Below are 43,773 nucleotides of genomic sequence, written 5' to 3'. Positions count from 1 at the left end.
CCACTAGCACAGCTAGTGGTTTTCGTAAGATAAACAAAAAACCAGCTATAGAGCTGGTTTGAATGTTTAGTATCAAAATACTTAGATTTTATCAAGAGCTAGTTTTAAATCTTCAATCAAATCATCTGCGTTTTCTAAACCAACTGAGATACGAATTTGATTTGGAGTGACACCACAAGCCAACAAATCTGCTTCTGCCAACTGTTGGTGAGTTGTTGTTGCAGGGTGAACCACCAAAGATTTTGCATCAGCAACGTTAGCTAAATCTGAGAAGATTTCAAGATTATCAATAACGGTACGTGCTTCGTCTTGTCCACCTTTCACATGGAAAGTGAAAATAGAACCTGGTCCTTTAGGGAAGTATTTTTGTGCCAAGTCATAGTAAGGACTTGATGGCAATCCAGGATAGTTCACTTTTTCAACTTTTGGATGATTTTCCAAAAAGTCTACGATTTTTTTAGCATTTTCGACGTGGCGTTCGACACGAAGTGAAAGTGTTTCAAGTCCTTGTAAAAGCAAGAAAGCATTGAAAGGTGCCAAGGCAGCCCCTGTGTCACGCAAAAGTTGTGTACGAAGGGCAGTGATAAATGCTGCTGGACCAACATCACGTGTATAGCTGATATTGTGGTAAGATGGGTCTTCGTCAACCAACTGTGGGAACTTGCCTGAAGCTTCCCAGTCAAATTTACCAGAATCGACGATAAGACCACCGATAGTTGTTCCATGTCCACCGATAAACTTAGTCGCAGAATGAACTACGATATCTACACCATGGGAGATAACATTGATGAGATATGGAGTCCCAAAAGTATTGTCAGCAACCAATGGAATCTTATGACTGTGAGCAATTTCAGCGATCTTTTCAAAATCAGGAATGTTGATAAGCGGATTACCCAAAGACTCAATCAAGACAAGTTTAGTATTATCTTTGATAGCAGATTCAATTTCTTCAGGATTGTCAACATCTACAAAAGTTGTAGTGACGCCATAGCGTGGAAGAGTTTCTTTTAAGAGATTAAATGTTCCACCGTAGAGGGTTGTCGCAGCAACAACATGATCGCCAGCATGTGCCAAACCAAGGACCGCATAGGTGATTGCAGCCATACCTGAAGCTGTAGCCAAGGCACCAACACCACCTTCGAGGGCTGCAATACGTTCTTCAAGTACTGCTACTGTTGGATTGGTAATACGTGTGTAAATATTACCCGGTTTTCTAAGGGCAAAGAGATCTTCACCTTCTTGAGCATCGTCAAAAACATATGAAGTCGTTTGGTAAATTGGAACAGCACGTGATTTTGTTTCCTTGTCAGGTGTTTGTCCAGCGTGTAATTGTAAGGTTTCAAATGAAAATTCTCGTGACATATGGGTGTCCTCCAAAACAAAAGTTGCTTTCATTCTACACCCAGAAAAGCTAGCTGTCTAATAGAAATTTTTTATCAATGTGATAGGGAAGGCTTATAAAAAGGACCTTTCGGTCCCTTTCTATTTCTTCTCAATAGGTGCTACGCTTGCCAAAACTTTTTTAAGTCCAACTTCTGGGAATTTTATCTTAAGTTCTTGTGTCTTGCCACTTCCAGTTACTTCTAGGACGGTCCCATCTCCCCACTTCTTGTGGTGAGCGATATCTCCGATTTCCCAGTCAGTAGCTGAATTCCCAGAGTTTGAAGTCTTGCCAAAAGGTAGTCCGCCAGTGGCTTTTGAAAATGGCTGAGCGCCAGTATGTCTTTGAGGTTGTGCATTTGCTTTTCTGGTCTGAAGCGCTTGTTGTAAACTCATGCCTTGACCAAATTGTGTTGGCTCTTCCTTTGTAAAACGAACACCAAATGATGAATTGGCTGGACGAGCTAGACCTTGATATTGTAATAAATCATCTGAAATTTCACGCAAGAAACGGCTAGGACGATTATAGCTAGTCTTACCGAAAAGCGTACGTGTATTAGCGTTGGTAAGGAAAAGAATCTCTTCAGCACGGGTAATACCTACGTAAGCTAAGCGACGCTCTTCTTCGAGTTCTTCTGGATCTTCTGAGGCACGAGACAAGGGGAAGACCCCCTCTTCCATACCGATAAGAAAGACAACTGGGAATTCAAGTCCTTTAGCAGCATGGAGAGTCATCAAGGTTACTTCTGCTGCTTCCATATCACCATCGTCCGTATCAGCAATCAACGCTAGATCGTTCAAGAAACGACCTAAACGATCAATACCTGTTTCATCTTCCGTACCATCGGTGTTGGTTTCATCAAAATTCTTAGTAACAGACATGAATTCTTCAATATTTTCAATGCGTGCTTGACTTTCAAGTGTTTGTTGCATAGAAAGAGCATCCAGATAACCAGACTTATCTAAAACTGTCTCTACAGCTTCAGTGATGCTTAGCCCATCTAGCTGGTCACGTAGATTCAGAATCATGTTAGCAAAATCGTAAACGCCCTGAGCTGCTTTCCCCTTGATCGGTGACAACATAATATTAGCTGATGCATCTAGGAGACTCATGTTTTGCTCATAGGCAAAGGTGCGAATCTTTTCAAGCGTACCAGGCCCAACTCCACGTTTAGGTTCATTAATCACACGTTCAAAGCTAATATTATCCGCAGGATTGGCAACTAAGTTCAAGTAAGAAATGACATCACGGATTTCTTTACGGCTATAGAACTTGGTACCACCAACCATGGTATAAGGAATATTAGACTTGAGCAAGGCTTCCTCGATAGTACGAGACTGAGCATTAGTACGATAAAGTACAGCGAAATCCTTGAAGTTCTTACCCTCTTCACGAATAATGTTATCAATAGTTGAAGCAACAAAAACAGCTTCATCACGCTCGTCATTAGCACGGTAATAAACGATTTGTTCACCGTCATCATTTTGAGTCCAAAGTTTTTTAGGACGGCGATTGCGGTTGTTCTTGATGACTTCGTTGGCCGCCTGGAGAATTTTCTTGGTTGAACGGTAGTTTTCTTCCAAGAGAACTACCTTGGCTTCAGGATAGTCCTTCTCAAAATCAAGGATATTCTGCATATCAGCCCCACGCCAACCGTAGATTGATTGGTCAGCATCACCTACGACACAGATATTCTTGAAGCGAGAAGCCAAGAGTTTTACCAACTGATATTGAGCATGGTTGGTATCTTGGTACTCATCCACGTGAATATACTGATAACGCTGCTGATAATAGGCGAGAACATCAGGATTTTTGTCAAAGAGACGCAAAGTCATCATAATTAAATCGTCAAAATCCATAGCTTCACTACGACGGAGCTCCTCTTGATAGGCCTTATAACATTTAGCAACAATTTGGGTGTACATATCACCGGCCTGGTGCTCGTAGGCCACTTCATCCAAGAGGTCATTTTTGGCGTTGGAAATCGTCCCTAAGATGGCACGTTCATTCCACTTCTTAGGATCTAGGTTAAGATTCTTGAGAATACGTTTCATCAAAGTACGTTGTTCACCAGGATCTACGATAGTAAAGTTTCGGTTGTAGCCAATATGGTCCGCTTCACGACGAAGAATTCGCACGCACATACTATGGAAGGTTGCAATCAAGGTTTCTGAAGTTGCTGGATTTAAAGCCATAGCACGTTCACGCATCTCACGAGCTGCCTTATTGGTAAAGGTAATGGCTAGGATATTCCAGGGGTTAATCATTTTCTCGTCAATGAGGTAGGCAATGCGGTGGGTAAGCACACGTGTCTTCCCAGATCCTGCACCAGCCATAATCAATAAAGGCCCCTCAGTCGTTTGGACGGCTTCGGCCTGTTTGTCATTCATACCAGTTAATAATGGGTTCATCATATTCTCCATTCTCAAAAATAAGCTCTACTATTTTATCATTTTTTGGATGAAAATGCAGATTCTATTCATAATGGATCTGAAATAACTTTAGAAGATAATTGTTTGTTTTTATTGGAAGTACTTTGCTTAAGATTGCCCATATTCCTAGCTTTAGAGGAAGACATTCTAAAGAATAATATTCGGATTTTTATAGTTTTGATGAAAATTAGTGTTGACACTGTTCGTTTTTTTCGATAAGATAGAATCACAATAAAATAAGAACCGAGTGATGTCATCAGGATGACTGGTGATTGACGGACTTCTGGAGAGATCTTGAAGCAGCCTTAGCTGTATACAAGACACCGAAGGGGCAAGGGGTAACAACCGAAACTCTCAGGTAAAAGGACAGAAAGCATCGCAAGTTTTTTAACTTGTAGTAATAGCTTTGTATTCTCAGAGGTCTGGTCAAGCCAAACCTCTTTTTTGACGTCTCGGTTAAAGGAGATTGTAAATTTATGTTAGACTTTTTTACTACCATTGATGATTTTGTCTGGGGTCCACCCCTTCTGGTCCTTCTTGTAGGAACTGGGATTTACCTTACAATTCGTCTTGGTCTTTTGCAAGTTCTTCGTCTTCCTAAAGCTTTTAAACTTATCTTTGCTGAAGATAAAGGGGAAGGTGATATTTCTAGTTTTGCAGCCCTTGCGACTGCTCTCGCAGCAACTGTTGGTACAGGTAACATTGTCGGTGTAGCTACTGCCATCAAGACTGGTGGACCAGGTGCCCTTTTCTGGATGTGGATTGCCGCTTTCTTTGGTATGGCAACCAAATATTCCGAAGGTCTTTTGGCTATTAAATTCCGTACACTTGACGACCAAGGTAATGTCTCTGGTGGTCCAATGTATTACATCACACACGGTTTTTCTGGGAAATGGCAAACAATTGCTAAACCTTTGGCCTACTTCTTTGCCTTTGCAGGTGTGCTTGTTGCATGGTTGGGGATTGGTACTTTCTCTCAAGTTAACTCAATCACCGCTTCACTTCAAAATAGCTTTGACTGGTCACCAAAAATCGTAAGTGTCATTCTTGCTCTTATCACTGCTGCTATCATTTTTGGTGGTATCCAATCTATCTCTAAAGTTTCTGAAAAGGTCGTACCATTTATGGCTGGGCTCTATATCTTAGCAGCTCTTGTGGTTATCTTTACTAACTTTAATCAACTTCTTCCAGTCCTTGGAATGGTCTTCCAATCTGCCTTTACTGGTAAAGCAGCCGTTGGTGGTTTTGCTGGTGCAACAGTCATGGTTGCTATGCGTCTTGGTATTGCGCGTGGTGTCTTCTCTAATGAGTCAGGTCTTGGATCAGCTCCTATCGCTGCAGCTGCTGCTAAGACTGAAGAACCTGTTGAACAAGGTTTGATTTCAATGACAGGTACTTTCATTGATACGATTATCATCTGTACGCTTACTGGTCTTGCTATCCTTGTAACGGGTCAATGGTCAGGTAGCCTAGAAGGTGCCCCAATGACACAAGCAGCCTTCTCTTCTGTTTTTGGTACATTTGGTGAAATTGCCTTAACACTTTCTTTGGTTCTCTTTGCCTTTACAACAATCTTGGGTTGGTCTTACTACGGTGAACGTTGTTTCGAATTCATTTTCAAATCAACGAAATTCCTTCCACTCTACCGCCTCATTTTTGTAGTCATGGTTGCCCTTGGTGGATACCTCACACTTGATGTTGTTTGGAAAATTGCGGATATCGTAAACGGTTTGATGGCATTGCCTAACTTGATTGCCCTCCTTGTTCTCTCACCAATCATCTTCAAAGAAACTAAATCATACTTTGAACGTCACAAATAAACAAAAAGAGCCTAGGCTCTTTTTTCTTGACTTTATCGGCACCAATCCTTGCTACTACTGGTCTTTTGCGTTACAATGAAATTAAATCATTTTACAACTAATTCAGAAAAAATCCAAAGGAATAACTATGTCAATTACCAAAGAATTTGATACGATTACTGCAATTTCAACACCTTTAGGTGAAGGTGCTATCGGTATCGTTCGCCTATCTGGAACCGATGCAGTTGCTATTGCTAATAAGGTTTTCAAAGGAAAAAATTTAGAAACGGTCGCTTCACATACTATCAATTACGGTCATATCGTGGAAAATGATGAAACCATTGATGAAGTCATGGTCAGTGTTATGCGTGCACCAAAGACCTTTACGCGTGAGGATGTCGTGGAAATCAACACCCATGGTGGTGTCGCTGTAACCAATGAAATCCTTCAACTCCTTATCCGTTCTGGTGCTCGTATGGCCGAACCTGGAGAATTTACTAAACGTGCCTTCTTGAATGGTCGTGTGGACTTGACCCAGGCTGAAGCTGTCATGGACTTGATTCGTGCTAAGACTGATAAGGCTATGGCCGTTGCCGTTTCTCAACTTGATGGTTCGCTCAAGCATCTCATTAACAACACTCGCCAAGAAATCCTTAACACTTTAGCTCAAGTCGAAGTGAATATTGATTATCCAGAGTATGATGATGTTGAAGAAGTTACTACAAATCTTGTCCGTGAAAAGACTCAAGAATTCCAAGCACTTCTAGAAAATCTTTTGGCTACTGCCAAACGAGGAAAAATCCTACGAGAAGGTCTTTCAACAGCAATCATTGGTCGACCAAATGTCGGAAAATCTAGTCTTCTTAACAATCTCCTACGTGAGGAGAAGGCTATCGTTACAGACATTGAGGGTACAACACGTGATGTCATTGAAGAATACGTTAATATCAAAGGCGTTCCACTTAAGTTAATTGATACCGCAGGTATCCGTGACACAGATGATGTTGTTGAAAAGATTGGTGTGGAACGTTCTAAGAAAGCTCTCGAAGAGGCTGACCTGGTTCTTCTTGTCCTTAATAGCTCGGAACCGTTAACTGAGCAAGACCGTACATTACTCGAAATCAGCCAAAATAGCAATCGTATCATTCTCCTAAATAAGACAGACCTTCCACAAGCAATCCAAATGGAAGAGCTTCCTGAAGATGTTATCCCAATTTCAGTCCTCAAGAATGAAAACATTGACAAAATTGAAGATCGTATCAATCAGCTCTTCTTTGATAATGCTGGTCTAGTGGAGAAAGATGCTACTTATCTCTCAAATGCCCGTCACATTTCACTCATTGAAAAAGCCCTCGAAAGCCTTGAAGCAGTCAATCAAGGTCTTGAATTAGGCATGCCTGTTGACCTCCTACAGGTTGATATGACACGCACTTGGGAAATTCTGGGAGAAATTACTGGTGACGCTGCCCCAGATGAACTCATTACACAACTCTTTAGCCAGTTCTGTCTAGGAAAATAAACATAACTAAATTTATGTAAAAAGATGCTCTGTCATCTTTTTATTTTTGCATCATAAATACAGAAATAAAATTATGTAAAATAAAACCTATCAATACCATCAGACGATTTACTCAAGCTTTTTAAGAAAGAAAATGCTATCATGGTACTATCCTATGATTTTGAAAGGTTTGCCATGAGTCAAGCAACTACTGATACTGATTTAAAACATTTGATAGACTTTGACGATAATCTGCTTCCATTTCGATTGACGGAAACCAAGGTTGAAAATGGGCGCCCTGATATTCTTTTTCATTGGCATCCTGAGCTTGAGATTCAATATGTTTATGAGGGGACTGCTCGTTATCATATTGATTATGACTATTTTGATAGTCAGGCTGGAGATATCTTTTTAATACGTCCGAATGGCCTTCATTCGATTCACCCCGTAGATAATCAGCCTCATCATACGGACACCCTACATTTTCATTTGGATATGTTGGGGCAGTCGCTGGTGGATCCGCTTAGTCTACGCTACCTACAGCCTTTACAGAATTCTAATTTCAAGTTTAAACAATGCCTGAGACCGTCAGACGAGGGGTATAGGGAAATCAAAGCTCTCCTCTTTGAGATTTTTAAGATGATTCGTCAGAAAGATCGTCACTATGAACTTCTTCTCAAGTCAAAACTTGAAGAATTAATCTACCTCCTCTACTTCTATCGTTTGGTAGAGCGAAAAACTTCTGATGATCATTATCGTAAGAATGAAAAGATTCGGGAAATCATTGATTACATTAACCAACATTATTCCGAAAATCTCACGATTGAAAAGTTATCAGAGCTTATGGGGTATAGTAAGACCCACTTTATGACGATTTTTAAGCAACATACAGGTACCTCTTGTACAGAATTTATCATTCAGGCAAGAGTCAATGCTGCCTGCGAGGAGCTTCGTAATAGCGTTAAACCAGTTTTGGAAATTGCTACTAATGTTGGTTTTAATAACCTATCCAATTTCAACAGCCAATTTAAACACTATTACGACCAAACACCAAGCCAGTATCGAAAAACACATAGCAACAAGAAGAAAACAAAAAAGAGTTAGCCAAATGGTTAACTCTTTTTTTATCTGCAAACTTCTTAGTTTTTCTCTTTGCCTTTGTGTTTACCACTAAGTCCAAAGAGAGTGAGCAACATACCAAGTCCGAGGAGACCTGCGTGTGAGCCCTTGTCACCTGTTGTAGGAAGGATTTCAGTTTGGGCAGAAGCTTCTGTCACTTTTTCAGTTTCTTTAAGTGCTTCGCTTCTTGTTGAAATGAAGAATACTTTTCCATTAGGCGTTGTCACTACTTTAGACACCACTGGTTTGCTAGTTTCTAAATCTTTAGTAATAGTTGATGGAGTGACTGGTTTCAATGGATTAAGTGTAGGGTCTGCTGCATTTTCTTTTTTGTTCAAGGCAGCAAAATCAGCACTTGAAATTGAAATGGTACGTGAGTTTGGATTGATAACGGCATACTTAGAAAGGTCTGCACGTGTCAAGTAATCAGCAAAGACTGTGTCCATTGAAGGACCTTCTTCACGAGGACCACCTAGCATAGTGAAGCCATCACCACCAGCAGCCAAGAAGTCGTTGGTTACAAGATAGTAAGTTTCGTTAGTGTTAAGTGGTTTATAGACACCAGTTTCTGGGTCCAAAATGTCAATTGACAAGATACGTTTTTCAGCTGGAAGAGTTGTGTCATAGTAAACACGAGCTCCTGAGACTTGAAGGAAACCACCAGATGGTTCAAGAAGAGGTTGGCCATTTTCGTCCAGAACAGTTTTACCACTTTCGTCAACTTGGAGAATAGAACCAAGAGATTTGACAAACATATCATGGATATTTTGACCTGTTACTTGAATTTGAGCAACTGAGTTACCAAATGGAAGAACGGCAATGATATCACCTTTAGTGATTGGTTTGTCTTTGGCGATTGTTTCACGAAGACCACCACCATTTGTCACGGCAAGGTTAGACTTGTGTGTGAAGGCTGATTGTCCGTAATCTAAGAGAGCATCGGCGACCACATTACCAAGGTTAGTTTCGCGAACACGAACGTCCATACGGTCACCGCTAAGTTTAACTGGGCTATTTTCAATAACGACTTTTGAGGAACCCGCCTTGTACTTAGTTTGGATATCATCAATCATAGCTTTAACTGTTGGGTTAACTTGATAATTTTTCTTAGCTTCGTCGTGTGAGATCACACCATGTGACAAGACACGGTCAGAATTATAAACGACGCGGCCAACATTGTTAAGGTAGCTACCAGTTTGGTTGTAAGTAACGTTATCGCCGTATGTCGCTGTGTGAAGAGTGTGTGAGTGACCATCAAGGACAAGAACACGTTTTCCTTTCAAAGGTGCATAATTTGAAAGAGCTTCTGCCAAAGTTGATCCACGCCATTCAACTGGAGTTGTTGTATCAATCCCCAAGTGACTAAGGACAACATAAGTCTTGTATTCCTTACCTTCGGCACGGGCATTTGATTCCACTTGGTCAACAACAGCCTTAACTTCAGTAATAGGATCAGTGAAAGAGACACCAGGGATATTACGTGGGTGTGTCTTAGTAGCTGTCTCAGGTGTAGTGACACCAATAACGACTACTTCATCTCCATCAACACCAGGTGTTTTGTCAACGATTGTAGATGGTTGGAAAAGACGGACGCCATCTACATATACGTTAGATGTGATGATTGGGAAATTGATTTGTTTGCTCAAACGACGCAATTGGTCGAGACCAAAGTCAAATTCATGGTTACCCACTGTCATGGCATCAAAACCAACAGCATTCATGACGCTTGCCATGTCTTCACCCTTAGAACTGTTTGAAATCGGAAGACCTTGGAATGAGTCCCCAGAGTCAAAGACAAGAGTTGTTCCTTTTGAACGAGAATCATTTACGATACCAGACAAAAGAGCATCACCAATAACCCCGTTACGATCATCTTCAACCATACGACCATGAACATCGTTGGTGTGAAGGACAGTTACAGTGTCGTTGCTGGCACTTGTGCTAGCATTTGTCACGACTTCTGTTGTAGGAGTTGCTGCTACAGTTGCAGTTTCACTTGCTGTAGCAGCGGGTGTTTCGCTTGTTTCAGCTGTTGAAGCAGTAACAACTGATGTTGAACTAGCTACTGGTGCTGCAGACTCGCTAGATGCAGTTGTTGCTACAGTAGATGTCGCATTGGTAGTTGCCTCTGTAGCTACTACTTCAGTGCTTGGTGCTGTTATAGTTGCATGAGTTTCTACCTCGTCAGCATGGACAGCATTGGCCAAGATGGCAGTTGAGACAAGTAGGGTTGATACGGTCGTTGCAACGACTGTTTTCTTCTTCATTCCAAAATACCTTTCTGATTTTTAAATCGTTTTTATTATACCACATTTATAAGATTAGAATTAAATAAATTTCAACATTTTATTAGATATTCAAACAATTTTTTCAAAAATCAATAGGTAGCTAAACGTTTTTCAAGATAACCTTGAAGCAGTTCAAGAGTAAAGCTCAAAGTCCAGTAAATAAGGGCGATTAGGATATACATGGACATGTAGTCATACTCACGCCCACCGATAATCTTAGCGTTTTGGAAAATGTCAGGCACTGTAATCATAGCCGCCAACGAGGAACTCTTTACCATGTCGATAATGACATTACCAAGTGGTGCTACTGCTATACGCATGGCCTGAGGTAAGATAATCCGACGGATAATAGACTTCTGCGGAAGACCAAGAGAGCGAGCGGCTTCCCACTGCCCCTTATCTACGGCAGCTATGGATGAACGAAAAATCTCTGCCATATAAGCAGCACTAACACATAAGAAACCAATAAAGGCACAAAGAAGGGCGGGCAGCTGAACACCAACGTAAGGCAGACCAAAGTAAAGAATGAAGAGCACGACCAACATAGGGACGCCACGCATGATGGAAATATAAACACGGGCAGGATACTTCAACCAAGGTTTTTGCGACATCCGCATAAAGGCAAGGATGATGGCAAATACATTCCCCACCATAAAGCTTAAAAGGGAGATCCCCAATGTATAGGGCAAACCTGATAGAACATAGGGAATGCTTTTTAGAATCAGTGAAAAATCAATAATCATAAGTCTATCTTTCTAAACATTTCTTTAGCAAATAAGCGATCCAATTGGATCGCTCATATTATTCAACATCAGAGATATCAATCTCAGTGTAGTCAACTTTGGTTTTCTTTGTAACGTCTTGACCAGCAAAGAACTTCTCTGAAATCTTGGTAAGGGTACCATCTTTCTTCATGTCTTTGATAGCTTTATTAACTTTTTCTTGAAGGGTTTTATTCTTCAATGAGAAAGTAAAGCTTGTTGAGTAAGGGTTACTGTAGATGCCGTCGTTGATCTTAACAGGGTACTTATCTTTGATAGCAGCTACTGCCATCTTTTGCAAGTAGTAATCGTTGACGATAACGTCTGTACGACCATTTACCAAGTCTTGCATATAAACGTCATTGGTAACATTGTCATATACGACGAGTTCAGCACCCATTTTTTTGGCAATCTTCATGTACTTGGTACTTGCAGCACCGGCTGCTTTCTTGCCTTTGAGGTCCTTCCATGAAGAAATTCCTGAATTATCTGATTCACGAACTACCATAGAAGTGAATGAATACTTGTATGGTTCAGAGCGCAAGAATTTTTTAACGTTCTTGTTGTCATCTTCGAGTGAGTAGTTAGCGATATCTACTTGACCACTATTTACAGCGGTAAGCATGCCATCCACGCCCATCTCCGTGAAGTCAATTTTCAACTTAAGGCGTTTTCCAACTTCTTTGAGAATCTCAACGTCATAACCAGTCAGATTATTCTTATCATCGTGGTAGGTTTGTGGGTAAAGTGTTCCAGCAGTCGCAACCTTGATGCTCCCACGTTTCTCAATCTTTTCCCAGTTCTTCTCACCTGTACTCTGTGACGAGCAGGCAACCAAAAAGACCGCAGCCAAAATTAGGCTAAATACGGCGAAAAATCTCTTTTTCATCTATGTGTGTCTCCTTAAAAAATGAAGTTAAGTTAAAAACTTATAATCTTAGCCTACACTATTTGAAAGGGTTTCACAAAATATTGAACCGGAAATGAGAATGTCTAGCTAAAAAACGAACGTTCTTCCATTTGTTGGGCCAAGTGTAACAAGAGGTCCTCCCTTCCCTTGGCAGCTGTCAGTTGAACACCGAGTGAGAGCCCCTGCTCATCACGATAGACAGGTAAAGAAATCGATGGTTGTCCCGTCAGGTTAGCTTGTTGAGTAAAAGGTGTCCAGTCTAAGCTGTCCGCAAACATTTCCCAAATAAGTTCCTGTTGCTTTGGCCAGTCAAAATCAGCCATATGTTTGAGTTGATTTTGTAAGTTTTCAGAGAGGGCAAACTGTCCATGCTTAGGCGCCACATCCGCAACTGTTGGTGTCAGAAGAATATCGTAAGACTCATGAAAATTCGCCATCTGATGGCTATACTGATCCCACTGGGCTAGAATTTTAGAGTAAATTTTTGCAGGAATCTTTTGCCCAGATTGGAAAATAGCCCAAGTCATCAACTCCATATCTTCAAGCGTCATCTGACGTCCCAAACCAGCCTCTATACCATCAAACATGGCAGCCGTCTCGACACTATTCATAATGTAGTAAGACTGCATGGCTTCAATCCCATTTAAGGGCTGGTCGCTCATTTCATGCACATGATGTCCGAGACTCTCTAATGCTCTAGCAGCCTTTTTTGTCGCTGCAATAGCAGATTTTGACACCTTACCACCAATAGGAGAAACAGTCGAAAAAGCAATCTTCAAAGGTCTAACTGCTTCTTCTAAAGACACTTTGCTAAGCTTCGGTAAGATAAAAGGACTTTCCATCTGACACGTCTGCATGTGATAGAGCAAGCGTTTTGTATCGCGCACAGTCTTAGTCAAAGCAAACTGAACAGAGGCTCCCTGCCAGCCACGGAAAGAACTAGGACCAACAGGAATCCGTCCTCTTGTAGGCTTAAGCCCGATAAGTCCGTTAAAGGAGGCTGGAATACGGATAGAGCCTCCACCGTCACTAGCTGGGGCCAAGGGAGAAATGCCAGAACTCACAAGAGCTGCCGCACCACCACTTGAGCCACCAGCATTACGCGTGACATCATCAGGCAGGTTAACAGGACCATGAATCTGAGCATCACTGATATTTTTGAAGCCAAACTCAGGAGTGCTAGAACGCCCTAAAATAATAAAGCCCAGTTCCTCAAGTTTCTTTACATAATTATCCGTTTCCGTTGCACGATAACTTGTAAATAGGCGAGAACCCGCGGTTGACGGCTCACCAGCTTGCTCTTGACCCAAATCCTTTAGGAAAATCGGGATTCCAGCAAAAGGTTTCTCTGAAAAGTCTCTAGTTTCTGCTTCTTCTATAGCTTTCTCGTAGCGTTGACTAACGATAGCATTTATCTTAGGATTCGTTCTCTCCGCTTCACGAATGGTAGCCTCCACTAGTTCTCGGGGACTGACCGTCTTATTTTGCACGGCTTCTGTCATTGCCGTTGCATCTGACCACTCATTAATTGACATCTTATACTCTCCCTGCTTATCTTTTCCTAAATTATACTAAAAAAAGCGAAACGCCTAAAACGTTCCGCCTTAAATCTTGATAATTAGTCTTGCCAAGTCTCTTGATTTTCTTTGAATTTCTTCAAAAGTTGAAGTCCATCTGCTGTGATGTAGCCTTGTACTTTAGCGACTTTAATCAACTCAGTGTAGTTTGAAAGAGTAACCAATTTCACACCAGCATCCGCAAAGTTTTTCTCAGCTTTTGGCAATTCGTAAGTGAAGATAGCCACAACACCGATAACATCAGCCCCTTCACGCTCTGCAGCTGCTACAGCATCAAGTACTGAACCACCAGTTGAAATCAAGTCTTCAACAACAACCATTTTTTCGCCTTTAACCACACGACCTTCGATTTGGTTACCAGCACCGTGATCTTTTGGTTTGCTACGGATGTAGGCAAATGGAAGGTTCATCTTGTCAGCGATAATCGCACCGTGAGGAATACCCGCAGTTGCAGTACCTGCAATCACTTCTACTTCGGGGAATTCTTCCTTAATCTTTTCCACAAAACCATTTTCAATAAGGGTACGAGTTTCTGGATAAGACAAAGTAATACGGTTGTCTGTGTAGATTGGTGATTTGATTCCTGATGCCCATGTAAATGGTTCTTCAGGTTTAAGGTAAACAGCCTTGATATCGAGCAAGTCAGATGCGATTTGTGATGCTAATGTCATAATTATTATCCTCCGTAAAGCGTTTTCTACTCTTTATTATAACCTAATTCAATCTATTTTCCTATGAAATAAGGTCTTTTTGAAAATTTATTGACCGTTCCATTGGGCCTTGATGTCGTGATAAGCAGCTACTGGATCGTCAGCTTGTGTAATTGGACGACCTACAACAATGTAATCTGAACCAATTTGACGGGCATCGGCAGGTGTCATGACACGTTTTTGGTCACCAACTGCTGCTCCTGCTGGACGGATACCAGGTGTCAAACAAACGAAATCTTTATTTGTTGCTTCTTTGATTTTCGCTACTTCGTGTGCTGAGCAGACAACACCATCAAGACCTGCTTCAGCAGTCTTCTTTGCATAATGAACCACTGATTCTTGAAGTGTGGTTTGGATATTTTGAAAATCACGCATCTGCTCTTCAGAGGTAGAGGTCAACTGTGTTACAGCAATCAAGATTGGACCATCTCCCAAGCCTTCACGCGCAGCCTTCATCATTTCCACACCACCAGCCGCATGCACATTAGTCATATCAACGCCAAGGTTAGACAAGACACGCATAGCTGATTTCACAGTATTTGGAATATCGTGGAGCTTAAGGTCAAGGAAAACACTATGGCCAAGCTCTTTAACGTAGCGCACAATCTCAGGCCCAGCTGCATAGTAAAGTTCCATACCAATCTTCACATAGAGCTTTTCACCAGCGGGAAACTTAGCAAGGAAAGCCTTCACATCCTCAAAAGTAGGGAAATCAAGGGCAATAACAGGACGATTTTCTCTCATTTCTTATATCCTTTCACACAAAAAACCTCCGCCAGTCAGCGAAGGTTGCACGAAAATAGGGCAGTCCCTACCCTTTAGTGATGCCGTAGCATCTCAGTACACCTTTCTCGCCTCTCTGGACTCGATTAAAGGTTCAGTTCAATTTGTTCTATTATAGCGCTTTTATAAGGGAATGTCAAAGGGAGATGAAAGTAATTATTCCTTTGTTGAACTCCTTAACAATGCTATTTTTATTCTATTTCCCCAACAAGTCTGTTCGAACTTCCTCACGTAAGTCTTCAAGTGTTGTGATGCCGTACTTGTCCATGACTTCAGGGAGTCGGTCGATGATTTTAGGGCAGGCATATGGATCTGCGAAGTTGGCTGTTCCGACACCGATGGCTGAGGCACCAGCGATGAACATTTCGATAGCCGCTTCGGCACTGTCAACGCCACCCATACCGATGATTGGAAGGTCTGAAGCTAGAGCAACTTGGCGGATAAGTTTAAGGGCTACTGGAAATACGGCTGGCCCCGACATGCCACCTTGACCGTTGGCAATGATAGGTTTGCGAGTAGCCAAGTCATAGCGTGTTCCGACCAAGGTGTTAATCATGGTGAAACCAGTCGCACCGGCATCTTCGACTGCCTTGGCGACACTTGTGATATCAGCCACGCTCGGTGTCAGTTTGACATAGACGGGCACATCAGAGTGAGAGACGCTGGCTTTTACTGCCGCATAGGCAAGCTCTGGAACTTGTCCAATGAGAAGGCCGTTATTACCATGGTCTACGTTTGGACAGGAAATATTGAGCTCGATAGCCTTGACGTTGCTAGCTTTGGAAATCTTGTGAGAAACTTCCGCATATTCTTCGTTTGAAAATCCAGCCACATTGGCAATGATTGGAAGCTCTGGATAATGCTCTTGCAACCAAGGGAGTTTTTCAGACAAGACAGCATCAACACCTGGATTTTGCAAGCCAATGGCATTAAGCATGCCTGATGGTGTCTCAGCCACACGGGGTGTTGGATTCCCAAAACGAGGGTTGGCGGTCGTAGCCTTAATCATGATAGAACCTAGTTTGTCCAAATTATAATACTTGGCATACTCTTGACCAAAACCAAAGCAACCTGAGGCGGGGATAATAGGATTTTTCAAGTCGAGCCCTGGAAGGCTAATAGCTAAACGATTTTCTGATTTAATCTCTGACATGGTAACCTCCTAGACGATGACTTTTCCAGTAGGGAAGACTGGCCCTTCTTTGCAAACACGAAGATTTTTGGCGTCCGACTCTCCTTTAACGTGAACCACACAGGCATAGCAAGCTCCCATACCACAAGCCATACGAGCTTCCATAGAAACATAGGCATGAGGATGATTTTCAAACTTGCTATCGACATATTTAAGCATGCCCGGAGCTCCGCAACTGTATACGGCATCTGGTGTCCAGTCGAAACCATCAATAACTGTTGAAACGTAACCCTTGATACCATATGAACCGTCATCGGTCGTCACATAGACATCTCCACAAGCTCTGAGCTTGTCCTCCAAGATGACGGCATCCTTATTGGCAAAACCAATCACCGATACAACTTCCACACCTTTAGCCTTCAACTGCTTAGCTGTCTCAACCAAAGGCGGCACACCGATACCACCACCAACTAGGAGGGCTTTCTGCCCAGCCTCAATGACGGAAATATCAAAACCATTTCCCTGAGGGCCCATGGTATCGATGGCTTGCCCAGCTACCATCTTAGACAGAATAGCTGTTCCCTCGCGTTCCACTCGATAGACAATGGTTGCCTCTTTCTTGTCGTAGTCAATCTCTGAAATGGAAATCGGACGACGAAGGAGCTTACTTGGGTCTGGTACCTTGAGATGAACGAACTGTCCAACCTGCATATCCGCAACCATCTCTCCCTTAAGCACCATCTCGAAAATACGAGGTGCAATCTCACGCTGACTCACAATGGTTAAATCTTCAACTAATATCATGACAACCCTTTCTAAACTGCAAAATGTCATCAAAAAAACCTCGCCACATGGCAAGGTCGCACAAAAAATCACAGGAGAACCCTGTTTTTTCACCTGTCCGACCTTTCAAGCCTCTCTGGACTCATTTAAAGGTTATTTTGTGATTATTATAACCGTTTTCAAGACGGATGTCAAAGGAGAAAAGAAAAAACCAAAGCTTAAAAAACTAAGCTAAGGTCTCTCCAGCCTATAACTAGGCCCTCTGTTTGATACGTTCTCAATCATCTCATAGAGTAACATAAATTGTCAATATTCCTAACAATAGGTGTTAAGAATATTGGATAACAGTCTTAAAATAAGATTATTGGAACAATCTGTCGTAAACCATAGTATGAGCCAACTGTTGACCATCGCCACCCAACAAATCAACCAAGGCGTAGGCAAAGGCTAGGGCTGTTCCGGCACCACGGCTAGTGACAATATTGCCATCAACAACCACCAAGTCAGTTTGATGCTCGCCAGATGCAATTTGGTCCTCAACACCTGGGAAACATGTGAATTTACGCCCTTCGAGCAAGCCAGCACGTTCGAGAACAATTGGTGCTGCACAAATGGCAACAACATATTTTCCAGCTTTTGCAGCCTCTTGAAGAGAGGCAATCAAGTCCTGATTGTCGCGTAGATTAGTTGAGCCAGGCATACCTCCAGGAAGAACCACCAAGTCGTAATCCGCAAAATTACCATCAAATACACCATCCATAGCGACTTGAATCCCATGTGAGCCAGTTACTGACGCACTTTCAAGTCCTAGCATGTTACAGTCAAATCCTGCTCGGCGGAAGACATCCACTGGGCTCAAGGCCTCGATTTCTTCAAAACCTTCCGCAAATACTACTGCTACTTTTGTCATGATATACCTCCAATTGACTTATCACAAGATTCTATTACGCCTTAAATTATAGCAGTTTTAGAAGCAGGAAACAAACCATAAAAATGGCTCTTGAGCATGAAAAAAAGACAGCACAAGGACTGTCTTTGTCATCTTATCTAAACAAACTTGCTAGGATCCACAAGAGATAAATATGAGCTGGGTAGAAAATATAGAAGAAATTCTTGTTACCACTACCACGCTTACCATTATAAAAATACATAGGAATCGCAGCAAAAATCATCATCCATTGCACACCCGTCGGATCAAAGAGATGGGCAATCACTGAAATAACAGCTAAGACAATGATTTGAGCCATGCGATTGGTACGGAAAATATAGAATAGTAAACCAAGAATAACCATCACAAAGCCACCCTCAACCATGATAACACTTGGTACCAGAGACAAGAGAAAAGCCACACTATGAGCCACAAATGGATTTCCGTTAGGCGTTTCAAAAATCCCCCCTAGTACAGCAACTGGAATTGCTGAAAGGATTGGCAAGAGAAAGACACCCATCCCCTGAATCAATTCCCTATAAGACTTGTCACGAAGTCCCTTAAACAACAAATCCCAAGAGTAAATAAAAATCCCGGTGATAAAGAAGGTTGAAAAGGCATTGTTGGTTAAACCGATACTACCATTATGAAAAATACTACCAATGATGGCGTTGCCAATGATCATAAACCAACTCATGTAAAGCAGACGCCTGAGAAAAGCCATACGATCGTGTGTGTAGTGAAAACTATCAGCAGCAAGAAAGAGGAAAATTGGGAAAGACAGACGTCCCAACATCGTCAACCATATAGGTGCCCCCATACTCCCGAACATCTGATAGATTTGGTCCAAAAACATAAGTGCAACAGCCAGGTATTTCAAATTAGTCGCATTGCATATCTTTTTAATATCGTTCATTTAATGCTCCTTTAATTTTCAGCATATTAAATGATACCACAAGTCAGATATAAATTCAAAGGTATTCATGATAATCTAAGACATAACTTTTAACTGTTTTAGCGTAACAATTTTTGTAATAAAGAATGGTCCATAATAATAACAAACTCAATTCCGACTACCCATCCAAAGCATTTTTACTCTCTTTGTGCTATAATAGTTAGGCAATATTTACGTTCATAACGTATGCAAATTATTTAAAAATAACTAACAAAGTTCATAAACTCTTCAAGTTTTTGAAATAACTTTTTTGCGAGCAGAGCGAGCAATTAACCGAGACTTTCCGCCGTGTTAAAAGCGCCTGAAACTAAAAGGTTTCAGGCGCTCGGAATTTTTGAGAGTAAAACAGTTCGGGGAACTGTTTTAGCCTGAGCCTAAAAATGAAAAAGCGAAGGGGCTCAAAAACAATTGAACACGGGCTGCGGATTGTGTCAAAAAGACAAGTTCTCCTAGAATCTAAAGATTCTGCGTCAAACTTTCTTTTTTGACTATATCCGCAGACGCCCTTTGTATCTTTATTAGTCATGGAACTTTGTAAAAGTTCGCTGACGTCCGCCAACACCTAAGGAAAGTTTCACAGAAAATTTTATTTTTTAAATAAAACAATTATTATCACTAACAAGAAAGGAAGTACATCATGTCTTTTGACGGCTTTTTTCTTCATCATATGACGGCTGAGTTGCGTGAGCAGGTTCTCTACGGACGTATTCAGAAGGTTAATCAGCCTTTTGAGCGTGAGTTGGTCTTGACCATTCGTAACAATCGTCAGAATTACAAGCTTCTGCTTTCAGCTCACCCTGTTTTTGGACGTATTCAAACGACCAAGGCTGACTTGCCAAATCCACAGAATCCAAACACCTATACCATGATTATGCGGAAATACCTTCAGGGAGCGGTTATCGAGGATATCCAGCAACTGGAAAATGACCGTGTCCTTGTGATTTCCGTCTCTAATAAAAATGAAATCGGTGATAGCGTTAAGGTTACTCTTGTTATGGAAATCATGGGGAAACACTCCAACATTATCCTGATTGACAAGAACGAGAGCAAAATCATTGAGTCTATCAAGCATGTTGGTTTCTCACAAAATAGTTACCGTACTATTCTGCCTGGGTCTACCTATATTGCTCCTCCTAAGACGGACGCCAAGAATCCTTTCGACATTCCAGACGAAAAACTCTTTGAGATCCTACAGACTGAGGATTTGTCAGCTAGAAACCTTCAAAAACTTTTCCAAGGTTTGGGGCGTGACACGGCCAATGAATTATCAGCCTTACTTGAGACTGATAAGCTCAAGAATTTCCGTGCCTTCTTCAATCGTGAAGTAGAGCCAAACTTAACGGCTAAGGCATTTTCAGCTGTAAGATTCTCTGATAGTCAGGACCAACCTGAGTTTGAAACCTTGTCAGCCCTTTTAGACTACTACTACTTGGACAAGGCGGCGCGTGACCGTGTGGCTCAACAGGCTAGTGATTTGATTCACCGCGTGCAAAATGAACTGGAAAAAAACAAGAAAAAGCTTGTTAAACAGGAAAAAGAGCTTGCGGCGACCGAAAATGCTGAGGAGTTCCGTCAAAAAGGGGAACTTTTGACCACCTATCTTAGCATGGTACCAAATGACAAGGATAGTGTCGAGCTAGACAACTACTACACTGGTGAAAAGATTACGATTCCTCTAAATGTGGCTCTAACGCCTAACCAAAATGCTCAGCGTTACTTCAAGAAATACCAGAAACTCAAGGAAGCTGTTAAGCACTTAACTGGTTTGATTGAGGAAACCAAGCAAACCATTGACTATTTGGAGAGTGTCGAGTTCAGTCTTTCTCAAGCCAACATGGATGAAATCGAGGATATTCGTGAGGAGCTTGTTCAGGCTGGCTTTATGAAGCGTCGTTCAACTGACAAGCGCCACAAACGTAAGAAACCTGAACAGTATCTAGCTTCTGATGGTAAGACCATTATCATGGTTGGTCGTAACAACCTGCAAAATGAGGAGTTGACCTTCAAGATGGCTAAAAAGGGTGAGCTATGGTTCCACGCCAAGGATATTCCAGGGAGTCACGTGGTTATCAAGGACAATCTTAACCCTACTGATGAGGTCAAAACAGATGCAGCTGAATTGGCAGCCTACTACTCTAAGGCACGTCTGTCAAACTTGGTTCAAGTCGATATGATTGATGTTAAGAAACTCAACAAACCAACAGCCGGTAAGCCTGGATTTGTAACTTATACGGGACAAAAGACCTTACGTGTCACACCGACTGAAGAAAAAATTGATAGTATGCGGATGAAGTAATCTACTTTATAAAATCAAACTCTCTTGTTTAAAAAACGAGAGAGTTTTTCTATGTCTTCATTAGAGCAATTTCTTTCGTTGATGAATGAGATTTTCTTCTGATTTTCATTACATTTTTCCGACGACTGTGCTAAACTATAAGGGTAATTACCTATATTAAAGGAGACTTTCAGCATGAAGGCTCTTATGTCATATACGAGTTCTGTTTTAGAATGGTTAGGGCGCTATGTGGGGCTCTTAGTCTTTGGACTATTATTTGTGACTGCTTTGTTCATTCGCACGACCATGATGACGGGGTACTTTGAGTGGGCAGAGATTAGTAGCGTTCCTTGGTACGTTTATGTTTCAGGTGGGGTCATCCTGCTTTTGACCCTTCTCTGGCCCAAGATTTTAAAGGAACTGACAACAAAGCAGATTTTCATCTTTTTTTCCATTTGTTTTGTGAGTTTTGGCCTACTGTTGATTTTTCTGACCAGTTTTGCTGGTCGAGACGATGCAGGTACTGTCTTTAAGGGGGCGGTTCAGTTCAATGCTGGCGACTTCTCCTTAATAAAACCAGGAGCCTACTTCTTCCGCTATCCTCATCAGTTGGGATTGCTTAGTTTTGAACGCTTGGTTCTCTATCTGATTCCTTTACCAGTCATCTCAGTTTTCTATGTATTGAATCTTGGCATGGTCATTGGTATGAACTATGCTACTTGGAAAATCACAGATGAACTGTTTACTAGGCCTTTAGTTAGTCGTTTGGCTGTCATCATGAGTTTCGGTTTCTTACCTCTAGTCTTTAACATTATGTTTGCCTATGGGCTTATGTATGGCTTGTTCTTTTCTAGTTTTGCTATTCTCTTCTTTCTACGTTACTTAAGACGTGGTAAGGCTAGGAATGCGATTCTTTCTGTGGTCATACTATCTTTGGCCTACTGGGTAAGGAGCAATAATATCATTCTCATTATTGCGCTATCTGGTATTCTAATACTCATGGCTCTGAGAGAAAAACGTTACCTCTATTTGCTTTTAGTTTTGGCTTTCTTTGCCTTTCCTATGAGTTTGCATAAGGCGACGACCAGTTACTACGAGATTACCACCCATCAAAAAATTCCTGGAACGCCACAGATTGCTTGGCTGGCCATGGGCTTACAGGACAAACCCGATTCTAAACGCATGCCAGGATGGTATACCGGCTATGTCCGTGACATTTACGCCAAGAAAAAGGGCAATATCGAAAAGATTGAAAAAAGTGCCAATCACCTTTTTGATAAGCGTGTTCAATATCTCCTAGCACATCCCGATGAAGCCAGTTGGTTTTTCAGCACCAAGTTTATCAGTTCTTGGACAGAGGGAAGCTTCCAGTCCATATGGAATGGCCCAAGTAAAGACAAGTTTCAGCCTTTGTGGAATAGGTTTGCGACTTCCATCTATCACGACGGGACCTTGCATCTCTTTTTCGTAACCTATATGCAAGGCTATCTCCTAGTCCTATATCTTGGTGGTGTGTTCTACTACGCTTTCACTTATAAACGAATGGGAAACGGGGCAACGTTGGGACTTTATGCCTTTCTCTATCTCTTTGGGGGTATCCTCTTCCACCTCATATCTGAGACTAAAAGTCAGTACACTTTACCTTATATTTACTTACAAATTCCAATGATTGCGGCGGGCTACAACCATATGACACAAATACTTAGCCGCTATCTTAAAAATAGGCGAAAGTCATCTTAGGATGGCTTTTTGTCATTGTTTCACAATTACAATCTTGCTATAATAAGTCTATGAAAAATTCGTCAGTTGATCTTTTACGAGGCCCCATTTTGCGGTCTCTTTTAATCTTTGCTCTACCAATTCTGATATCCAATATTTTCCAGCAACTCTATAATACTGCGGATGTCATGATTGTGGGACGCTTTTTAGGTCCAGATGCCTTGGCTGCTGTAGGGGCTTCTTCTGCTATTTTTGACTTGGTTATCGGCTTTGCCTTAGGTGTTGGAAATGGTATGGGAGTTGTTATCGCACGTTATTATGGTGCCCAAGACTTTAGGAAACTTCGTCAGTCCGTTGCGGCCACAGTTGTCATCGGTCTGGTCTTAAGTGCCTTGGTTATGATTCTAGGACATTTTGGGCTTTATCCTTTGCTAAAATTTTTAGGAACACCTGCTTCTATCATCGGGCAGTCCTACCAGTATATTTCTATGATTGTCTCCTGTGTTGGGGTTACTTTGGGTTATAATCTTTGTGCAGGTCTCCTCAGAGCGGTTGGTGATAGTCTGACAGCCCTCTATTTTCTGATTTTTTCAGCTATAGTCAATATCGTTTTAGACCTTTTCTTTATTACCCAACTCCATCTTGGTGTTCAATCAGCAGGCTTAGCAACTATTATTTCTCAAGGACTTTCGGCAATTCTCTGTCTTTACTATATTAAGAAAAAAGTGACCTTCCTTCTACCAAGTAAGTCAGACTTTGTCCTTGATTCAAGTCTTTATTTGGATCTTTTTGGACAAGGCATGGCCATGGGACTCATGAATTCCATTGTTTCTATTGGGACTGTAACCTTACAGTATGCCATTAACGGCTTTGGCCCTCTCATCATTAGCGCTCAAGTGGCGGCAAGACGGATTATGTCCTTCGCCGTTCTCCCTTTGACTTCACTTGCTGCTGGGGTGACGACCTTCACCTCTCAGAACTTCGGGGCCAAACAGTTTAAACGCATAGTAGCTGGGTTAAAGCAATCTTGTCTCGTTTCTATAACTTGGTCTGTCATTGCTTGTGTCCTCCTCTATGTAGCTAGCGCCTTCTTAGCTGGTTTTATCTCTGGTTCAAATAATGCTGTGATTATTGATAATGCTAGTCGCTACCTCCGTATCAGTTCTCTCTTTTATCCTATTTTAGGAATGCTCTTCATCTTTAGAAATAGCCTGCAAGGTCTTGGTAAGAAACTGACACCTTTAACCTCAAGTTTTATTGAGCTTTTTGGAAAAATTCTCTTTGTTCTTTTGGTTATTCCTTCTATGCGCTACCTTGGCGTTATCCTATGCGAGCCCTTGATTTGGATTCCCATGACCATTCAGCTCTATTTTGCCTTGAGAAAACATATTAAACGTTTGTTTGTCACTTAAACTTACTTTGAACATAGAAAAACGACCCTACCGGTCGTTTTTAGTTTAATTTAATCCCCATTCATCAGAAATCTATTTCATAATAGCTTCTTGGGAGACAATCCCAAAGCCCAGCATGTAGGTTGAGTAGTCAGCATAGATGACCTTGTTATTTTGAACAGCCTTTAAGCTAGTCCAGACAGGGGTATTCTTAAGTTTATTATCTAGGAGTTCTTGAGAATCTGCTTGAACAATCAGGAGATCCGGATTAATGTCTTTTAGTTTATCTGGATCGATAACTTGTAACATATCATCTGGATTGAAGGTTTCCGCTCGATTGAAATGATAAGTATCATAGAGATAACCAAAATGCCCGTAAGCATAATAACGGATGTCATTGTCAGTCACGCGCAGATACATCAGTTTCTGGTTGCCAAACTTGGCTTTGACATTCTCCGCGAAAACGGCCTCCCTAGCATCCAATCTATCGAGATCCTTCTTCATCTCATCACGTTTATCAAAGATTTCTGCCACCTTAAGAGAGGTTTCATGATAGTCCCAATTTTCATCGGTGTTGATTTGGTAGCCAACAGTCGGTGCAATTTCAGACAGCTCATCATAGAGGTCTTCCTGCTCGCCTGTCATAAGGATTAAATCAGGTTTTAACTCAGCAATCTTATCCAAATCTGGATTACCCTGCCAACCAACTGAAACCACTTTGGCATCCTTGTATTGTTTCTTAAAGAGGGTTGAAAATTCTTGACTATCAGCTTGACCAGTTGTCGCCCCTACTGGAGTGATATCTAGAGGATCCAAGATTTCACCATAGAGGTTGTCGAGGATAACGATACGTTTTGGAGCTTTTTTCAACTCTGTCGTACCAAAATCATGGACAATTGTCTTCTCCTTAAAAGTCTGACTTGTTTTATTTGACTCTGCATTATGTCCAGACGTCATGTCTGGCAAGTAATACAGTAAAAGACCAGAAATGATGGCCAGAATAGCTAATAAATAAAGAAGATTTATTTTTTTCATGGCAACTCCTCGATAAGATCGGATTAAATCGTTACTTTAAAGTTATCTTAAAACTTCTTTAATGTCAATCTATGACTAAGATTTTTTGGAAGGAATTGAGTGTTTTTGATTCCTAAAATGTATTAACGGAAAATAACTATAACCTTTGAGCAAAAAAACATCTATTATTTTTTAAGAAGGCATCATGTAAACCCTCAAAAAAGTCAGATTATATCATCATCTTTGAATGTTTAAAATCTAAGTAGAAAGTCTCTTTTTGAAGTCTTACTTTTTGTAAGTTACAACATATTTTATCGGGTATTTCAAGGGTTAGTGACTGACAAATGATTTTCTCTCGTCTGAAATGGTATTTACTAGATAAACGATACGAATCTAAACCTCCCTAATTAGTACTTTTTCGGTGAGATATGTGTTAAAATACACTGAAAACTCATTTAAAAATAACTTAAAAAAGCCTTAAATAAGATTGACAACCTTTTCAAAAGAAGCTAGTATATCATTTTTATATTCATAAAAAGGGGAATTATTATGGAAAAACAGATTCGTTTTCGTAAGCAATCGCTTATCTTGTCTTCTGTAGCTCTAGCTACTATCTTTGCAGGGACTGCTGTATCAGCCGATGAAACAGCAACAACAACGCCAGCAACTCCTGCCACGACGACTGAGGCAGCACCTCAATCAACAACAGCTCAAACACCTATTGCCAAAGCAACTGAAGAGATTAAAGCTAAGGCCAATACGCCGGTAATCCCAGTAGAAAATGCAAAAGTGGGAGATGTTGTAGGCATCGATGTTAATGCTACAGAGCCAACGGTAACAGCAAAAGAAAGCACTGATGGATCTGAGGCTATCGCAACAGCATCTGCGACAGCAACCGTTAAAACAACAACGCTTGCTGACAAGAACACACCTGTTGGTAAGTCAGAGCCTGTCAAATCAAGTGAGACAGCAACATCAACTGAAGAAACAAATGAATATGTCGCAACAACGACTGAAACGGTCAATAAAACGACTGTTGTTGAGGTTGTTAAAGAGGCTGATGTGGTGAATCGCCAAGAAGTCAAGGGAACTACTGACATCGTCTTTATTGTCGATAAATCTGGTTCAATGGATAGCCATATCACTGACGTAGCTAATAACATTGAAAAATTTGTGCGTGATTTGGAATCTAAAAATGTGCAAGCACGTCTTGGTTTGGTTGACTATGAATCAAGTAAAAATACAACTTATCATGATTTCGGAGGTTCTAAATTCACCACGGATACGAACGCTTTTATTGGTAAATTAAAAGCAATCCGTACTACTGGTTCAGACGAGGAAGCAACAACAGCATTATCACATATTGCAACTTCACCTGATTATACTTGGGGAACTGGTAAGAACAATCGTCGCTTCGCCTTCTTGGTCACTGACGAAGATATCGACCTTACTCCAAAAACGCCAACTAAAGATGCTACACTAAAAGCCCTCCAAGATGCTGGGATTTCTTTGACCGTAGTTGGTAAGAAATATGATGAAAAAGACTTTGACCCATTGGTAAAAGGTACGAATGGTCTCTACCTCGATATCGATAAAGATTTCGCCGATCTTTTGAACAAACAATTCTCAAACTACGTTATTGAAACTGTTCAAGAAGGACGTGTTTATCGTATTCAAACAGATACTTACGAAGTGATTGCTACGACTCACTTGGTTACTAAAGCAACTAGCCAGCCTAAAACTGCGCAACCAGCAACTCCAACTGTACCAGGAAATGTATACTACTTTGAGGGTACGGTCTACGAGGCACCAACACCATTGCAACCAACACATAAAGAACTTCCAGAAACAGGTTCTAGCCAATCTGCTGCTCTAGTTTCACTTGGTCTTATCAGTGCGGCACTTGGCCTAGGCATGGCAGTCAAACCAAAACGTAACTAACTCCTCGTTTGAGTTAAACACTTAATTATTGTACCCCGTGATTTGCACCCCAAAAGCTTAATTTTGGGGTGTTTTTGGAATGGTAGGATGATATTTTATACGCCTAGCTATTTTAATCTGATTATTTCCCACCTATCATGATATAATAAACCAACGACACTATATTGGAGAACTCTATGACACTCACATACATTTTTTTCGACCTTGATGGTACTCTCGTTGATAGTTCTGAGGGGATCCACAATGGTTTTGTTCAAACCTTTGAAAGACTAGGCCTTCCTGTTCCTAGTGATCAGAAAATTCGCACCTTTATGGGACCACCTCTCGAGGTAACCTTTAAAGAAGAGATTAGTGAAGAAGGTGCTGCCCAAGCCGTAAAAATTTATCGTGACTATTATGAGACTAAAGGACAATTGGAGGCTCACCTCTATGATGGCATAAAAGAAATCCTTCAACAACTTAGTCAAGATCCTAGCAAGAAAATCTTTATCACAACTTCAAAAAATGAGCCTATAGCCCTAGAAATGTGCAAACACCTTGGAATTACTGAATATTTTGATGGCATTTATGGATCTACTCCTACTGCCTTTCATAAGGCTGATGTCTTGCAGCGTGCCATTACTGAAAATCAGGCACCTAAAGACCAGTCTGTCATTGTTGGTGATACCAAGTTTGACTTGATCGGTGGAAAAACGGTTGGCATCAAAACAATAGCAGTGACCTGGGGATTTGGGAAAAACGAAACTCTTTTGGCAGAAAATCCTGATTTTATAGCTGATACCACCCAAGAACTTCGTGATATATTGAAATAAAGCTTATAAAACGAATAGAGCAAGATTCTTTAATCATGCTCTTTTTTCTATTGAATTAGGATTACATCTGGACAATGATATCCAGACAAAGCTCCAAAGCCTTATCAAAAGCCTCTGAGCCCCAATCTCGTTGATCGTAATTGTCAATATCCGCAAGGGAATCTGCCGTAAAGAGAAGTAAGCCCCAAATAGCTCCACGAAATTGAGCAACTGATGCAAGTGCAGAACATTCCATCTCTACAACGCTACAGCCCTCTTCAATACGATAGGAAATCTTGTCTGGTGTCTCCCTATAAAAGCCATCTGTCGACCAGGTCATGAGTTCTTTAATGGAAGTTCTATTTACGCATTCTTATCTGACCCGAACCAAGAAATTTTCAACTCCGAATTGGGATTTATATTAAAAAAATTCTAGTAGAAATCATCTACTAGAATTTTGTCGTTAGTCAAACACAATAATAGACTTAATAGACTTACGTTCATCCATATCTTTATAAGCTTGATTAATATCTTCCAAGCTGTAGCTATTAGTAAATACACGACCCGGATTGATATCACCGTCAAGAACTGCTTTTAACAAAACTTGTTTATCATAAGTAGTAACTGAGGCTGCTCCACCTGCCACTGAGATATTTTGGGCAAAGGTTGAACCAAGAGCACGGTTATTGTAATGAGGAACGCCGACAAAACCTAAACGCCCGCCATTATGGAGAACACCGAGAGCTTGGTCGACGGCTGCTTCAGTCCCCACACATTCAAGAGCAGCATCTGCTCCACCACCGAGAATTTCTCGCACCTTGACAATTCCTTCTTCACCACGTTCAGCTACGACTGCTGTCGCGCCTGACTCTAAGGCCATTTGTTGACGGTCTTCGTGACGGCTCATAAGGACAATTTGTGAGGCACCACGCATTTTGGCTGCGATAACCGCACATTGACCTACAGCACCGTCACCAATAACGACTACCTTGTCACCCTTTTGCACATTAGCTACACGCGCTGCATGGTAACCGGTCGGCATAACATCAGCAAGAGTCAAAAGTGACTTAAGCATGCCTTCGCTGTAATCTGAAGGTTGACCTGGAATTTTCACAAGTGCCCAATTGGCAAAATGGAAACGGATATACTCAGCCTGTACGCCACCAGACCAATTGTTGCCGATATGGCGGTCACAAGTCCCATCATAACCGGCACGACAGGCATCACACTCTCCACAACCATGAGTGAAAGGCGCGATGACAAAGTCACATGGTTTTACAGTAGTGACAGCCTCACCAACTTCTTCGACGATTCCGATAGCCTCATGACCACTATTACTATGCCCTTCTTCGATTTCGGGATTACGGTAACTCCAAAGGTCGGAACCACAAACGCAGGTACGGACAATGCGGATAATAGCATCATCTTGAGCCTCAATTTGTGGACGGTCAATTTCTGCCAGACCAACCTGACCAGCTTTTGTATAAATTGCTGATTTCATATATCTACCTCTATTTCTTTAGTTACTGTTAGTATACACTTTTAATTAAGCTCTGGCTCAAATCAAGCCATCCAAATCACTTTCAAACAATAGCAACTAATCATATTTTTTCCCATACTTCTTTTCTAGCATTTTCTTAATCAAATAGGGCATTTTGACATTTTCGCGGCCTTTCTTGGCAATTAACTTCTTCACAAAATCTGGCATTTGGATATCATTCTCTTCTTCCAAAATCTGACTCGTACTTGATGGAGCTTCTAACTCATCAAAGGTCTCCAGCTGAGGTTGATAGTCACTATAGTCACCGTCTATATGAGACTGAATTGTCGAAAGAAGTGCCTTGATTAAACGAGGATCGCTATTTGGCATAGGAGGTCTGTGATAGGCTACACCTAGCTCTTGGCAAAGCTCCTTACATTCCACATCATTGTCAAAAAGAACCTCAATATGCTCACTAATAAAGGCAATCGGAACAAAAATATAGTGGTCAGGATGCTCCTTCTCATTACGAAGGTATTCTAAGACATCCGGCTTAATCCAAGGAATACCAATATCACTCTCACTCTGCCAAGTATTGGTGTACTGCTCCTCTTCAAGCCCTAAAATCTCCGCAATCAAGCGACTATTGTCATAAATCTGGTCGATATAGGGGTCACCAAAATCCAGTGCCAAAACTGGGACACTGTGAGCTGAAAAAATCACCTTATAGCTATCGTCTCCAATCTGATCTAAAATCTTTTGGATCTCATCAGCCCAATAGTGAAGTAGAGAAGGTTCCCGGTACCAATCCTTGATAATTTGGAACTTAATTTGATTACTTTCTAAAAATTTTTCATAGCCCATAACAGAATAGTAGGAATAATGGGGCTCTAGGATCAAACACAAACACTCTTCAATTCCGTCATTCTCCATCTCTTTAATCGCATCTATGATGAAAGGTCGGGAAAATTTATTTGCAAAGTAGACCGACACTTGTTCTCCAAGAGCGGAAGCAACCAAGTCAACTTCTTTCTTTGTTATCCTTTGGAGCGGCGTTCCACCGATTCGTAGGTAATGGTCATATAAGGTCTGAATTTCATGTGGTTCGGGACGAACTCCACGTCGTATATTTGTGAAAAATTCTGCTACTCCTTCATAGGTAATCTCTTCTGGGGACCCAAAAGTCATCATCAATACAGCTCTTTTACTCATAATTACTCCTTGTTCCACGTTTGTTCTATTTTATCATGAAAAGGCTTACTTTAGTTAACTAAGTATCAAAAAAACCCTAGAGACAAACTCTAAGAGTTTAAATAACGTTTCTTAATGATGGTGACCATGTCTATGATTTTGACCCACTTCCCACTCCTCTATATTGCGCTTGTGGGCACGGTGGGTCGCTAGGTCTTCATCAACCTCAATGGTAACGTTTTGAAAGCCACAGTCTTTAAGCAAGGTGCGGATAGACTCTTTACAGACTTCCATGTGGTTGACATGCTCTAGACAAACATGGACAATGGCGTTCTTTTCCAAACCATCCATGGTCCAGAGATTAAGCTGATTGATACTAGCCACATGGTCCAACTGCTCCAAATCACTCTTCACTTGCTGGATATCTACTCCTTCTGGCACGGCATCCAGGAAAATCCTGAGCGTGCTCCAAAAACGTGGAATGGCTTTGGACAGAATAAAGATGGAAATGGCAAGAGATAAGAGCGGATCCAGGATATACCAGTCGGTAAATCGAAGAACAATGGCCATTAGGATGACAGCCAACCAACCCAAGGTATCTTCTAGAAAATGCAGGCTGAGAATAGATTCATTCTTGGTTTGCCCTTTGCGAATGACGAGGCTCGCTAGCACATTGATGCTGACTGCAATGATTCCAAGCCAGAGAATGCCCTCATCGTTGACAGGTTGTGGATGAAAGAGTTTCGTTATATTTTCCAAAATAACTAAAACGGAGCCTGTCATGAGAATCACAGCCGTTACCATGGCCCCTAAAAGGCTAAAGCGCTTGTAGCCCAAGGTATAGTGGCTGTCTTCTTCACGATTGGAAATACTCTCCAAAAAGGCGGAGATCCCAATAGCAATCGCATCACCCAAGTCATGGACCGAATCCGCAAGGACCGCACTGGACCCAAAAATTCCTCCTGCAATAAACTCAACAATGGCATAACTCAAATTCAAGAAAAAAGCTACCCAGACCGCATGTTTTGTCTTCATAATCCTATTTCCTTTGTTATAATGGGAGTGAGACTGAGTAAATTTTTTTAAATTTGTTCCTAGTCTCACCCCCGCAAGGCTGATTAAGTGCTCTTCTGAGCCAAATAGCGATAGAAGAGGCCAATCAGCTACTGCGTCATAAATTTACTACAATTGATATTCAGAAGAATGAGACCATTATCTCTTCTCCTTATTATCTATTATCCAATACTATCAACAGAAAGGGTAGGGGCAAACCGTTTAGGGTGTACGTTTCTGAACAGTTTGTTCAAAGTGTCCATATGACTGCTCAGGATCGTCGCATCACCAAAACTCGAAAAGCCATCTATAATGCTTTTTTACACTTACTCAATCAAAAAGACTACGAGGCCATTACCGTTCAGGAAATCATTGACCTTGCTGATGTAGGGCGCTCAACTTTTTACAGCCATTACGAGAGTAAGGAGTTACTACTGGATGAACTCTGCCAAAAGCTCTTTCATCATCTCTTTGAGCGCGCTGAAAACCTCTCTCCACAAGACTATCTGGCCCATATCTTTCAGCATTTCAAAAAAAATCAAGACCACGTAACCAGTCTTTTGCTCTCTAAAAACGATTATTTTATCCGTCAGCTACAAAAAGAACTAGAACACGATGTCTACCCAATGATAGCCGACGAACTTATCAAGTCCCATCCAACCATCCCTCAGTCTTATCTCAAGCATCTGGTCGTTAGCCATTTCATCGAAACCCTGAGCTGGTGGTTGAAGAAAGGTAAGTCCTACACGGAACAAGAAGTGATTCAGTTTTATTTGGAGATTTTAAAAGTGGGCTCGAACTAGAAAGGAGTATTTTCAATGACCAGCGTGCAATTTTACTTTCTATTTCCAGCACTCTTCATGCTTCACGAACTCGAAGAAATCATTTGGATGCCATCCTTTGTCAGAAAACTAACAACACATTTTCCAGATAATCGAATCCTTTTTTATTACACTCCTTTTGCTTTCAATGCTATTGTCTTGGAGCAATTTCTGATCCTACTTCTATCGCTTTTCCTTAGTTACCAGTTTAGCAACTATACCATTTACGCAACCATTGTGATTGCTTATATCTACCATGTTTTCGGACATCTGATTCAGACAGTCGTTATTCGAAAATATGTGCCTGGATTGTTAACGGGAATTCTAACGAGTTTATTTTCTCTATTCTGTCTCAAAAATAACGTACCCATCAATCTTTATTGGTACTCTTTCATTACCTTATCACTTATCCTTGTAAATCTTATATTTTCATTTATGGTTCTTCATAAAAAGAGTCTCAAACTAAGGTAGCGTAAAGGTATAAACACTATCACGGACATTTACTTTATTTTTCCTAGAAAGGAAACAAATATGCTACTATATACCCTTATTTCATACTACTTAGCATTTGCTTTTGTCCTTGTTCATTTTTTTGTTGCATTATCAGCTATTTTTGATGGCAAAAATATGGCAGGAAATGGATTTATTCTAGCTGGTGCCTTAGTTGGTTTCTCATACATTCTCATCCTCTTTGAATGGCCCTTATCAGTTTATCTCTGGCTATTCGGTAACTCTCTGATTTGCTACGGCTCTGTCATGAATGCTAGAAATAATAAGAATTTCAACAAATCACACCACCAAATATGGTTTTTCATTTACTTTTTTATTACTATTTTTATATTTTTTGGTCTATCCATATGGTAAGATGTCGTGATACTCATTGCTACAAATATTATTCAAAAAGGCCTAGAGGTGAAATCTAGCCCTTTTTTATTATTTAGAAAATAAACGTTCTTATCTTTAATCCATATGTTATAAGCATTGTCAATAGCTTCTACATAAGGGAAATAATATCCAAAAAAGGACCCCTAGTGGATCCTTTTATTAATTGATAAACATAAGTACTAAGCTTTCTTAGCTGCCTTGCTCCATTGATACCAACCAACCAGACTGTTGATGAGGTAAATGAAGTATTTTCCTTGAATTTGAAGGCTTTCTCCCCACCAGAGGTAGATAGAGAAAACATTAGTAGCTGCCCAGAAAATCCATTGCTCACGATAAACAGCTGTCATCAAGAACTGACCGACACCGTTTGTCGCGTCAGTAATAGAATCACGATAAGGGCGATTAGCTCCAATTGATTGGTAAATAAGACCAAAAGCTAGCCACCAAAGCACACTAATTGATAGGTACTTGGTCCATCCAACCGTATCCAACTTACGGGCAACAAATTCTTGTTGTTCTTTTTTGAACTGGGCTTGATAAATCCATACCAAAAGACCAATCGGCTGCATGGCTGTGAAGTAAAGAGTTGTCAAGACCTCACCGTAAAAGCCTTTTTGTAGGGCAAGCACCAAATAAATGACGGAATTAATCAAACCAAAGAGATAGTTACTGGCACGACCTTCAGCTTCTCAAAGAACAGAAAAAAGGTTAGTAAGGCTTGAGAGATGAATCATTTTAAAGACAAACAATTCCAACAAGACGTCATCATTGTCGCTGTTGGTTATTACCTACGTTACAATCTGAGCTATCGTGAAGTTCAGGAATTGCTTTATGACCGTGGAATAAATGTTGTCACACTACGATTTATCGGTGGGTTCAAGAATACAGTAAAATCCTCTATCATCTCTGGAAAAAGAAAAATAAACAGTCCTTCTATTCGTGGAAAATGGATGAAATTCTATATCAAAATTAAGGGGCGTTGGCATTATCTCTATCGAGCGATTGATGCGGACGGTTTAACATTGGATATCTGGTTACGAAAGAAACGAGATACTCAGGCGGCGTATGCTTTCTTAAAGCGACTCCATAAACAATTTGGACAACCTAGAGTCATCGTAACAGATAAAGCACCCTCTATAGGATCTGCATTTAGAAAGTTACAGAGAAACGGATTATACACCAAAACAGAACATCGAACTATGAAGTATCTGAACAATTTAATAGAACAAGATCATAGGCCAATTAAGCGACGGAATAAATTTTATCGAAGTCTCCGGACTGCCTCATCCACGATTAAGGGGATGGAGACCATTCGAGGAATATATATAAAGAACCGAAGAAATGGTATATGATTATGACCATGAAACAAAGTAAAATCAAACCGAGTCATCTGAGGAAGCACCCGATGATCATGAAACGTTATTAAACACAAAAGTCACCCATGTGAGTTCTTGCCAGAAGCTGAAGTTAATCCTTCAACCTGGAAAACCCGCAGAGGTGACTTTTTCTATACATCTCGATTTTTCTGGCAATAATCATCAACCGATAAATATGTCTGTGAATCACCCATCGACTCCGCTATGTCCATAATCCGCGGTGGTAGTAATCCCACTCGCTGGACAAGTTCGTGATCGCTGAACAATTCCCGTGGACTGCCGGCGAAGCCAAACTTCCCGTGTTCCATAACATACACCGACTCAAACTCGGCGGCGACCCAATCCATGTCATGGGTGATGGTCACAACTTGGTGGCCCGAATCAGCCAACTCATGAAAAATTGCGGTCAACTTGCGCCGGCTTTCCCAATCAAGCGACATCATCGGCTCATCAAATAAATAAATCGCCGGATCCACTGCCAAAACTGTGGCAACGCTCAACAGCTTGCGTTCCGACAATGACAGGTCATATGGACTTTCAGCTATTTTATCATCCAAGCCAACTCTTTTTAGAGCCGCTAAAGCCCGCCTCGTAATCGTGTCGTGGTCATCCATGACCTGCGCGACACTCCACTCCACCTCTCGTTGAACGGTCGGGTTGAAAAGCTGATCGTCAGGATTCTGAAAAGTAATCCCAACCTTCAGTAACTTTTCGACTGGTTTAAGATCATTAAAATTTTCTCCATCGATCTTAATCACACCGGTTTGTGGTGTCAGCAAGCCCGTCAACAATTTGAAGAGCGTTGATTTGCCGGCACCATTTTGGCCGACAATCGCCACCATCGGATCGGCGAAGTGTTTGTCTTCAACATCCAAGCTAAAGGACCGTTCCGGATAAGTGAACGTCAGGTTGTTCAGTTCAATTGTGGACATAACGAACCTCCTTCAGATCAGCGTCATTCACCGGATACCGGCCATCAGCCAAGTGCCAATCCATTTTTTGAGCAAGTTGCTGGATTGTCGGGGCTGGAATCTGCCAGTCAGCTGCCAAATGATTAAACACCTCACCCGGCCTGCCCTGGGCTACCATTTGACCCTCGTGCAGCACCCACACAACGTCGGCGACTTCGCACAAATCGTCAATTTCACTGGTGACAATGAAGACAGTCGTCTCTTTGACTTGGGCCAGCCATTGGAAAAATTGTCGGCGGCCAAGGGGATCCATCTGACTGGTCGGATCATCCATAATCAAAACAGCCGGGTTAGCCGCAATCGCCGTGGCAATTGCCAACCGCTGGCTCTGACCACCGGAAAGGCTCTCGGGACGCAAATTCAGCTGTTCAATCAGCCCCATTTGCGTGGCAACTTCTTCAACCCGTTTTTGAATCAGTCCTTCAGCCATTCCCTGATTAATCAAGTCAAAGGCGATTTCATCGGCAACCGTGTCTGCCAACCCGCTTAGTTGGCCAGCTGGATTTTGCAGTACAACTCCATTCATGGCATTATAAACGGGCCAATTGTCGGACACTCGCTGGCCAAACATGTGCCAGTCGCCCTCAATCTCAGCAGACATAATTTTGGGAATGACCCCTGCTAGCACATGGCACAAAGTCGATTTGCCGGAGTGGCTATTCCCGATAATCCCAACCACCTGGCCGGTATGAACCTCCGCGTTAATCTGACGCAGTTGTGGTTGATCAGTACCCGGATAACGGGTAGTCAAATTTTCAATTACAATCCGTTTATCTTCGTCCATATCTTCCACCCAATCAATAAAATTGCCAATCCAGTCAGACCAATGTGCAGCGTCCGCGACAGGCGATACACGCGCTGGGAGGTTCTGACAGTCCGGTTGAGATTATCAAAACCTCTCAGTTGGAGAGAAATCGACCGCGCCATCGATTGATCCAAGGTCTTAATCACCAATGGAATTAGAACCGGCAGGACTGACTTTAATTTCTGAATCAACGTTTTTTGCGGATTGGTTCCGCGAACTTTTTGAGCCTGCTGGATTTTCCGCATATTGCGCATCATTTCCGGTAAAATATAACACACCGACATCAGAACGTAGACAGTTTTATAAGACAATCCGGACAGTTCCAAATAGGCCGCGTTTTCTGAAATACTCGTGGTCACCATAAAAAAGCCACTGGTCAAAATAATCACCAATACTCGACAACCCAGAGTGGTGGCGTAAATCAGGCCTTCTTTGTAGAACGACACCCCAAGCACAGAAAACAGCACAGTTTGATTCCGACTGTAAAATAACCCCTGGATGATCAGCATGGTGCAAATCAGAAACAGGCTGAATCCCAGCGCCTTAAAGATGGTAGAACTCAATTTGGAAAATAACAATAGCAGTGTTGCGACAAGAATTAATCCGGCCTGAAGCAATAAATTCATACTGGCAAAGCTCAACAACGTCATGTCCAAGATGAACAAGAGCTTAGTAATCGGATCGATCACCTGGTACCACTTGAGCTTGACCCGTGGCGCTCCAGAAATCAATGTTTGATCAGTCATCATTTATCACCGCTAAAGAAGTGCACCATCCGCTTCGGCAGCTGACGATAGATGAAGAATGCCAGGTAGGCCACGCAGACTTTATCCAAAATATCCAAGACAAACTCATCGGTAAATGAGGCCAGCCACACTGGTGCATGATTGGCGACCATTACCGCAAACAATGAGTCACCCCAAGCGATACCGGTCTGACCACCCCAAAAGATGACGTTGAGTGGCGTTGAAATGACAGCTGAAACGAAGGCAATAATAATAGCAGAAACAAATATTCGTCGCGCTGACGAGAACCACCCATTGGCGTGCAAAACTCCGACAGCAATCCCAATTCCGATGCTGGTAATCGCATACACGGTTGAAATTGGCGATAAGGTCAGCCCATAGATCACGTTGTTGATGAAACCACTGATGGCACCGGCAACCGGCCCAGCCAACATGCTGGCAAGAAAGGTTCCCAAAGACCCCAGCCAAACGGGTAACTTTAACCCCTCCGCCAAGGCTTTGGCAACATAGTTAATCCCCACGGCAGCGGGAATCAAAGTCATGGTGGCAGCACTTAACTTAAATTTCCACATACTGGTACGATGAATCGGTTCTGTTTTCATAATCTTCTCCTTTTGTTTTTAAAGAGCCGTGTCAGGAATGACTTTCGGACGCAACGCTCTATAGAATAGTTATTAGAACCATATAGTCACTTTACCATACCATCCGTAGTCGACATGAGTTAATATAGTAAAATTACTATTTTTAAAAGTTCATAGTCTTATAATACGCTTATTTTCAAAATTGTCAAGTCTTTTCTGAAAATTCTTTAAAAAATGTTGTGAAATTTAAAATGCCTAGCAGAGCTAGACATCTTTCGACTGGTATTTTGTTTAAATTACTATTACTTCTACGCTGTTGTCATTGAACAAAATTTAGTCCATGACATAGATTTCACCACGACTATAAAGGGCAGCTTTACCTGCAAGGTAAATCCTATCTCCTGCTAGACGACAAAGGAGGAGGCCACTCCTTTCAGAGGATTGGTAGGCCCTAAATTCTGCTTGTGCCAACTTATTAGCCCACAAAGGAATGACATGACAGTGTCCTGAGCCACAGACTGGATCTTCCTTGACTGATAATTTTGGGGCAAAACTTCGAGTCACAGTATCATACTCGCTTCCTTTTACAGTGATATTCAGGAGGAGCCCATCTAAAGCTTTTACTTTATCAAAATCTGGACTTGCATTGATGACATCATTTTCATGTGGCAAGATACAAACTAGATCTCTTCCAAGCCATGCTTCAAGTGGACGGACCCCGATTGCTTCTTCCATCTCACTTGTGACTGCAACTTGGTGCATGGAGTATGCTGGAAAATTCATCTCATAGTACTCATCTTTTTGGGTAACTAAAAGTTCCCCACTCTGTGTAGCAAAAGTTAGACTTTCAGCATTCTTTTCAAAAAATCTAAAAAGAACAAAAGCCGTTGCCAAGGTGGCATGACCGCACAAATCGATTTCCCCACCGGGAGTAAACCAACGTAATTCGTAGTGGTCATCATTTTTAACCGTAAAAGCTGTCTCTGAAAGATTATTTTCTTTAGCGATATTCTGTAAAGTATCATCCGACAACCATTTATCCAGAAGACAAACAGCCGCCGGGTTCCCTTTAAAAACAGTATCTGTAAAAGCATCGACGATAAATTGTGGGAGGGTATATTGATTCATTGACTTAGACAGCTCCTTAAATTGTTAACCTTGTTTTAAAACTACAAGTGAGTGTAGAAAATTTAGTAAAAAATCAAATTAAATTATTTCTTGTCCATCTACACCTTACCCCTTAAACCACTCCATCCCTGGGGAATCCAGTATAATTTTGGTCAATTGTTGGGGGCTTTCTTGAGTCCCATTGATAATCCAGTCGACAATAAGTCCTGTCAAACCAGAAACATACATGGTAATAGCATAGCGCTCTGGCATTTGATAAGCTGCCACAATGACTGGTCGAGAACGTGGCGTAGACTCAATCATCCCCAAGATAAAAGAACGAATGTTGTCTGCAAAACGAAAGCTTGGATTCTTTGCAATTTCAGCAAAAAAAACACTGTTCTCTTGGAAATAAGACAAGATGGCTTCTAAGGCTTCTTTGGGATAAAAGGTTTCTTTCCTTAAAATCATGCGAACAGTCGACAAGGTTTCTTCTTTTAATTGCTCTAAAAAATCCTGTTTATCTAGGTAGTGCAGATAAAATGTCGAGCGGTTAACACCCGCTTTTTTAGTTAACTGACTAATCGTTATATCCTCTAAACTTTTTGTAGCCAAAAGCTGAATGAAGGCTTCTTTAATATCTGACTTAGTTGTCGTTTGTCTCTGTTGCATACGAACCCCTAATTTCTACATATTGTTGATTAAAGTATATCTTGATTTTTGAAATTGTCAACTATCATCAAGTATTTTCATTGATTAATACAACTTCCACATCCTTATTTCAACACATTGTTGATTTGTGTTGTAGCAATCGTATTTAAAAAATCATAAAATAACGTTCGTAATCATTCAACAGGTTGTTGTTTTAGCAGCCGATAACTTTTAAAGGAGACAAATACACATGGCGTATATTGAAATGAAACATAGTTACAAACGGTATAAAACAGGTGATGTGGAAATCATCGCAAACAATGATATCACATTCGAGATCGAAAAAGGGGAGTTAGTGATTATACTCGGTTCTTCTGGGGCAGGAAAATCAACTGTTCTCAATATTCTTGGTGGTATGGATACCAATGATGAAGGAAAGGTCATCATCGATGGGAAAGACATCTCCAATTATAATGCGAAACAATTAACAGCTTATCGTAGAAACGATGTCGGATTCGTCTTTCAATTCTATAACTTGGTCTCAAACTTAACAGCCAAAGAAAATGTAGAGTTGGCTTCTGAAATTGTCGCGGATGCTAAAGATGCGGAACAAACTTTGATTGATGTTGGTCTTGGGAAACGCATCAACAACTTCCCTGCACAATTGTCTGGTGGTGAACAACAACGGGTAGCTATCGCTCGCGCCGTCGCAAAAAATCCTAAAATTCTCCTCTGTGACGAACCTACAGGAGCCCTGGATTACAATACTGGAAAACAGGTCTTGAAGATTCTCCAAGATAAGGCTCGCAATGAAGGAGCTACTGTTATCATTGTCACTCACAACGGGGCGCTTGCCCCGATTGCTGATCGTGTGATTCATATGCATGATGCGCGTGTTCAAAGTATTGAACTCAATGCCCATCCACAAGATATTGATAGCCTCGAGTACTAGAAAGGATGTCTCATGAATCGTAAAACTTATTGGAAGGACGTGAGAAAGTCTTTCTCTAGTTCTAAAGGACGGGTGGTTTCTATTGCTTCACTCATGGCCTTGGGTTCTTTCGCTCTTGTGGGTCTAAAGGTGACAACCCCCGATATGCAACACACGGGAACAAGCTATTTTACTAAACACCAAACAGCTGACCTCACAGTTACTGGTAGCTATGGACTGAACCAGTCAGATCAAGACCTCCTAAATCAAGTCTCATCAGAGGCAAACATTGAGTACGGTTACTTTAAAGATGTCGTTCTGAAAGACTCCACTGATGCCTTTCGACTATTTTCAAAACCAAAGGATATCTCAACTTATGAGGTTGTAAAAGGAAAACTTCCAAGTAAGCAAGGTGAAATTGCTCTTTCTTCAGTCTATCAAGACAAATATAAGATTGGTGACAAGATTTCGTTTTCTGAAAAAGAGGGTGACAATGGTAAGGATGTCTTAAAAGAACACACCTTTACCATCACTGGCTTTGTTCAGTCATCTGAAATCTTATCAAGTGTTGATCTCGGTTCATCTACAGCTGGTAGTGGGGAACTCAAAGGTTATGCGGTTGTCCCTGAATCTAGTTTTGATTCCGACGTCTACATGATTGCACGCTTAGCTTACAAAGACGTCAGTACTGCTAACCCCTATACCCAGGATTACACTGACAAGGTTTCCAAACACGAGGATGAGCTCGAAAAATTAGTAAAAAATCAACCTGCTAATCGTTTGAAAGAATTAAAAGCTGATCCACAGGCTGAGATTGACCAACAAACAAGTCAACTTCAGACAGCAGAAACGGAGCTTAACAAGAAACTAGAACAAGCAAAAGCGAGCGGTCAGGATAAGAATCCTCTTGTCCAGGGACAATTGACACAAGCACAAGATGAAATCGCTGAAAAGAAGGAGCAAATAAAGGAAGCTCAAGAAAAACTCGATAGCATTGCTGAACCAAGCTACGATGTCTACACACGTCGTGAAACTCCTTGGTCAGAAGGGTACGTTTCATATGAGACCAACGCTTCTGTTTTTCAGAACCTCAGTAATATCTTCCCTGTTATCCTCTACTTTATTGCTGCCTTGGTTACCTTTGTAACAATGGGACGCTTCGTCGAAGAAGAACGGATTAAGGCAGGGACATTCAAAGCTCTCGGTTACCAAAACAAGGACATCATCCGTAAATTTATTATTTATGGATTTGTGACGAGTATGATTGGTACTGCTATTGGGGTTGCTGCAGGTCACATTCTCCTTCCAACTATCATATACAATAGTTATAAAGAGCGAATCCTCCCCGCACCGATTGAGTTACACTTTTATCCATTTAAGACTCTTTTAGCTATTGTGCTTGGTCTTTTGTCCACAGTTCTTCCTGCCTTTATGGTAGCCAAGCGCGAATTAGGAGAAAAGCCAGCCCAACTTCTTCTTCCAAAACCTCCAACATCTGGTTCTAAGATTCTTTTGGAGCGCATCACTCCACTTTGGAACCGGATGAACTTTACACAAAAAGTCACTGCCCGTAATATTTTCCGCTACAAGCAACGGATGTTCATGACTATTTTTGGTGTCTGCGGTTCCATCGCACTTCTCTTTGCTGGACTCGGTATTCGTTCTTCTATCGGAGACCTTAACACACGCCAATTCACTAACATCATTCGCTATGATATGATTGTCGCAAACAAGGATCATCTGGATGGGCAGGAAAAGGAAAACATCCAAAAATTAATTAACGATAGCAAGGTCAAGGAACATCTTTCTATTCATTACGAAATGCTTTCAAAAGTGGCAGGAAATAATAACGATCGTCAAGATATCACAACCCTTGTGGTCAAAGACAAAGATCAAGAAACTCTACAACATTACATCAAGCTCAACAATCGTGAAACTGGTCAAAAACTCGAATTGACCGACAAAGGGATTATTATTTCTGAGAAATTGGCAGACTTAGCTGGCGTTTCTGTAGGAGATGAGTTAACCGTTCAAAATAGTCAAGACAAGGATATCAAACTCAAAGTTGCTGGTATTTCTGAAATGTATATGGGTCACTTCATCTTTATGAATGAAACTACTTACAGAAATGCTTTTGGTAAAGAGGCGAGCCAAAATGCTACTATTCTGACACTGAAGAATCACTCAGACAAAAACGTTGAGCAAACAGCCAGTCAATTTATGGAGCTTGATGGTGTCAAAGGGGTTGTTCAAAATACTACTCTAAAGGCACAAATCAAGACCATCGTCAACTCCCTTAGCCGTGTTATGGCAGTATTGATTGGGATTTCTGTTCTTCTTGCTTTAGTTGTTCTCTTTAATTTGACAAATATCAATGTGGCAGAACGTATCCGTGAGTTATCAACCATTAAGGTTCTAGGCTTCTTTAATAGAGAAGTGACACTCTACATCTATCGAGAAACCATTTATCTCTCTATCATTGGTATCTTGGTTGGATTCGGACTTGGTTTGGGATTGCATCAATACATGGTAGAGGTTATTCCTCCTGAAAATATCATGTTCAATCCAGGTCTGAGCTGGCTCATCTATGCTATTCCAACACTTATTGTCATTGTCATTCTGACAGGTCTCGGTATCTTTGTGAACCAACACCTTAAGAAAGTCAATATGCTCGAAGCCCTAAAATCTGTTGAGTAACATACGATTTAAGCTAATAAGTAGAGCAAAAGTACAAGGATAACTTCCCTGTTCTAGACAAACGTCATTGTGGGCGTTTGTCTTTTTTATTTTTTAAATGATTTACTTTATCATCTGCAATTTCCATCCAAAAATCTGGTTTGGAGCAAAATAAAAAGGGATATTCGCTATTCATTTCACCAATTTTTTGATATTGAACAAGGAGACACATACTTTTAGATAACTCTTATACTCCAGTCATCTATGTCATGTAAATACAATAGTCCAGATAACGGCATGATGGAATCCTTC

General features: G+C 41.2%; 37 protein-coding genes, 2 pseudogenes and 1 riboswitch. Of the genes and pseudogenes, 15 read left to right on the top strand and 24 right to left on the bottom strand.

What is annotated here, in order from left to right; genetic code table 11:
• Nucleotides 1-81: 81 nt before the first annotated feature.
• A complete protein-coding gene (locus HMPREF2697_RS04330) occupies nt 82-1,362 on the bottom strand; it encodes an O-acetylhomoserine aminocarboxypropyltransferase/cysteine synthase family protein (protein WP_045772148.1) in 1,281 nt (426 codons plus the stop codon).
• 120 nt (nt 1,363-1,482) lie between these two features.
• A complete protein-coding gene (gene pcrA, locus HMPREF2697_RS04325; protein ID WP_070849767.1) occupies nt 1,483-3,792 on the bottom strand; it encodes a DNA helicase PcrA in 2,310 nt (769 codons plus the stop codon).
• Between the two features lie 294 nt (nt 3,793-4,086).
• A riboswitch (glycine riboswitch) is annotated at nt 4,087-4,193 on the top strand.
• Between the two features lie 96 nt (nt 4,194-4,289).
• Between pcrA and HMPREF2697_RS04320 the strand changes: the two genes are divergently transcribed.
• From HMPREF2697_RS04320 to HMPREF2697_RS04310, 3 genes are all read left to right on the top strand, one after another.
• Nucleotides 4,290-5,633, top strand: a complete 1,344-nt coding sequence (locus HMPREF2697_RS04320) for an alanine/glycine:cation symporter family protein (protein ID WP_004182511.1) — start codon at nt 4,290-4,292, stop codon at nt 5,631-5,633.
• Nucleotides 5,634-5,760: 127 nt separating this feature from the next.
• Nucleotides 5,761-7,131 carry a tRNA uridine-5-carboxymethylaminomethyl(34) synthesis GTPase MnmE gene (gene mnmE / locus HMPREF2697_RS04315; RefSeq protein WP_045768697.1) on the top strand — a complete coding sequence of 457 codons (1,371 nt, stop codon included), beginning with the start codon at nt 5,761-5,763 and terminating at the stop codon, nt 7,129-7,131.
• Nucleotides 7,132-7,272: 141 nt separating this feature from the next.
• Nucleotides 7,273-8,214: an AraC family transcriptional regulator gene (locus tag HMPREF2697_RS04310; protein ID WP_079119912.1), complete on the top strand. Its 942-nt coding sequence runs from the start codon at nt 7,273-7,275 to the stop codon at nt 8,212-8,214.
• Between the two features lie 35 nt (nt 8,215-8,249).
• Here HMPREF2697_RS04310 and nt5e read toward each other — a convergent pair whose 3' ends face one another.
• From nt5e to HMPREF2697_RS04270, 8 genes are all read right to left on the bottom strand, one after another.
• Nucleotides 8,250-10,496 carry a cell surface ecto-5'-nucleotidase Nt5e gene (gene nt5e / locus HMPREF2697_RS04305; protein ID WP_070849765.1) on the bottom strand — a complete coding sequence of 749 codons (2,247 nt, stop codon included), beginning with the start codon at nt 10,494-10,496 and terminating at the stop codon, nt 8,250-8,252.
• 110 nt (nt 10,497-10,606) lie between these two features.
• Nucleotides 10,607-11,260: an amino acid ABC transporter permease gene (locus tag HMPREF2697_RS04300; protein ID WP_049553697.1), complete on the bottom strand. Its 654-nt coding sequence runs from the start codon at nt 11,258-11,260 to the stop codon at nt 10,607-10,609.
• Nucleotides 11,261-11,318: 58 nt separating this feature from the next.
• Entirely contained in the window at nt 11,319-12,167 is an 849-nt protein-coding gene (locus HMPREF2697_RS04295) for a transporter substrate-binding domain-containing protein (RefSeq protein ID WP_049553698.1), read from the bottom strand.
• A 104-nt stretch (nt 12,168-12,271) separates the two neighbouring features.
• Nucleotides 12,272-13,723, bottom strand: a complete 1,452-nt coding sequence (locus HMPREF2697_RS04290; RefSeq protein ID WP_070849763.1) for an amidase — start codon at nt 13,721-13,723, stop codon at nt 12,272-12,274.
• An 83-nt stretch (nt 13,724-13,806) separates the two neighbouring features.
• Nucleotides 13,807-14,436: an orotate phosphoribosyltransferase gene (pyrE, locus tag HMPREF2697_RS04285; protein ID WP_004182503.1), complete on the bottom strand. Its 630-nt coding sequence runs from the start codon at nt 14,434-14,436 to the stop codon at nt 13,807-13,809.
• Between the two features lie 87 nt (nt 14,437-14,523).
• The gene (pyrF, locus tag HMPREF2697_RS04280) at nt 14,524-15,219 is read right to left on the bottom strand and encodes an orotidine-5'-phosphate decarboxylase (protein ID WP_045772141.1); all 696 of its coding nucleotides are present in this window, start codon (nt 15,217-15,219) and stop codon (nt 14,524-14,526) included.
• Between the two features lie 235 nt (nt 15,220-15,454).
• Nucleotides 15,455-16,411, bottom strand: coding sequence for a dihydroorotate dehydrogenase (locus HMPREF2697_RS04275; protein WP_070849761.1), 957 nt, complete (start codon nt 16,409-16,411; stop codon nt 15,455-15,457).
• A gap of 9 nt (nt 16,412-16,420) precedes the next feature.
• Complete coding sequence (locus HMPREF2697_RS04270) at nt 16,421-17,194, bottom strand: dihydroorotate dehydrogenase electron transfer subunit (RefSeq protein WP_014633110.1); 774 nt, start codon at nt 17,192-17,194, stop codon at nt 16,421-16,423.
• Between HMPREF2697_RS04270 and HMPREF2697_RS10625 the strand changes: the two genes are divergently transcribed.
• A complete protein-coding gene (locus HMPREF2697_RS10625) occupies nt 17,193-17,408 on the top strand; it encodes a hypothetical protein (protein ID WP_038676059.1) in 216 nt (71 codons plus the stop codon). The genes HMPREF2697_RS04270 and HMPREF2697_RS10625 overlap by 2 nt on opposite strands.
• A 126-nt stretch (nt 17,409-17,534) precedes the next feature.
• Here HMPREF2697_RS10625 and HMPREF2697_RS04260 read toward each other — a convergent pair whose 3' ends face one another.
• On the bottom strand, nt 17,535-18,083 hold the full coding sequence (locus HMPREF2697_RS04260) for a DJ-1 family glyoxalase III (protein ID WP_014633108.1): 549 nt from the start codon (nt 18,081-18,083) through the stop codon (nt 17,535-17,537).
• A 133-nt stretch (nt 18,084-18,216) separates the two neighbouring features.
• Nucleotides 18,217-19,017, bottom strand: a complete 801-nt coding sequence (locus HMPREF2697_RS04255) for a TraX family protein (protein ID WP_045001719.1) — start codon at nt 19,015-19,017, stop codon at nt 18,217-18,219.
• 676 nt (nt 19,018-19,693) lie between these two features.
• Between HMPREF2697_RS04255 and HMPREF2697_RS04250 the strand changes: the two genes are divergently transcribed.
• The 3 genes from HMPREF2697_RS04250 to HMPREF2697_RS04240 all read left to right on the top strand — a co-directional run bounded on the left by HMPREF2697_RS04250 (nt 19,694) and on the right by HMPREF2697_RS04240 (nt 24,462).
• Entirely contained in the window at nt 19,694-21,352 is a 1,659-nt protein-coding gene (locus HMPREF2697_RS04250) for an Rqc2 family fibronectin-binding protein (RefSeq protein ID WP_070849759.1), read from the top strand.
• Between the two features lie 174 nt (nt 21,353-21,526).
• Nucleotides 21,527-23,071, top strand: a complete 1,545-nt coding sequence (locus HMPREF2697_RS04245) for a hypothetical protein (protein WP_070849757.1) — start codon at nt 21,527-21,529, stop codon at nt 23,069-23,071.
• A 50-nt stretch (nt 23,072-23,121) separates the two neighbouring features.
• On the top strand, nt 23,122-24,462 hold the full coding sequence (locus tag HMPREF2697_RS04240) for an MATE family efflux transporter (RefSeq protein WP_070849755.1): 1,341 nt from the start codon (nt 23,122-23,124) through the stop codon (nt 24,460-24,462).
• Between the two features lie 72 nt (nt 24,463-24,534).
• Here the strand turns inward: HMPREF2697_RS04240 and HMPREF2697_RS04235 are convergent, their stop codons facing one another.
• Nucleotides 24,535-25,476, bottom strand: coding sequence for an ABC transporter substrate-binding protein (locus HMPREF2697_RS04235; RefSeq protein ID WP_070849753.1), 942 nt, complete (start codon nt 25,474-25,476; stop codon nt 24,535-24,537).
• 528 nt (nt 25,477-26,004) lie between these two features.
• On the opposite strand from HMPREF2697_RS04235, the gene HMPREF2697_RS04230 reads away from it, so the two are divergent.
• Together HMPREF2697_RS04230 and HMPREF2697_RS04225 are read left to right on the top strand one after the other, a co-directional pair.
• Nucleotides 26,005-27,396 (top strand): VWA domain-containing protein, encoded by a 1,392-nt coding sequence (locus HMPREF2697_RS04230; RefSeq protein WP_045768688.1) that lies wholly within the window; start codon nt 26,005-26,007, stop codon nt 27,394-27,396.
• A gap of 176 nt (nt 27,397-27,572) precedes the next feature.
• Nucleotides 27,573-28,208: an HAD hydrolase-like protein gene (locus tag HMPREF2697_RS04225; protein ID WP_045768687.1), complete on the top strand. Its 636-nt coding sequence runs from the start codon at nt 27,573-27,575 to the stop codon at nt 28,206-28,208.
• A gap of 61 nt (nt 28,209-28,269) precedes the next feature.
• Here the strand turns inward: HMPREF2697_RS04225 and HMPREF2697_RS04220 are convergent.
• From HMPREF2697_RS04220 to HMPREF2697_RS04205, 4 genes and pseudogenes are all read right to left on the bottom strand, one after another.
• Nucleotides 28,270-28,536: pseudogene (locus HMPREF2697_RS04220) on the bottom strand (phosphorylase); the annotation flags it as partial.
• A gap of 114 nt (nt 28,537-28,650) precedes the next feature.
• Nucleotides 28,651-29,688 (bottom strand): zinc-binding dehydrogenase, encoded by a 1,038-nt coding sequence (locus HMPREF2697_RS04215; protein WP_045768685.1) that lies wholly within the window; start codon nt 29,686-29,688, stop codon nt 28,651-28,653.
• A gap of 96 nt (nt 29,689-29,784) precedes the next feature.
• A complete protein-coding gene (hemH, locus tag HMPREF2697_RS04210; protein WP_045001710.1) occupies nt 29,785-30,879 on the bottom strand; it encodes a ferrochelatase in 1,095 nt (364 codons plus the stop codon).
• A 111-nt stretch (nt 30,880-30,990) separates the two neighbouring features.
• Nucleotides 30,991-31,893 carry a cation diffusion facilitator family transporter gene (locus HMPREF2697_RS04205; protein ID WP_004182475.1) on the bottom strand — a complete coding sequence of 301 codons (903 nt, stop codon included), beginning with the start codon at nt 31,891-31,893 and terminating at the stop codon, nt 30,991-30,993.
• Between the two features lie 281 nt (nt 31,894-32,174).
• Here HMPREF2697_RS04205 and HMPREF2697_RS04200 point away from each other — a divergent pair, with 281 nt between their 5' ends.
• From HMPREF2697_RS04200 to HMPREF2697_RS04190, 3 genes are read left to right on the top strand one after another with little or no spacing between them, the layout of a single operon-like run.
• On the top strand, nt 32,175-32,714 hold the full coding sequence (locus HMPREF2697_RS04200) for a TetR/AcrR family transcriptional regulator (protein WP_070849751.1): 540 nt from the start codon (nt 32,175-32,177) through the stop codon (nt 32,712-32,714).
• Nucleotides 32,715-32,729: 15 nt separating this feature from the next.
• On the top strand, nt 32,730-33,203 hold the full coding sequence (locus HMPREF2697_RS04195) for an HXXEE domain-containing protein (RefSeq protein ID WP_070849749.1): 474 nt from the start codon (nt 32,730-32,732) through the stop codon (nt 33,201-33,203).
• A gap of 60 nt (nt 33,204-33,263) precedes the next feature.
• A complete protein-coding gene (locus HMPREF2697_RS04190) occupies nt 33,264-33,596 on the top strand; it encodes a hypothetical protein (protein WP_070849747.1) in 333 nt (110 codons plus the stop codon).
• A gap of 200 nt (nt 33,597-33,796) precedes the next feature.
• On the opposite strand, the pseudogene pnuC reads toward HMPREF2697_RS04190, so the two are convergent.
• A pseudogene (gene pnuC / locus HMPREF2697_RS04185) lies at nt 33,797-34,303 on the bottom strand (nicotinamide riboside transporter PnuC); the annotation flags it as partial.
• Nucleotides 34,304-34,342: 39 nt separating this feature from the next.
• On the opposite strand from pnuC, the gene HMPREF2697_RS04180 reads away from it, so the two are divergent.
• Nucleotides 34,343-34,969 carry an IS6 family transposase gene (locus HMPREF2697_RS04180; RefSeq protein WP_257375238.1) on the top strand — a complete coding sequence of 209 codons (627 nt, stop codon included), beginning with the start codon at nt 34,343-34,345 and terminating at the stop codon, nt 34,967-34,969.
• 155 nt (nt 34,970-35,124) lie between these two features.
• On the opposite strand, the gene HMPREF2697_RS04175 is transcribed toward HMPREF2697_RS04180, so the two are convergent.
• The 6 genes from HMPREF2697_RS04175 to HMPREF2697_RS04150 all read right to left on the bottom strand — a co-directional run bounded on the left by HMPREF2697_RS04175 (nt 35,125) and on the right by HMPREF2697_RS04150 (nt 39,875).
• Nucleotides 35,125-35,925, bottom strand: coding sequence for an energy-coupling factor ABC transporter ATP-binding protein (locus HMPREF2697_RS04175; RefSeq protein WP_070849744.1), 801 nt, complete (start codon nt 35,923-35,925; stop codon nt 35,125-35,127).
• Nucleotides 35,912-36,748 carry an ABC transporter ATP-binding protein gene (locus tag HMPREF2697_RS04170; protein WP_070849743.1) on the bottom strand — a complete coding sequence of 279 codons (837 nt, stop codon included), beginning with the start codon at nt 36,746-36,748 and terminating at the stop codon, nt 35,912-35,914. Before HMPREF2697_RS04170 ends, HMPREF2697_RS04175 begins: the two co-directional genes overlap by 14 nt.
• Nucleotides 36,724-37,515 carry an energy-coupling factor transporter transmembrane component T gene (locus tag HMPREF2697_RS04165; protein WP_175062049.1) on the bottom strand — a complete coding sequence of 264 codons (792 nt, stop codon included), beginning with the start codon at nt 37,513-37,515 and terminating at the stop codon, nt 36,724-36,726. The genes HMPREF2697_RS04170 and HMPREF2697_RS04165 overlap by 25 nt, the downstream gene beginning before the upstream one ends.
• A complete protein-coding gene (locus tag HMPREF2697_RS04160; RefSeq protein ID WP_013990554.1) occupies nt 37,515-38,117 on the bottom strand; it encodes a membrane protein in 603 nt (200 codons plus the stop codon). The genes HMPREF2697_RS04165 and HMPREF2697_RS04160 overlap by 1 nt, the downstream gene beginning before the upstream one ends.
• 312 nt (nt 38,118-38,429) lie before the next feature.
• Complete coding sequence (locus HMPREF2697_RS04155; protein WP_070849740.1) at nt 38,430-39,224, bottom strand: PhzF family phenazine biosynthesis protein; 795 nt, start codon at nt 39,222-39,224, stop codon at nt 38,430-38,432.
• A gap of 105 nt (nt 39,225-39,329) precedes the next feature.
• A complete protein-coding gene (locus tag HMPREF2697_RS04150; protein ID WP_070849738.1) occupies nt 39,330-39,875 on the bottom strand; it encodes a TetR/AcrR family transcriptional regulator in 546 nt (181 codons plus the stop codon).
• A 229-nt stretch (nt 39,876-40,104) separates the two neighbouring features.
• Here HMPREF2697_RS04150 and HMPREF2697_RS04145 point away from each other — a divergent pair, with 229 nt between their 5' ends.
• Together HMPREF2697_RS04145 and HMPREF2697_RS04140 are read left to right on the top strand one after the other, a co-directional pair.
• Nucleotides 40,105-40,806 (top strand): ABC transporter ATP-binding protein, encoded by a 702-nt coding sequence (locus HMPREF2697_RS04145; protein WP_070656144.1) that lies wholly within the window; start codon nt 40,105-40,107, stop codon nt 40,804-40,806.
• A 12-nt stretch (nt 40,807-40,818) separates the two neighbouring features.
• A complete protein-coding gene (locus HMPREF2697_RS04140) occupies nt 40,819-43,482 on the top strand; it encodes an FtsX-like permease family protein (RefSeq protein ID WP_070849736.1) in 2,664 nt (887 codons plus the stop codon).
• Nucleotides 43,483-43,773 lie beyond the last annotated feature (291 nt).

Source organism: Streptococcus sp. HMSC064D12 (assembly GCF_001837205.1).
Taxonomy (GTDB): Bacteria; Bacillota; Bacilli; order Lactobacillales; family Streptococcaceae; genus Streptococcus; species Streptococcus salivarius_D.
Note: the sequence above shows the minus strand (reverse complement) of the source record. Positions and strands in the feature narration are given on the sequence as shown.

Bases quoted from the DNA above. Each gene is read 5' to 3' on its own strand.
- HMPREF2697_RS04150 (WP_070849738.1), bottom strand. From the start codon at position 39,875: ATGCAACAGAGACAAACGACAACTAAGTCAGATATTAAAGAAGCCTTC.
- HMPREF2697_RS04330 (WP_045772148.1), bottom strand. From the start codon at position 1,362: ATGTCACGAGAATTTTCATTTGAAACCTTACAATTACACGCTGGACAA.
- HMPREF2697_RS04145 (WP_070656144.1), top strand. From the start codon at position 40,105: ATGGCGTATATTGAAATGAAACATAGTTACAAACGGTATAAAACAGGT.
- HMPREF2697_RS04250 (WP_070849759.1), top strand. From the start codon at position 19,694: ATGTCTTTTGACGGCTTTTTTCTTCATCATATGACGGCTGAGTTGCGT.
- pyrE (WP_004182503.1), bottom strand. From the start codon at position 14,436: ATGACATTAGCATCACAAATCGCATCTGACTTGCTCGATATCAAGGCT.
- HMPREF2697_RS04320 (WP_004182511.1), top strand. From the start codon at position 4,290: ATGTTAGACTTTTTTACTACCATTGATGATTTTGTCTGGGGTCCACCC.
- pcrA (WP_070849767.1), bottom strand. From the start codon at position 3,792: ATGAACCCATTATTAACTGGTATGAATGACAAACAGGCCGAAGCCGTC.
- HMPREF2697_RS10625 (WP_038676059.1), top strand. From the start codon at position 17,193: ATGACAACCCTTTCTAAACTGCAAAATGTCATCAAAAAAACCTCGCCA.
- HMPREF2697_RS04245 (WP_070849757.1), top strand. From the start codon at position 21,527: ATGAAGGCTCTTATGTCATATACGAGTTCTGTTTTAGAATGGTTAGGG.
- HMPREF2697_RS04155 (WP_070849740.1), bottom strand. From the start codon at position 39,224: ATGAATCAATATACCCTCCCACAATTTATCGTCGATGCTTTTACAGAT.
- HMPREF2697_RS04215 (WP_045768685.1), bottom strand. From the start codon at position 29,688: ATGAAATCAGCAATTTATACAAAAGCTGGTCAGGTTGGTCTGGCAGAA.
- HMPREF2697_RS04170 (WP_070849743.1), bottom strand. From the start codon at position 36,748: ATGGACGAAGATAAACGGATTGTAATTGAAAATTTGACTACCCGTTAT.
- HMPREF2697_RS04300 (WP_049553697.1), bottom strand. From the start codon at position 11,260: ATGATTATTGATTTTTCACTGATTCTAAAAAGCATTCCCTATGTTCTA.
- nt5e (WP_070849765.1), bottom strand. From the start codon at position 10,496: ATGAAGAAGAAAACAGTCGTTGCAACGACCGTATCAACCCTACTTGTC.
- HMPREF2697_RS04180 (WP_257375238.1), top strand. From the start codon at position 34,343: ATGAATCATTTTAAAGACAAACAATTCCAACAAGACGTCATCATTGTC.
- HMPREF2697_RS04290 (WP_070849763.1), bottom strand. From the start codon at position 13,723: ATGTCAATTAATGAGTGGTCAGATGCAACGGCAATGACAGAAGCCGTG.
- HMPREF2697_RS04160 (WP_013990554.1), bottom strand. From the start codon at position 38,117: ATGAAAACAGAACCGATTCATCGTACCAGTATGTGGAAATTTAAGTTA.
- HMPREF2697_RS04240 (WP_070849755.1), top strand. From the start codon at position 23,122: ATGAAAAATTCGTCAGTTGATCTTTTACGAGGCCCCATTTTGCGGTCT.
- HMPREF2697_RS04270 (WP_014633110.1), bottom strand. From the start codon at position 17,194: ATGATATTAGTTGAAGATTTAACCATTGTGAGTCAGCGTGAGATTGCA.
- HMPREF2697_RS04140 (WP_070849736.1), top strand. From the start codon at position 40,819: ATGAATCGTAAAACTTATTGGAAGGACGTGAGAAAGTCTTTCTCTAGT.
- HMPREF2697_RS04275 (WP_070849761.1), bottom strand. From the start codon at position 16,411: ATGTCAGAGATTAAATCAGAAAATCGTTTAGCTATTAGCCTTCCAGGG.
- HMPREF2697_RS04190 (WP_070849747.1), top strand. From the start codon at position 33,264: ATGCTACTATATACCCTTATTTCATACTACTTAGCATTTGCTTTTGTC.
- HMPREF2697_RS04295 (WP_049553698.1), bottom strand. From the start codon at position 12,167: ATGAAAAAGAGATTTTTCGCCGTATTTAGCCTAATTTTGGCTGCGGTC.
- HMPREF2697_RS04225 (WP_045768687.1), top strand. From the start codon at position 27,573: ATGACACTCACATACATTTTTTTCGACCTTGATGGTACTCTCGTTGAT.
- HMPREF2697_RS04310 (WP_079119912.1), top strand. From the start codon at position 7,273: ATGGTACTATCCTATGATTTTGAAAGGTTTGCCATGAGTCAAGCAACT.
- mnmE (WP_045768697.1), top strand. From the start codon at position 5,761: ATGTCAATTACCAAAGAATTTGATACGATTACTGCAATTTCAACACCT.
- HMPREF2697_RS04255 (WP_045001719.1), bottom strand. From the start codon at position 19,017: ATGAACGATATTAAAAAGATATGCAATGCGACTAATTTGAAATACCTG.
- pyrF (WP_045772141.1), bottom strand. From the start codon at position 15,219: ATGAGAGAAAATCGTCCTGTTATTGCCCTTGATTTCCCTACTTTTGAG.
- HMPREF2697_RS04175 (WP_070849744.1), bottom strand. From the start codon at position 35,925: ATGTCCACAATTGAACTGAACAACCTGACGTTCACTTATCCGGAACGG.
- HMPREF2697_RS04165 (WP_175062049.1), bottom strand. From the start codon at position 37,515: ATGACTGATCAAACATTGATTTCTGGAGCGCCACGGGTCAAGCTCAAG.
- HMPREF2697_RS04195 (WP_070849749.1), top strand. From the start codon at position 32,730: ATGACCAGCGTGCAATTTTACTTTCTATTTCCAGCACTCTTCATGCTT.
- HMPREF2697_RS04200 (WP_070849751.1), top strand. From the start codon at position 32,175: ATGACTGCTCAGGATCGTCGCATCACCAAAACTCGAAAAGCCATCTAT.
- HMPREF2697_RS04235 (WP_070849753.1), bottom strand. From the start codon at position 25,476: ATGAAAAAAATAAATCTTCTTTATTTATTAGCTATTCTGGCCATCATT.
- HMPREF2697_RS04230 (WP_045768688.1), top strand. From the start codon at position 26,005: ATGGAAAAACAGATTCGTTTTCGTAAGCAATCGCTTATCTTGTCTTCT.
- HMPREF2697_RS04205 (WP_004182475.1), bottom strand. From the start codon at position 31,893: ATGAAGACAAAACATGCGGTCTGGGTAGCTTTTTTCTTGAATTTGAGT.
- HMPREF2697_RS04260 (WP_014633108.1), bottom strand. From the start codon at position 18,083: ATGACAAAAGTAGCAGTAGTATTTGCGGAAGGTTTTGAAGAAATCGAG.
- hemH (WP_045001710.1), bottom strand. From the start codon at position 30,879: ATGAGTAAAAGAGCTGTATTGATGATGACTTTTGGGTCCCCAGAAGAG.